We start from the raw sequence: 52,859 nt of genomic DNA, 5'->3' as shown, positions 1-52,859 counted from the left end.
GCTCAGGCCTTCGGGCTTTAGCTTCTGACCGTCCAACTTCTGGGGGTCAGTTCACCTGGCCGCGGCTTTTTTCGTGGAACGAGGGCAGGGCCTCAGGCGTCCAGCTTCTGCTTCAGCAGCTCGTTCACCTGCTGCGGGTTGGCCTTGCCGCGGGCGGCCTTCATGATCTGGCCGACCAGGGAGTTGAACGCCTTCTGCTTGCCGGCCCGGTACTCTTCCACGATGGCCGGATTGGCCGCCAGCACTTCGTCGATCATGGCGCCGATGGCGCCCGTGTCGCTGATCTGCTTCAGGCCGCGCGCCTCGATGATGGCGTCGGGCTGGCCGCCGTTCTCGCCAGCCCACATGGCGCCGAACACTTCGCGGGCGATCTTGTTGGAGATGGTGCCGTCGATGATGCGGCCGATCAGGGCGGCCAGTGCGGGCGCCTGCACGGGAGAGTCGGCGATGTCCTTCTCTTCCTTGTTCAGCGTCGCGGCCACTTCGCCCATGATCCAGTTGGCCGCCAGCTTGGCCTGGCCGGCCGGCAGGGCCTGGGCCACGGACTCGAAGTAGACGGCCAGGCCGCGGCTGGCGCTGAGCTGGGCCGCGTCGTAGGCGGTCAGGCCGTAGGCGGATTCGAAGCGGGCGCGCAGCGCGGCCGGCAGTTCGGGCATGGCGGCGCGCACTTCGTCCACCCAGGCGCGGGAGATGACCAGGGGAGGCAGGTCGGGGTCCGGGAAGTAGCGGTAGTCGTGCGCGTCTTCCTTGCTGCGCATGCTGCGCGTTTCGTCGCGGTCGGCGTCGTACAGGCGGGTTTCCTGGACCACCGTGCCGCCGTCCTCGATCAGCTCGATCTGGCGGCGGGCTTCATAGACAATGGCGCGTTCGAGGAAGCGGAACGAGTTGACGTTCTTGATCTCGGTGCGGGTGCCGAATTCCTTCTGGCCGACCGGTCGCACGGACACGTTGGCGTCGCAGCGGAAGGAGCCTTCCTGCATGTTGCCGTCGCAGATGCCCAGCCAGACGACCAGGCTGTGCAGGGCGCGGGCGTAGGCCACGGCCTCGGCCGCCGAGCGCATTTCGGGTTCCGTCACGATTTCCAGCAGCGGCGTGCCGGCGCGGTTCAGGTCGATGCCGCTGCCGGGGGCGCCGTTGGCGAGATGGAAGTCGTCATGCAGGGATTTACCCGCGTCCTCTTCCAGGTGGGCGCGCGTCAGGTTGACGGTTTTTTCCTCTTCGCCAACGAAGAAGGACACCGAGCCGCCCACCACCACCGGTAGTTCGTACTGGCTGATCTGGTAGCCCTTGGGCAGGTCGGGATAGAAGTAGTTCTTGCGCGCGAACACCGAGCGGGGCGCGATTTCGGCGCCTACGGCCAAGCCGAAGCGGATGGCGCGCTCGGCGGCGCCGCGGTTCATGACCGGCAGGCTGCCCGGCAAAGCCAGGTCGACCACGTTGGCGTGGGTGTTGGGCGCCGCGCCGAATTGGGTGCTGCTGCCCGAAAAGATCTTGGAGTCGGTGGAAAGCTGGGTGTGCGTTTCCAGGCCGATGACGATTTCCCAGTTCATTATCTCTAGTTCCAATCAGTAGTGCGCAGCGGAGCGGCGCCGGCGCCGCCGGGCCGCCCCAAGGCGCCGGCAGCCCCCTCGGGGGGCAGCGAGCGGAGCGAGCGTGGGGGCACGCAGACGCCGCCGGGCCGCCCCAAGGCGCCGGCAGCCCCCTCGGGGGGCAGCGAGCGGAGCGAGCGTGGGGGCCTCATTAAAGCGGGCACCGCTTATGCCACGTCGTGACTTGTTGGTAGCGGTCGGCGATGGCCAGGAGGCGGCCTTCGTCGAAGTAGTTGCCGATGATCTGCAGGCCCACGGGCCGGCGCTGGTCCTGGCCTCCGAAGCCGCAGGGAATGGACATGGCCGGCAGGCCGGCCAGGCTCACGCCCAGCGTGTAGACGTCGGCCAGCCAGTCGGCGGTGGGGTCGTCGCGGTTGTCGCCGATGTTCTTCGCCACGGTGGGGGTCACCGGGCCCATGATCACGTCGCACTGGCCGGCGTAGGCGCGCTGGAAGTCCTGGGCGATCATGCGGCGCAGCCGCTGCGCCTGCAGGTAATAGGCGTCGTAGTAGCCATGCGACAGCACGTAGGTGCCGATCAGGATGCGGCGCTTGACCTCGTCGCCGAAGCCCTCGGCCCGCGAGCGGCTGATCATTTCGTTCAGGTCGCCGTACTGGGCGGCGCGATGGCCGTAGCGCACGCCGTCGTAGCGGGCCAGGTTGCTGGACGCTTCGGCGGGGGCGATGACGTAATAGGCGGGGATGGCGAGTTCCGTGCGCGGCAGCGACACCGGCACGCGCACGGCGCCCAGGGCCTCGAACTGCGCCAGGGCGGCCTCGACCGCGGCGGCCACATCCGGCGCCAGGCCGGCGCCGAAGTATTCCTGGGGCACGCCGATGCGCAGGCCCTTGAGCGGCTGGCTGCCGGCGGCGTCGAAACGGCCCTGGGCGGCGTCGAAATCGCGCCGGACGCGGCCGGGCTCGTTCACGGCGCCGTCGCATTTTTCAAGGCTGGTGGCGTCGCGCGGGTCGAAGCCGCTGATGACGTCCAGGAGTTCGAGCAGGTCGCGGGCGCTTTCGGCCAGCGGGCCAGCCTGGTCCAGGCTGGAGCCGAAGGCCACCATGCCGTAGCGCGAGACCGTGCCATACGTGGGCTTGATGCCGCTGACGCCGCACAGGGCGGCGGGCTGGCGCACCGAGCCGCCGGTGTCGGTGCCGGTGGCGGCGGCCACCAGACGGGCGGCCACGGCGGCGGCCGAGCCGCCCGAGGAGCCGCCGGGCACGGCAGCATGATCCCAGGGGTTCTTCACGGCGCCGTAAGCGGAGTTCTCGTTGCCGGAACCCATGGCGAATTCATCGCAGTTCAGCTTGCCCAGCGACACGGCGCCGGCTTGTTCCAGGCGCTCTACGACGGCGGCGTCGAAGGGGCTGACATAGCCTTCGAGCATCTTGCTGCCGGCGGTCGTGCGCCAGCCGCGGGTGACGAACGCGTCCTTGTGGGCGATGGGGATGCCGGCCAGCGGGCCGGCCGAGCCCGACGCCAGCGCCGCGTCGGCGCTGCGCGCCTGGGCCAGCGTCAATTCGGCGTCAATATGTAAAAAGCTATTCAGGGCGCTGGCCTTTTCGGCCGCCGCCAAGGCGCTTTGGGCGAGTTCGACGGCGCTGACCTGGCGTTGCGCAAGGGCCGCGCGCAGGCCGGCGATCCCCTCGAATTGGGTGTGCAGTGCGGGTTTAGTCATGACTTAATCCAGGACCTTGGGAACCAGGAACAGGCCGTCCTGGGCGTCGGGAGCGTTGGCCAGGAGTTCCTCGCGGCGGGCTTCCGAGCTGGCTTCGGTCACGGCGTCTTCGCGCAGGCGCAGCACGATGTCCTCGTGGGCGGACAGGGGATGGGCCAGGGGCTCGACGCCCTGGGTGTCGACCGATTGAAGCCGTTCGATCAGGTGAAGGATGCCATTGAGTTCAGCTTGCGCAAGCGCGCGCTGGTCGGGGGTCAGTTCGATTCTGGCCAGCCGGGCAATGCGGGCCACATCTGTGTCATTGAGCGCCATGGGGATTGCAAAATCGATAAGCGAAGGCTGAAGGGCGGGACCGGGCAGTATGCATACGCCGAACCCGTTACAAAGCTTGAATAGCCTGCATTTATGCGCTATTTCCGGGGAAATTATAAGTTATGATTCACGGTTTAATCGTCGTGAAGACAGGCGGACCCGTCCCTTTTCGGGCCCTACGCCCCGCGGCATGAACCCAATTCCCCCCAGAATTTAGCTGAGCTCCCATGTTCGGATTCCTGCGCAGTTATTTTTCCAGCGATATGGCGATCGACCTCGGTACCGCCAATACGCTGATCTACGTCCGCGGCAAGGGCATCGTGCTCGATGAGCCTTCCGTTGTCGCAATCCGTCATGAAGGCGGTCCTCACGGCAAGAAGATCATCCAGGCCGTCGGCCATGAGGCCAAGCAGATGCTCGGCCGCGTTCCCGGCAATATCGAAGCCATCCGGCCCATGAAAGACGGCGTCATCGCCGACTTCACGGTGACCGAGCAGATGCTCAAGCAGTTCATCCGCATGGTGCACCCCCGCAACATGCTGGCGCCCAGCCCCCGCATCATCGTCTGCGTTCCCTGCGGATCCACGCAGGTCGAGCGCCGCGCCATCCGTGAATCGGCCCTGGGCGCGGGCGCGTCCCACGTCTTCCTGATCGAAGAACCGATGGCCGCGGCCATCGGCGCCGGCCTGGCCGTCTCCGACGCCAGCGGCTCCATGGTGGTCGACATCGGCGGCGGCACCACCGAGGTGGCGGTCATCTCGCTGGGCGGCATGGTCTACAAGGGCTCCGTCCGCGTGGGCGGCGACAAGTTCGACGAAGCCATCGTCAACTACATCCGCCGCAACTACGGCATGCTGATCGGCGAACCCACCGCCGAACTCATCAAGAAGGAAATCGGCTCGGCGTTCCCCGGCTCCGAAGTCCGCGAGATCGAGGTCAAGGGCCGCAACCTGGCCGAAGGCGTGCCGCGCAGCTTCACGGTTTCCTCCAATGAAATCCTGGAATCGCTGACCGACCCGCTGAACCAGATCGTCTCGGCCGTAAAGATCGCGCTGGAGCAAACGCCTCCCGAGCTGGGCGCCGACATCACCGACAAGGGCATCGCCCTGACGGGCGGCGGCGCTTTGCTGCGCGACCTCGACCGCCTGCTGCAGGAAGAGACCGGCCTGCCCGTCGTGGTGGCGGACGACCCGCTCACCTGCGTCGTGCGCGGTTGCGGCGAGGCGCTGGAACATCTTGAAAAGCTGGGCGCCATCTTCATCAACGACTAATTTTGCCCGCCAGCCCGGAGCCCTGCTTTTTCACGGCTCCGGCCGCTGCCGGAGCGACGGGCGCGGGCCTCCGGGCTGAGATTCATGCAACGACAAGGGACTCCCCCCCTATTCAGGCGCGGCCCACCTGCGGAGGTGCGGCTGGTCGTTCTGGTCGTCCTTGCCCTTGCCCTGATCGTCATGGATTCGCAATGGCGCATGCTGGAACCCGCTCGCCGGGCGATGTCCGTCGCGCTCTATCCCTTCCAGCGCGCCGTCATGGCCCCGCGCGATCTGGTCCAGCAGGTGAACGAATGGGTCAACGCGGCCAATCTCATCCGTAGCGAAAACGAAGCCCTGCAGCGCCAGCGCATCGAGCTGGCCCAGGTGGCCACGCACGCGGCCCAGCTGGCTGCCGAGAATTCGCAGCTGCGCCGCCTCCTGGGCGTGACCGACACCGTGGCGCAATCGGCCGTGGTGGTCGAGGTCATGTACGAGCCCACCAATGCGTTCACCCAGCGCCTGGTCTTCAACAAGGGCAGCAAGGCCGGCCTGGCGCCGGGCATGCCGGTGATCGACGAAGGCGGCGTGGTGGGGCAGATCGTCCGCGTGACGCCCATGACGGCCGAGGCGGCCCTGGTCACGGACGAGCAGGTTTCCATTCCCGTGCAACTGCTGCGCAACGGATTGCGGCTGATCGCCTTCGGGGGGAATTCCCCGGGCAAGATCGAAGTCCGCTACCTGGCGGCCAATGCCGATATCAAGGAAGGCGATACCATCGTTACCAGCGGCGTCGGCGGGCTGTTCCCGGCCGGCCTGCCGGTGGCCAAGGTCACCTCGGTCGAACGCGATACGGCTTCCGGGTTCGCGCGCGCCGTGGGCGAGCCGCTGGCCCATCCCGAACGTTATCGCCACTTCCTGGTGCTGCAAGTGGACGTGGCCCGCGCCGAATCCAACCGTCAGGAGGTCGATTCCGGTGGATCGGACTAATCAATCCGCTGGGCAGGCCCGGCCCCGCCTGGGCACGCCCAGCAACGTGCAGCCCGACCGCCTGTCCGGTCCGGCGCATGGCGTGTTCGTCTGGGGCACCGTGCTGCTGGCGTGGCTGGTGTCCCTGCTGCCCTGGCGCCTGTGGCAGGGCGCGCCCGACGTGCTGCTGCTGATCATCGCCTTCTGGTGCGTGCACGAGCCGCGCCGCGTGGGCCTGTTCACGGCCTTTTTCTTCGGCCTGCTGATGGACGTGCACGACGCCGGCCTGCTGGGCGAGCACGCGCTTTCCTATACGCTGGTCGCGTACGGCGCCGTGGTGCTGCACCGCCGGCTGCAGCGGTTCGATCTCTGGAGCCAGGCGATGCACATGCTGCCTGTGTTCTTCCTCGCCCGCTTTCTCACGCAGATCATCCACGCCTGGCTGGCCGGCAAATGGCCGGGCTGGGACTGGGGCATCAGCGTGCTCCTGACCACCGCCCTGTGGCCCCTGGCGGGCTGGGTCCTGCACTTGCCGCAGCGCGGTGCCGACGACGCCGAATCCTCCTCCGCCTGACGGCGGCGCCGCGTCATGTTCGAGTTCAAGAAAACCGGCCAGCAGCAGAAGCAGCGTTTCCGCCTGCGCGCCTGGGTGGGGGGCATTTTCGCGTTGGCCTGCTTCGGCGTGCTGGTCGGGCGGTTCTGGTACCTGCAGGTCGATCGCTACGAAGGCCTGTCCGAGCGCGCCGACCGCAACCGCATCGCGGTCGTGCCGATTCCGCCCCGCCGCGGCGAGATCCTGGATCGCAATGGCGAGGTGCTGGCCCGCAACTACCGCACCTATACGCTGGAGGTCGTGCCGGCCAAGGCGGGTAGCATGGACGAGCTGTTCGAGCGGCTGACCGAGGTCGTGTACATCAGCCCGGCCGACCAGCGCCGCTTCAAGCGCCGCGCGGCCGAATCCAGCCGCTACGCCAGCCTGCAGCTGCGCAACAACCTCAACGAGACCGAGGCCGCCTGGTTCGCCGCGCACGCTTTCCAGTTCCCGGGCGTGGAACTGCGCGCCCGCTGGGTGCGCGAGTATCCGCAGGGCGTGTCCGCCGCCCATGTGGTGGGCTATATCGGCCGTATCGCCGAAGGCGATATCGAAGAACTGGACCGATCCGGCCTGCTGGGCAACTATCGCGGCACCGACGTCATCGGCAAGAAAGGCATCGAGAAGACCTGGGAAGAGCAGCTGCACGGCCGCACCGGCCTGGAAGAGGTCGAGGTGACGGCAGGCGGGCGGCCCATGCGCACGCTGCGCCGGATCGATCCGGTGCCCGGTTCCGACATCATGCTGTCCATCGACCTGGGCCTGCAGAAGGTGGCCGAAGAGGCATTCGAAGGGCGGCGCGGGGCGCTGGTCGCCCTCGACCCCGATACCGGCGAAGTGCTGGCCTTCGTCTCGCAGCCGTCCTTCGACCCCAACCTGTTCGTGGACGGCATCGACGTGGACAACTGGCGCATGCTGAACGAATCGCCGGACCATCCCCTCATCAACCGGCCGCTCTACGGCACCTATCCCATCGGCTCCACCTACAAGCCTTTCGTGGGCCTGGCCGCGCTGGAGCTGGGCAAGCGCCGGGCCACGGACCGGGTTTCGGACCCGGGCTACTTCGAGTTCGGCGGCCAGAAGTTCCGCAATGCGGGCGGCGCGGCCTACGGCATGACCGACATGCACAAGGCCATCGTGGTGTCGTCCGATACCTACTTCTATTCCCTGGGCCCCGAGATCGGAGTGAACGCGCTGCACGATTTCACCAAGCAGTTCGGTTTCGGCCAGATTACCGGCATCGACCTGGAAGGCGAGAAGCGCGGCGTGCTGCCGTCCACCGAGTGGAAGCGGTCGGCCTACAAGGACAAGGAGCGCCAGCGCTGGTATGCGGGCGAGACGATTTCCGTGGCGGTGGGGCAGGGCTACAACGCCTTTACGTTGCTGCAGCTGGCGCAAGGCACCTCCACCCTGGCCAACAATGGTCTGTACCGCCGCCCGCACCTGGTGCACGCGGTGCGCGATCCGCGCAGCGGCGAGGCCAAGCCCTCCGAATCCACGCCGGATTACCGCATTCCGCTCAAGCAGGCCAACGTCGACGTGATCAAGAACGCCATGGCGGACGTGGTGCGCGTCGGCACGGCGCGGCGCGCGTTCGCAAACACGCCGTACCAGGCCGCCGGCAAGACGGGCACCGCCCAGGTCTTCAGCCTGCGTGGCGGCCATTACCGCGCCAGCGCCATCGACGAGCGCCTGCGCGACCATGCCTTGTTCATGGGGTTCGCGCCGCTGGAGCATCCGCGCATCGCGGTGGCGCTGATCGTCGAGAACGCCGGCTGGGGCGCGAGCGTGGCCGCGCCGGTCGCGCGCAAGGTGTTCGACTACTGGCTGGCCCAGGACCGGCAGGACAGGATCGTGCGGCCCGACCGCGCGGACCCCGTGGCCTCGGTTGAAACCATAGCTTCCGAGGTGGTGCGTCAACCATGAAACGCCTGGGCCTCATCCTGTTGCGCGTGTTCACGGCCTTCGACTGGCCGCTGCTGGCGATCCTGCTGATGTTCGCGGCGCTGGGGCTTACCGTCATGCATTCGGCGGTGGGCGGCACCGACTGGCGGTTTGCCGAGCAATCGCGCAATTTCGTCATCGCCTTCTTCGCGATGTGGACCATGGCCCTGATTCCGCCCAAGTGGCTGATGAAGCTGGCCTTGCCATTCTATGTGGTGGGGGTGGTGCTGCTGCTGGGCGTGGAGTTCTTCGGCGAGACCAGCAAGGGCGCGACGCGCTGGCTGAACCTGGGCGTTACCCGCATCCAGCCGTCGGAGATGATGAAGATCGCCGTGCCGATGATGCTTGCCTGGTACTTCCAGCGCCACGAAGGCGCCGTCCGGATCCGGGACTTCCTGGCCGCCGCCGCGATGCTGGCCGCGCCATTCGGCCTGATCGTGCTGCAGCCCGACCTGGGCACGGCGCTGCTGGTGTTCGGCGCTGGCTTTTTCGTGATCTATTTCGCGGGCCTGTCGTTCAAGCTGCTGGTGCCGGTGCTGCTGGCCGGCATCATCGCCATCGGCACGCTGGTCTACTACGAGGACCAGCTGTGCGAACCCGACGTGGACTGGGTCGTGCTGCACGATTACCAGAAGCACCGGGTATGCACGCTGCTCAATCCAAGCTCCGATCCCCTGGGCAAGGGCTTCCACACGATCCAGTCGATGATCGCGGTGGGCTCGGGCGGGGTGTACGGCAAGGGCTACATGAAGGGCACGCAGACCCACCTGGACTTCATCCCCGAACGCACCACCGACTTCATCTTCGCCGTGTACGCCGAGGAGTTCGGGCTGTACGGCGGCATCGCCCTGCTGGTGCTGTACGGGCTGATGATGGCGCGCGGGCTGACGATCGCGTCGCGGGCGTCGTCGCAGTTCGGGCGCCTGCTGGCCGGAGCATTGACGATGATGCTGTTCATCTACGTGTTCGTGAACGTGGGGATGGTGACGGGAATCCTGCCCGTGGTGGGGGTGCCTTTGCCGTTCATGAGCTATGGAGGGACGGCTTTGTTCACCATGGGGATTGCTTTCGGCATCATGATGAGCATTAGCCGGCATCGGTCGGTGAAGAGCTGACGCTTGTTGGCGGGCGGCTTGCTGACGGATGTGTTCCAGGTGTCTGACACCAACCGCGGCAACAGCCTCTTCCCTCGGGGTGCCTGACACCCAGAAACGTTGTTTCAAACCGTGATGTCATCTCGTACGGGTGTCAGACACTGGCATGGCCTTCTCCGCGACGGGCGGTCTCAAGAACCAAAAAACCGCCGCCAAAAGGACCTACGGCAACGCCTCCGGCACTCCAAGCTCAACGGCCAACGCCTTCAATCCATCCCAGATCCGGCTATCGAACTCCACCGAATCCGCGTTCACCGCGCGGTTCCGGGCTTCGTATTCCCCGGGATACTGCACCGACTCTACGCCGGGCTGAGGCTTGCAGGCGTGGAGGTAGTCGATGAACGCGCCCACCTCCATCGACCGCCAGTCCGTATTGAAGTCCACCTGCGGATCCAGCAGCAGCGCGAACATATTGTTCGTCGCCACGCCGATGCGGGGGTGTTCGGGCTGGATCGTGCCGCCGCCCGACAGCACGCCGGCAAGCAGTTCGGCCACCAGGCCCAGCGCGTAGCCCTTATGGCCGCCGAACGGCAGCAGGGCGCCGGGCGGGTCGGTGAAAAGGGCGCTCGGGTCGGTGGTCGGGTTGCCCTGGGCATCGATCAGCGAGCCGGCGGGCGCAGCCTCGCCCTTGGCGGCCAGCACCCGGGCCTTGTTCACGGCGATGGAGCTGGTGGCCATGTCCACGATGAAGGGCGGGCGGCCGCCGGGCAGGGGGCCGGCGAAGCACAGCGGGTTCGTCGTGAGGCAAGCCTGCGCGCCGCCGAAGGGCGCGACGGTGGGCGAACGGTTGATCACGTTGGTGAAGGCCAGCAGGATCAGGCCCTTGGCCGCCACCATCTCCCCGAAATGGCCCATGCGGCCCAGGTGGTGGCTGTGGCGCAGCGTGAGGATGCACTGGCCGTGCTCCTGGGTGCGCTCGATGGCCTTCTCGATGACCACCTTGCCGACGTATTGGCCCAGCCCGTGGTGGCCGTCGTAGGCCAGCATCGCGCCGCGGTCGTTGACCAGTTCAGGCCGGCCGTCCGGCCGGGCCAGGCCCTCGGACAGCACGCGCCTGTAGTTCGTCAGGATGGACAGGCCGTGGCTGGTATAGCCGACTCGGTCGGATTCCACCAGGTGCTCGGCCACGTCGCGGGCGATGTCCTCGGGCACGCCTTGGGCCATCAGCACGAGGCGGCCGTATTCGTTGGCTTGGGCTAGCGATAGTTTCATCGTCCGTCCTCCTTACAGCCAACCCAGCCAGCGCCAGTAGGTCATACCCATCAGGATCATCAGCGCGTAGCCGATGATGGTGACCAGGATGCCGACCTTGGCGAACTGCTTGGCGTTGAAGGTTTCCGTGCCCAGGCACACCATGTTCTGCGGCGCGTTGATCGGCAGGATGAAGCCGTAGCTGACCACGAAGCCCAGCAGCATGGTCATGCCCAGGCGGCTGAAGTCGCCTGGCAGCGTGGCCAGCACCGAGATCAGGATCGGCAACATGGCGGAGGTAAGCGCGGTCGCGCTGGCGAAACCCAGGTGGATGATGATGAGGAAGGCGGCGAGGATCGCGAAGATGGCCAGCGGCCCAAGGTGGTCCAGGCCGGTGTGCGCCACGACCTGGTTGCCCAGCCATTGGCCGGCCTGCGTCGTCAGCAGGGCGGTGCCCAGGCTGATGCCGACGCCGAACACGATCACGGTGCCCCATGGAATGCGCGACTGCACGTCTTTCCAGGTCATTACGCCAAAGCGCGGCAGCAGCAGGAGGACCAGGCCGAAGTAGGTGGTCGAGGTGGTGTCGAACCGATGGAGCTTGCCCTCGGTCGACCAGAACAGCAGCAGCATGACCGACACGGCCATCAGGCGCTTCTGCGCGCCGGTCATGGGGCCCAGTTCAAGCAGGGACTTCTCGACGGCCTCCTTGCCTCCCGCGATGCTGTCGCTTTCCGGCGGCAGCAGCTTGAGCACGATGACGATCAGCACCGCCGACATGATCAGCGACCAGGGGGCGCCGGCGATCAGCCAGTCCGACCACGCCACCCGTTCGCCCAGCATCTTTTCCATGAAGCCGACCGTCAGCAGGTTCTGCGCGGCGGCGGTCTGGATGCCGACGTTCCAGATGCTGGTGGCCTGCGCCACGATGATCATGATGCCGGCGGCGATGTTCGAGCGCTTGTCCACGCCGAAGGCCGCGATCACGCCCATCATGATGGGCACCACGGCTGCGCTGCGCGCGGTGGCGCTGGGCACGACCAGGCTCAGCACGATGGTCACGGCGATGCATCCGATCAGGATGCGGCGGGTGCTCGTGCCCACCTTGGACAGGGTCACCAGCGCGATGCGCCGGTCCAGCCCGGTGAACGTCATCGCCGCCGCAATGAACAAGGCGCCCGTGACGAGCGCCAGCGCCGAATTCGAGAAGCCGGTCAGCGCCATGCTGATCGCGGCCGAGGTGCCGTAGAGCACCTGCGGGTCTTTGATTGTCGGAGCCGTGCCCAGCAGGAAGGCCATCAGCGTCGTGATCATGATCGCGCTGGCTTCGTAGGACACGGCTTCGGTAATCCAGACCACCACGGCGAACGCGAGAATGGCGAGCATGCGGTGGCCGGCGACGGGCAGGTCGGCCGGCAGGGGCAGCATCAGCACGCCGATCATCACGACGATGCCGGCGACCAGTCCGATGGGAATTTTGGTTTTCTTTGGGGCTTGCGAGGCAGGAACGGCGGCTTGCGCGGTCATATCCATCTCCGGTTGAGGTCAAACTGACGACACACCGCCCCGCGAGCACGGGATTTACCAATTCGGCATGTCGACGCTACAGGATGATCGTGACGGCATTGTGGAAAACCCGTATTGATGCAGATCAAGCAAATCGAAGTTGGCGCTTGTGGAAAACCTGCCGTGGGCATTATGCTCGTCGGCCCCCGCCGGCGGCAAGCCGCTCAGCCCAGCGCCAGGCGCAGCTGTTCGTCCAGGTGCAGCGTGGGCGCCACGCGCCAGCCGCTCTGGGCATAGCGCAGCCAGCGGCCCAGCACCAGGTGCGTCAGCAGGCTGGCGTGGGCGGCCACATTGGCTTCTGGCGGCAGGCCGCCGTCGGTGATCGCGATGCGCAGCGATTGCTTCAGCGACGCCTCGATGCGGTCGTTGATGTGGTTGATGCGTTCCTGCAGGCGGTTGTCTTCCGTTACCAGGGCGTCGCCGGTCAGCACCCGCGTCATGCCCCTATTGCGTTCCGAGAAGGTCAGCAGCATGGACACCGTCTGGTGGGCCTGGGCCAGGCCGTAGGGTTCGGCGGTGGCGATCTGGTTCACCAGCGTGAAGATGCTGGTTTCGATGAATTCGATCAGCCCCTCGAACATCTGCGCCTTGCTGGCGAAATGCCGGTAAAGCGCGGCTTCCGAGACCTCCAGGCGCGCGGCGAGGGCGGCCGTGGTGATCCGGGACGCGTGCGGCTGCTCCAGCATCTCGGCCAGGGTCTGCAGAATTTGGGTCTTGCGCTCGCCGGGTTTGCTCGCCATGGAAGTGTCTGCTCTCGCGCAGGCTTGACGGTGAAGGGGAGGAGGAGCGCGCCGCTATCCCCGCAAGGGGCGTCGGCGTAACAGCAAATCACTGACGGAGTTTACCCGCAAGTCGACGTAGGCCGGACGCTGCGACCGGCCCCGGGCGAAAGGCGTGCCGGGGTGATATACGTGGACGGTGCGCAGGCCCACCCGGCGCGCCCCGCGCAGGTTCGCCAGGGTGTCTTCCACCAGGACCGCGCGGTGCGCCGGGACCCCCTCGCGCGCCAGCACGTAGCGTAGCAGGGCGGGCGAGGGCTTGGGCCGGAACTCGCCGTGCAGGCGCATGTGCTCGATCGCCCACAGGCTGTGGAACTGGTTCAGGATGCCCAGGCGGGACAGCACGGCGCGGGCGTAATGCAGCGGAGCGTTGGTCAGCAGCACCTTGCGGCCGGGCAGCCGCCGCAGCTTGTAGGCAAGCGCCTTTTCCGCGCGCACGAGGGAATCGACGTCGAAGTCATGGCTGCGGTGCAGGAAGTCGTGGGCGTCCACGCCATGGTGCCTGACCATGCCTATCATGGTGGCGCCGTAGCGTTTCCAGTACATCGAGCGCACGCGGTTGGCGGTGTCGATGTCCACGTCCAGGGCCTCGGCCACGGCCATGGTCATGCCATGGTCGATCTTCGGGAAGATGGCGTACGAGGTATCGTGCAGCGTGTTGTCCAGGTCGAACAGCCACAGGCGCTCGGAAGCGCCTTCGGTCGTCCGCCGGGAGCGCCGCAGCCGCACCGCGGGCCGCAGCAATTGGCGATGGGCCTTCATCAGTTGCCCATGGCGCCGCGCGCCATCCCCGATGGACCGATCGAAGAGATCCCAACCGGCAATGCGGCAAGGCAGGCAAAGCGCCCCAATGTGGCAAGGCCGCCCCAATCAGGGCCGCGCGGATCCGGCTCCGCCGGTCCGCAGCGGCGCCCCCTCGGGGGGGAAGTGCGCAGCGCTACGGGGGGGGACATCAATGCGAGCTGATCATCGTGCCGACGCCCTGGTCGGTCAGGATTTCCAGCAGCAGGCAATGCGGCACGCGGCCGTCGACGATGTGGACGGAGTTCACGCCGTTCTTGGCCGCGTCCAGCGCGGAGGAGATCTTGGGCAGCATGCCGCCGGAGATCGTGCCGTCGGCGAACAGCTCGTCGATGGTCTGGGCCGACAGGCTGCGCAAGAGCTTGCCGGCCTTGTCCAGCACCCCGGGGGTGTTGGTCAGCATCAGCAGCTTTTCGGCGCCCAGCACTTCGGCCATCTTGCCGGCCACGACGTCGGCATTGATGTTGTAGGCGGTGCCGTCCTCGCCATAGCCGATGGGCGAGATGACGGGGATGAACTGGTCGTCCTGCAGCGCCTTGACCACGGCCGGCTCGACCGTGGTGATGTCGCCGACGAAGCCGATGTCGATGGGCTCGGACGGGTTGTCCTTGTTGTCCATCAGCTTCTTGCGGGCCTGGATCAGGCCGCCGTCCTTGCCGGTCAGGCCCACGGCCTTGCCGCCGACCTCGTTGATCATCATGACGATGTCCTGCTGGACCTGGCCGCCCAGCACCCATTCCACGACTTCCATGGTTTCCGCGTCGGTGACGCGCATGCCCTGGATGAAGGTGCCCTGCTTGCCGATGCGGCGCAGCGCGTCGTCGATCTGCGGACCGCCGCCGTGGACCACCACCGGATTCAGCCCCACCAGCTTCAGCAGCACGACGTCGTGGGCGAAGCTGCGCTGCAGCCGCTCTTCCGTCATGGCGTTGCCGCCGTACTTGACCACGATGGTCTTGCCGTGAAATCGTCGGATATACGGCAGTGCTTCAGACAGCACGGCAGCTTTGACAGCAGGAGACGAAACGGCAGCAGGGTCGGGGGTGTCGGTCATGGCAGCTAAGTCGGCAAATATACGTATGAGTGGTTAGAAAAAATGCCTGCACAAAAACGCGTTCTGAACGCGGTAGCGCAAGCATACGACGGATTGTAGTACCCACAGGTTTCTTATGCTTTAAACCCATGTTCATATGCCCGACAAGTAACCGGCATTCAGGTAAATTGGGGGCGTTTTCACAACGGCGGGCCCCGCAAAAGGGGGCAAGGCCGCATTGGCTGGACGCTCGTCCCCAATTTTTAACCCATATAAGAGGCAACACATGCGTTTGAATCTTGTCCGCTCCGCCCTGGTGGCGTCGGCCTTCCTGGTGGCTGCCAACGCCGCCCATGCCGAAAAAGTGGTGGTGGGCGCCACCCAGGTCCCGCACGCCGAGATCCTGGAAGTGGTGAAGCCGCAGCTCGCCAAGGAAGGCGTGGAGCTCGATATCAAGGTGTTCAGCGATTACGTGCAGCCGAACCTGCAGCTGGCCGACAAGCAGCTGGACGCCAACTTCTTCCAGCACAAGCCGTACCTGGACTCCTTCAACAAGGACCGCAAGGCGAACCTGGTGCCGGTGGCCCTGGTGCACGTCGAGCCGTTCGGGGGCTACTCCAAGAAGATCAAGAGCCTGTCCGAACTCAAGGAAGGCGCAAGCGTCGCCATTCCGAACGATCCGTCCAATGGCGGCCGCGCGCTCGTGCTGCTGCAGAAACAGGGCTTGATCAAGCTGAAGGATCCGTCCAACATCCTCGCGACCGCCGCGGACGTGGTCGAGAATCCCAAGAAACTGAAGTTCCGCGAACTGGAAGCCGCCATGCTGCCGCGTTCGCTGGACGACGTGGACCTGGCGCTGATCAACACCAACTACGCGCTGGAAGCCGGGCTGGTGCCGACCAAGGACGCGCTGTTCATCGAGGGTTCGGATTCGCCCTACGCCAACATCCTGGTGACCCGCGAGGACAACAAGGACGCGCCGGGCATCAAGAAACTCGTCAATGCCCTGCACACGCCCGAAGTGAAGAAGTTCATCCAGGAAAAGTACAAAGGGGCGGTGGTTCCGGCGTTCTAAACCTTCCGAGTGTCTGACAAGCCCTACCTTCCGTGTGTCTGACACCCTTACGGGACAATCTGACGAATTCGGTACGGTGTTCCCGGGTGTCAGACACCGGCTGAATTCAGACGGTTGTTCGTTTAGATACGGCCGGTGTCAGACACCCGGGAAGGCCTGCTTCAGCTTGGTGGCCATTTCGTAACGGGTGTCAGACACGCGGAAGATCTAGCTTGCCAGCGCCTTCTCCACCGTGGCGTGGAATTCGGCGACGTCGTATTCGCCCAGGTAGCGCTTGATGATGTTGCCCTTCTTGTCGATCAGGAAGGCCGTGGGCGTCAGGCGGATGTCGCCGAAGGCGCGGGCGATGTCGCCCTTGGTGTCCAGCGCCACCGGAAACGGCAGCTTGCGCGTTTCGGCGAAATTCAGCACGAAGTTGGGCGGGTCGTAGTCCATGGCGACCGCGACCGCCTCGTAGCCCTTGCCGGCGTATTCCTTGTAGGCCGCGATGGTTTCCGGCATCTGCTTCACACAGGTCACGCAGCTGGTCGCCCAGAACTTGACCAGCACGACCTTGCCGCGCAGATCCTGCATGGAGAAGGTCTTGCCTTCCAGGGTGGTGAAAGTGACGTCGGGAGCGGTCTGCGCGGGGCGCAGGACGAACCAGGCGCCGATGCCGACCGCCACCAGGACGGCAAGCGCTACGATGGCTTTTTTCATTTGATGGGCATGGCCTCTACGCCGGCGCCCGTGCCGCCAGAGCTATCGCTGGCCGCGCCGGCGCCGCTTTCGATGGGCGCTTTGGTTTCCGTGGTTTTGGATTCGGAGCCGCTGTTCGACAGCCGGATCGCTTCCTCGCGGCTGATGGTTTCGAACAGTTTAACCACCTTGGCCACGCCGCCGACATCGGCTGCGGCATTGGCGGCGTAGTCGCCTTCGGCCTGCGTCACCTTGCCCATGAGGTAGACGACGCTGTGGTCGGTCGTGACGGCGATGGTGCCGGAAGGCACGTACTTGGTATTGAGCAGGGCGGTCTTGACCTTGGAGGTCAGCCAGGTGTCGTTGGAGCGCACGCCGAACGAGGCGATGGGGCCCACCGTCAGCTGGTTGGTGACCTGCTTGACGTTTTCCACGCCCTGGGCGATCGCCGTTGCCTGGCTCTTGGCCTCTTCGGTGGGCACGTCGCCGGTCAGCAGCAGGTGGCCGCTGTAGGCCATGGCATTGACGCGGGCGGTGTCGCCCAGCTTCTGCGAGATCTGGCTCTGCGCCTTGAACGCCATGTTCTGGTCTTCGAGCTGGATGCCTGAAGTCCGGCGGTCCGTCACGACGACGGCCGTGGTGGCGGCGGCGCCGCCCACGATCAACGGCGCGCAGGCCGACAGCGACAGCGCGGCGGTGGACAGCGCCGCGGCGAGCATCAGAGGACGGACTGCGGTGCGGACGTCAGAAATCATTCGGTGTCTCCAAGCAGAAGAGCGTCAATGCCGTCGCACAGAGCGTGCAGCAGCAGAATATGGACTTCCTGGATGCGCATCGTGCGATCGCTGGGAACACATAGATGGACGTCCATGGGCGTAATGAGTTCCCCCATGACGCCGCCGCCCTTGCCGGTCAGGGCAAGCACGTGCATTTCGCGGGCGCTGGCGGCTTCCATGGCGCGCACCACGTTTGGGGAGTTGCCGCTGGTGGAGATGGCCACCAGTACGTCGCCGGCCTGGCCGAAGGCGTTGACCTGGCGCTCGAAGACCTCGTCGAAGCCGTAATCGTTGCCGACGGCGGTGAGGATGGAAGTATCGGTATTGAGCGCGATGCCGGCCAGGGGCAGGCGTTCGCGCTCGAAGCGGCCCACCAGTTCGGCGATGAAATGCTGTGCGTCGGCGGCCGAGCCGCCGTTCCCGCAAGCCAGAATCTTGCCATTGTTCGCCAGGGCGCCGAACAGCACGTCCACCGCTATCGCCAGCGGCTCGGCCAGCACGTTCATGCTTTGTTCATGCGCTGCCATGGCATCGCGAAAGTGCGACGTCATACGAGAGGTCATATCCATGGCCGCGATTATCTCACGGTGCCGTTACCCTGTTCTGTCCAGGCGTAACGAGCTTCGGAGGGGGCGTAACCGGGTTGGGGCGGCGTCAGGGCAGCCAGAACGCCCCGCGCAGCCACTCGGGGCGGCCGGCCTCGAAGACGACCGCGTCGAACCGGGCGGGCGGCGGCTTTCCCCGCCAATGCCGCCGGGCCAGTTCGGGCAGCCAGTGGGCCGCCGCGCGGGCCAGGCGGGCCTGTTTTTCACGGCCGATGCTGGCCGCGGCGCCGCCGTAGCGGGTGCGGCCGCGCGAACGGACCTCGACCAGCACCAGGACGTCGCCATCGCGCATGGCCAGGTCGATCTCGCCGGCGCGGGTCCGCAGGTTGCGCGCCAGCAGCGTCAGGCCCTGCGCCTGCAACAGGCGCAGCGCGGCCTCTTCGTGGAGGTCGCCTTCGCGCTGGGCGGGGGAGCGGCGCGGGGCAGGCGGATCGGCCGGGGGCGGCCGCCGCCCCGCGCGGCGGCGGCGCTTGTCGGCGCGGCGGCGAGCGGCCAGGGCCAGTTCGCAGGCCAGGCGCAAGGTCTCATCCGTCATGGGGACTCCAGGGGCGGCGCGCAATGGCGGCTACACTGACATGGTTTTCCGTGTCAGTAGGCTGCAATGAATCAAAATGTCTCACCCCCGCCAGCCGGAGATGCCTGGTCCCGCGTTGCCGAACGCGTGGCGGAGCAGCATTGGCCCGCTGCGACGCTGTATGTCGTGGCCACGCCGATCGGCAATCTGGGCGACCTGGGGCTGCGCGCCTGGCACGCCCTGCAGCGGGCCGACGTAATCGCTGCCGAAGACACGCGGGCAAGCCGCACGCTGCTGGACGCCTGGGGCGTGGGCACGCCGCTCATGGCGGCTCACCGCCACAACGAGGCCGCGGCAGCCCAGGCCATATGCGAACGGCTGGAGCAGGGCCAGCGCGTGGCCCTGGTATCCGACGCGGGCGCGCCCGCCGTCAGCGACCCGGGCGCCCGGATCGTGCGCACCGTGCGCGAAGCCGGCTTCAAGGTGGTGCCGGTGCCCGGCCCCAGCGCCGTGATCGCCGCGCTGATGGGCAGCGGCGTCACCACGGATGAAAACCCGGCCTATGCCTTCGCGGGCTTCGCGCCGCCCAAGGCCGCGGCGCGCCAGCGCTGGCTGCGCACGTGGTGCGCCTTGCCCGCGCCGGTGGTGATGTTCGAATCGCCGCATCGGCTCGCGGCCACCCTGGCCGACCTGCTGGAGGTCTGCGGGCCGGACCGCCGGCTGACCGTGGCGCGCGAACTCACCAAGCGCTTCGAGGAAATCGCCACCTTCCCGATGGGCGAAGGCGCGGCCTGGCTGGCGGCGGACGGCCATCGCGAACAGGGCGAATTCGTGTTGATCGCGCACGCCCGCGAAAACGAACCGGAGCAGGACGACGCCGATCCCCGCACCGACGCGCTGCTGGACGCCTTGCTGGAGTCGCTGTCGCTGCGCGACGCCGCCCGCGTCGCCGCCAAGGTCTCGGGCCTGCCGCGGGACGTGCTGTACAACCGGGCGCTGGCCCGCAAGAAGGCGGCGGAGTAAAGCCATGACCTACGCAACCGTGGTGTCCAACAAACCCGCCGATCCCACCGAGCGGCTCACCTACCGCGACATGCCCACGCCTTTGGGAGACATGCGCCTGGTCGCCAGCCCCAAGGGCCTGCGGGGCGCCTGGTTCACCGACCAGGCCCTGCTGCCGTCGGCCGAAGGCTGGGTTCTTGCGGAGTCCGATCCCATCCTGGAGCAGGCGCGCCGCGAACTGGACGAATGGTTCGCCAGCCAGCGCCGCACGTTCGACGTGCCGCTGGATCCCGTCGGGACGGCTTTCCAGCACCAGGTGTGGCACGCCTTGTGCGACCTGGCTTTCGGCGTGCTGGCCAGCTACGGGGACCTGGCCCGCACGGTGGGCCGGCCCAAGGGGGCGCAGGCGGTCGGCGGAGCAGTTGGGCGCAACCCGATCAGCATCATCATTCCCTGCCACCGCGTGATCGGCGCCGACACCTCCCTGACAGGCTTCGGCGGCGGGCTGCCGCGCAAGCAGGCGCTGCTGGCGCACGAAGGCAACCTGTACCGCAGCCGCAACGCGCGGGCGCGCCGTGTCTGCGACGGGCAGGCGGAGCTGCCCTGGTAGCCAGGGAATTCCTTATTGCGCGGCGATGCTGGGCAGGATGCCGATGCGGTCCGACACCAGCTGCACGGCGTTCAGCGCGCTTTGGCGGTCGGGGTAGGGCCCGATCTTGACCCGGTAGAGGTTGTTGGACTGTTCCATCGAGGCGGGCGGCGCGCCGTCGGCGCCCAGCTGGTTATTGATCCGGCTGACCAGCGATTGCGCGTTGGCCGGCTGGCTGAACGCGCCCACCTGTAGATAGACGTTGCCGAGGCCGCCCGCGGCCGGCTGGCGCACGGGCGCGGAACCGGGAGCGGGCGCGGGCAGGGGCTCGGCCGTGAGCGCGACGGGCGCGGCGTCCACCGGGGCGAGCACCGGCGTGGAGCCGGTCGCCGAGGCGGGCTCCGGGAGAGCGGCGGCAGGCGCGCCCTGCGAGGCCAGGCGCCGTATTTCGTCGGGAGGGATGGCTTCCACGATTACCTGACCGCTGCCCGGGCCGACGATGCCGAGCTTGTATGCCGCGACATAGGACAGGTCCATGATGCGGTCGCTGTGGAACGGGCCGCGGTCGTTCACCCGCACGATGATCGTCTTGCCGTTGACCAGGCTGGTGACGCGGGCGTAGCTGGGCAGCGGAAGCGTCGTGTGGGCGGCCGTCATGGCGTACATGTCGTAGGACTCGCCGATGGACGTGGAGTTGCCGTGGAACTTCTTGCCGTACCAGGAGGCGATGCCGCGTTTCTTGTAGGGCTGGCCGCTGGTGTCGGGCACGTAGCGCTGGCCGAACACGACGTACGGACGGTTCGCGCCGCTGGCGTACGGTTCCACCTTGGGTACCGCGTCGGGCACCTGGTCCAGGTTCGACGGCGGATTCGAGTCCGGCCCGTCATCCTTGTAGTAGCCGCCTTTCTTGCGCCCGCCGCCGGTGGACGAACAAGCGGCCACGGCAATGGCCAGCGACAACATCAGGATCAGGCGGAGCGGACGGGACAGGGTCATGCGGATTCGTCGGGAAGTTGCGTGCGGTGGCGCACCAGCAGCGGGTCGTGGTCGGCGAACCGCAGCGCGAGCTGTTCCACCACGTACACGGAACGGTGCTGGCCGCCGGTGCAGCCGATGGCGACGGTCAGGTAGTTGCGGGTGTCTTGCGTGTAGCGCGGCAGCCAGCGGTTCAGGAAGCCGGCGATGTCGTCGATCATCAGCCCCACCTGCTCGAACCCGGCCAGCCAGGCGGCCACGGGCTCGTCGCGCCCGGTCAGGGGCCGCAGGTTGCGGTCATAGTAGGGGTTGGGCAGGCAGCGCACATCGAACACCAGGTCGGCGTCCCGGGGCACGCCGCGCTTGTAGGCGAAGGATTCGAACGTCAGGACCAGCGGCGCGCGGTCCGCCTGGATCAGGTCCCGGATCCAGGCGCGCAACTGCCCGGGCGTCAGGTCCGAGGTGTCGATGACGTGTTCCTGTTCGCGCAGCGGCGCCAGCAGTTCGCGCTCCAGCGCGATACAGTCGGTCAGGGAAGGAGCAGTGCCGCCGCGCTGCAGGCGATCGGTAAGGGGATGGCGGCGGCGGGATTCGGAGTAGCGCTGCACCAGCGTCGCGGTGCTGGCGTCCAGGAAAACCACGCGCAGGCTCGTGCCCATGGCGCGCAGCGCGGTCACCACGTCGGGCAGCTCGGCGAGCTCGCCGGGCGAGCGGACGTCGATGGCGACGGCCACCCGCTCCAGGCCTTCGTCCCGGACGTTGGCGATGAATTCGGTCAGGAACCTTACGGGCAGATTGTCGACGCAGGTGTAGCTGGCATCCTCGAGCATGCGCAGGGCGACGGACTTGCCGGAGCCGGAGATGCCGGTGACTAGGACGACTTTCAACATGGACATGATTGTGGCACGCTTTTCCAGGACGATGCCGGCGGGATGGCATCTGATATGGCCGTAAACTCCGAATCTGCGCCTGTACCTTTCTGGCAGCCCTGGCGTAAGCTTGGCGCCGGGTACTCGACAGATTCACATACGCGCCCCGCCGTCATGCGCTTCGGGGGATTGGAATTCGACCTAGATGTTAGCCCTCATTTCCTTTCGTAGTGTTTCACTGCCGCGGTTTTGGGCAATCTCCGCTCTCGTGGCTGCCGCCGCCGTCGTTTTTTCGGCAGCGCCCGCGCAGGCCCAGGACGCTTCCCCGGCGCCCTTGCTTCCCGATACCATGGCGGCCCGGGTGGCCGCCTGTACGGCCTGCCATGGCGCGCAGGGCAGGGCCGGCACCGACGGCTACTATCCGCGCCTGGCCGGCAAGCCGCAGGAATACCTGTACCACCAGCTGCTCAATTTCCGCGATGACCGGCGCCAGTACCGCCCTATGAGCCATCTGCTGGCCGGCCTGCCGGATGATTACCTGCGCGAAATGGCGGCGTACTTCTCCGAACAGCACGTGCCGTATCCGCCGCCGGCGCGCGCCGAGGTGTCCGCCGCCACGCTGGAGGCCGGCCGCAGGCTGGCGCTGGACGGCGACGCGGCGCGCGGCCTGCCCGCCTGCGCGTCCTGTCACGGCGCCGCCCTGGGCGGCCTGCAGCCCGCGATCCCCGGCCTGCTAGGCCTGCCGCGCGACTACATCGGTTCGCAGATCGGCAGCTGGAAGAACGGGCTGCGCCGCGCGGCCGAGCCGGACTGCATGGCCGACATCTCCAACAAGCTCACCCCCGCCGATATCGGCGCGCTGGCCGCATGGCTGTCGTCGCGGCCGGTCGTGGAACCCTATGCGCCCGAACCTGCAGGCGCGCTGCGCCTGCCCGCGGAATGCGGCAGCCAGGCACAACGGTAGGCGGGCGAGCGGATGAAACTCATGAAGAAAGCCCTGTTGGTCCTGCTGCTGGCGGCTGTCGCGGTGGCGGGCGGCCTTTATTGGGCGGGCACGCGCGACGATTCCAGCACCGGTCCGGCCGCGGCCGCCACGGATGCCTCGACCCTGATCGAGCGAGGGCGCTATCTCGCGTCGGCCGGCAATTGCATGGCCTGCCACACGAGCCGGGGCGGCAAGGCGCTGGCGGGGGGCACGGCCATCCCGACGCCGTTCGGCACGGTGTACGGCCCGAACATCACCCCCGACGAAAAGACCGGCATCGGCGCCTGGACTGCCGATGATTTCTGGCAGGCGCTGCACAACGGCAAGTCGCGGGACGGCACGCTGCTCTATCCCGCCTTCCCGTACACGGAATACACGCGCGTCACCCGCGCGGATTCCGACGCGCTGTTCGCCTACCTGCGCAGCGTGCCTCCCGTCAGCCAGCCCAGCCGGCCGCCCGAGCTCGATTTCCCGTACGACCAGCGCGCCCTGCTGGCCGCCTGGCGGGCGCTGTATTTCAAGCCGGGCGTCCTGGAGGCCGACGCGGGCCAGTCGATGCAATGGAACCGCGGGCGTTATCTGGTCGAAGGGCTGGGGCATTGCGCCGCCTGCCACACGCCGCGCAATCGCCTCGGCGCGCTGCGTTCGGACCAGTCCCTGGGCGGTGGCGAGATCCCGGTGCTGGACTGGTACGCGCCGCCGCTCACCAACGATATGCAGACCGGGCTGGGGCGCTGGTCGGCCGAGGACATCGCCGCGCTGCTCAAGACGGGCATGTCCAAGCATTCCAGCGCCAGCGGTCCGATGGCCGAGGTGGTCCTGGGCAGCTCGCAGCATCTGAGCGACGACGACGCGCTGGCCATCGGCGTTTATCTGAAGTCCCTGCCCGCCGTGCCGGCGGCGGATCCGCCATCGACGCCCGTCTCGCCCGCGGCGATGGAGCTGGGCGGCAAGATCTACCGCCAGCAATGCGCGCAATGCCACCAGCCGGCAGGCGAGGGCAGCGGCACGGCCTGGCCCGCGCTGGCCGGCAATCCCACCGTGACGGCGCCGTCGCCGGTCAACGCCATCCGCATGGTGCTCGACGGCGGATATGCGCCCGCCACGGCGGCGAACCCGCGGCCCCATGGCATGCCGCCGTTCGGGCAACTGCTCAACGACGGCGACATCGCCATGCTGGTGTCCTACATCCGCAATAGCTGGGGCAACGAAGCCGGCGGCGTGACGCCGCTGGAGGTCAAGAGGGCGCGCGCGGCATCGACGCGGAACTAGTCCGGGCCTGCGTACAGGCCTGGCGCGCCAGCTCGCCCAGCACGCGGATCGCGTCCTGGGCGCCGGCATCCCAGGGGTGGCCGTAGTTGAGCCGCACGGCGCTGCCGAACTGGCCGCTGGCCGAAAAGATGGGGCCGGGGGCCACGCTGATGCCGCGCTCCAGCGCCTGCCGATGCAAAGTCAGCGCATCCACCCGCGCAGGCAGCTCCAGCCACAGGAAGAAGCCGCCTTGCGGGCGGGTGACGCGCGTGCCCGCGGGAAACTCCTGGGCGATCGCATCGGCCATGCGCGCTTGCTGCGCCTGCAGCGTTTCGCGCAGGCGGCGCAGGTGGCGGTCATAGCCGCCTTGTTCCAGGTATTCGGCGATCGCGCCCTGGGCAGGGCCGGACGCCGATAGCGTCGAGGACAGCTTGAGGCGTTGCACGCGCTGGGCATAGCGGCCGGCGCAGGCCCAGCCGATGCGGTAGCCCGGCGCCAGGCACTTCGAGAACGACGAGCAATGCAGCACCAGCCCCTGGGTATCGTAGGCCTTGGCGGGCACGGGCCGCGAGGGTCCGAAGTACAGCTCGCCGTACACGTCGTCTTCGATCAGGGGGATGCCATGGCGGGCCAGCATCTCCACGAGCTGCCGCTTCCTGTCGGCCGGCATCAGGCTGCCCAGCGGATTCTGGAACTGGGTCATCAGCCAGCAGGCCTTGGGCGCGTGGCGCCGGATGGCGGCCTCCATTGCGTCCAAGTCGACGCCGGTGCGCGGATGGGTGGGTACTTCCAGCGCCTTCAACCCCTGCCGTTCAAGCGCCTGGAGGGCGCCGTAGAAGGTGGGCGCTTCGACCATCACCGTGTCGCCGGGCTGGGTGACCGCCTGCAGGCAAAGATTGAGCGCTTCGAGCGCGCCGTTGGTGACGACGATGTCGCTGGCGGGCACGTTGATGCCGCCGATCAGGTAGCGCAGCGCGATCTGGCGGCGCAGGGCGGGGTTGCCGGGCGCCAGGTCTTCCACCGTGTCGAGCGGATCCTGGCGCTTCAGGTGCGCGGCCATCGCCTGGGCGAGCCGCGGCAGCGGGAACAGCAGCGGCGAGGGGAAGGCCGAGCCCAGCGGTTTGACGTCGCGGTTGCGCACGGAGCCGAGGATGTCGAAGATGCGCTCGCTGATCGCGAGCTCCGTCGATCCGCCGTCCGGGTTCGACGCGCCCGGTTCGGGCGGCAGCGAGGCCGCGGGCGCGTTGACGTAGTAGCCGGAGCGCGGCTGCGCCCGGATCAGGCCGCGGGCTTCCAGCAGGTAATAGGCCTGGAATACCGTGGAGGGGCTGACCCGCCGCGCCGCGCAGGCGTCGCGCACGGAAGGGAGTTTGTCGCCCGCGCGCAGGACGCCGTCGCGTATCGATTTGGCGATCTCGGCCGCCAGGGTCTCGTAGAGGCTCACGGCATCGCCGGGCGGCACGCGTTTACTTGCTGCTTTGGAGGATCGCCATCGCCTGGCGCTCCATGAATTCGCCCAGCGTGTCGATGCCGCGCAGCTTCAGGATCGTGTTGCGCACGGCGGCCTCCACCAGCACGGCCAGATTGCGGCCGGCGGCGACCTGCAGCATCACTTTGCGCACCGGCAGGCCCAGCATGTCCTGCGTGATGTCCTGCAGCGGCAGCCGCTCGAACTTGTCCTGCGCGGTGGCGCGCACCAGGTGCACGATGAGCTTCAGGCGCATCTTCCGGCGCACGGAGGTCTCGCCGAAGATGGTGCGGATATCGAGCAGGCCCAGCCCGCGCACTTCCAGCAGGTTCTGCAGCAGTTGCGGGCAGTGGCCCTCGATCATGTTGGGGGCGGTGCGCGAGAATTCCACGGCGTCGTCGGCCACCAGGCCGTGCCCGCGCGAGATCAGCTCCAGCGCCAGTTCGCTCTTGCCCAGGCCGGATTCGCCGGTGATGAGCACCCCCAGGCCGAGCACATCCAGGAACACGCCGTGCACCGTGGTCGTGGGCGCCAGCTTCTTGCCCAGGTAGATGCGCAGCAGGTCGATGAGCTGTGCGGCCGCCACGGGAGTGGACAGCAGCGGCACCTGGTGCTGCTCGCACTGGTCGACCAGATCCTGGGGCGGCGTCAGTCCGTCGGCCAGCAGGATGGCGGGGACGCCGCCGATCAGCAGCTCGTCCATGTGGTGCATGCGGCGGCGCAGGTCGAAGCGCGTGTAGTACGCCAGCTCTTCCTGGCCGAACACCTGGATGCGCGACGGGTGGATGAGGTTCAGGTGGCCGACGAGGTCCGCGGCCGACATGCCGTCGTCGGGAATTGCGCGGTCGGCTGCGCCCTGGCCTGAAATCCAGTTAAAGGGGATTTTGTCGGCGTTGTCGTCGACGAGTTCCTGCACCGTGAGCATGGCACCGTTTCCGCGGGAAGATCAGAGTTGGCCGGTCGTGAGCATCTTGTGGACGATGGCCGGATCGGTTTCCGTGGCCAGGGCCTCGCGCAATGCCTTGTTGGACATGAGCTGGGCCAGTTCGGCCAGGATGTCCAGGTGTTGCTGCGTTGCAGCTTCGGGCACCAGCAGGCAGAGCAGCATCGAGACCGGCTGTCCGTCGGGCGCATCGAAGGCGATGGGCTGGGCGAGGCGGATGAAGGCCGCCAGCGCCTGCTCCAGGCCCTTCACGCGGCCGTGCGGAACGGCCACTCCCTGCCCCAAGGCCGTGGAGCCCAGGCGTTCCCTGGCAAACAGGCTGTCGAACACGAGCGCCCGAGCCAAGCCGTGGTTGTTTTCGAAGAGAAGGCCGGCCTGCTCGAACGCACGTTTCTTGCTCGTTGCGAGCATATCGAGCACGACGTTGCCGGCGGGTAGGATGCGCGACAAATGATTCATCGGATCATTATATGGTTATATGACGCAGTGCAATAATCGGCCTCTGCGGCGCGTCCTCTGCGTGGGCGGCGCCGTGGGGCGGCAAGAGCGACAGCATAGACCGATAGTGGCGGATTGTGGGCATTCTTGCGCCCCTGCGCAGCTTCGCGGGCCGGGAAACGTCTGGAATCGGGGAAAACAGGATCGCCGGGCGGAGCCGGGAATGGGGGACAGAGGAGAGGGGGGAAGTTTGCCGATGCCCCGGCTGGACTCGTGGTCTAGCGGGACACCGGGACTGAGGCAGGATTCTAGAATCGCTGTTTCGTTAGTCTCGCAGGCGAGCTATCGTGAGGCGCGTTACTGCTGGGGTGACGAAAGATTCGCCGCTTGCCGCTTCACGGACTCCGCTGTGTGACTTCGTACCTTGTCCTTGTGCTTGATGACCTGACGGTCGACCTTGTCAGCAAGAAGATCTATGGCTGCATAGAGATTTTCATCGGTAGCTTCACAATGAATGTCCTTACCGCTTAGACGCATGGTGATTTCAGCTCTATGCCGCAGGGGCTCTACCGAGAGCATGACCTGGGTATCGATGACGTGATCGAAATGCCGCAGCACTCGCGCCAGTTTGTTCATGACATATTCCCGGATGGCCGGGGTGACGTCGAGGTGACGACCGCAGATGCTCAGGTTCATAGTGTGCTCTCCTTCTAAAAGAGGAAAAAAGGTGCGCAAAAGAGCGCGGCTGGTTCGTTAGGCGTTCTCCTTGATCGAGAGGGTTCGTTTAGTACTAGTGTATAGACTCGGGCCGATAAAACAAGCTGACCTAACGCAAGAACATGGCATTTTTATGGCTGAGTCCTTGGGGCTCCTAGGGGTCTTCCCGGAGCCGCCCGTTACATGCGGAAGTGCTCTCCCAGGTAGACGCGGCGCACGGCGGGATCGCCCACGATTTCGTCGGGGTGGCCGTCGGTCAGGACCTTGCCTTCGCTGATGATGTAGGCGCGGTCGCAGATGCCCAGTGTTTCGCGGACGTTGTGGTCCGTTATCAGCACGCCGATGCCGCGGCCCTTCAGGAACCGCACGATGCGCTGGATTTCGATGACGGCGATGGGGTCCACGCCGGCGAAGGGCTCGTCCAGGAGGATGAAGCGCGGGCTAGTGGCCAACGCCCGCGCGATCTCGACGCGGCGGCGTTCGCCGCCCGACAGCGAAATGGCTGCATTGCTGCGGATGTGGCCGATCTGGAGCTCTTCCAGCAAGGCTTCCATCTGCTCATTGATCTTGGCTGTGGAGAGCGGGCGGCCATCCGGCCCTATTTGCAGCTCCAGCACGGCGCGGATGTTCTGTTCCACCGTCAGGCGGCGGAACACGGAGGCGTCCTGGGGCAGGTACGAAAGCCCCATCCGCGCGCGCTTGTGGATGGGCATCGCGGTGATGGCGGCGCCGTCGATCTCGATGCGGCCGGCGTCCGCGGGCACCAGGCCCACGATCATGTAGAAGCTGGTGGTCTTGCCCGCGCCGTTCGGGCCGAGCAGGCCGACGACTTCGCCGCTGACCACGGACAGGGAAACGTCCTGCACCACGGTGCGGCCGTTATAGGTCTTGCGCAAGCCGGTTGCGCGCAGGCTGCCCTGCTTGACGCCCGAAGGGGCGGAGGTCACGGGAGTCTGCACTGAGGGTTGGTTCATCGTGGCTGCGAGTGGTGTTGCATGGGAGGCGCTTCAGCGCCCTTTCTTGGCGGCTTGCTGCTTGCGGCATTCCGCGATGGCTGCGTCCGTCTTGGCGCGCGGCTCCGCGACCGAGCGTACCCGTCCGCCCGCCGCGGACGAGTTCGGGCCGCCCTGGGCTTCGTACGTGCCGGTCTTTTCGTTGTAGCGCACCCGTTCGCCGCGGATGGTATCGAACGGTTTCCCACAGACGTAGCGGATCACGACGGCTTGGCCGATGAGGTCGAAGGTGCTTTTCGAGCCGTCGTATTCGGCGCGCAGGCCCTTGCCTTCGATGAGCTCGAAGGTCTCGGGGCGTTCCTGGCGGATGGTCACGACCTTGCCCTTGTTGGCCGTGGCGGTGCCGAACTGGTTGCCCTGCGGGTCCTCGTTCATCTGCAGGGTATCCGACGTCAGGGTCATGAGGCCGCGCGTCAGGTTGACGTTGCCCGTGAAGACGCTTTGCTTCTTCACGTCGTCGTAGTGCAGCGTATCCGACAGGATCAGCGTGCTGGGCTCTTCGGCGGGGGTTGCCGACTTGGACGCCGGATCCGCGGCGAAGGCGGGCGCGAGCGCCGAGGCCGTCAGCAGGACGGCGCCGATCAGACGGGTCGTCGGGGCAAGGAGAATCCGGAGGTCGGTCATGGTTTCTTCTGGTCAGTGTTGTTGGCGGGAATTTCGGTCCGGCGTTGCTGCTTGCCTTCGGAACCGGCAATTTCCACATCGGTCGATGCCGAAACCTGCAGTTGGCGCGTCTTGTTGTTGTAGCGCATGCCCTTGCCGTTCATACGCGAACGGCCCTTGAGCACCTCGGCGGGCAGGTCGGTATAGACCACGTCCTCGTCGGGAAGGATGATCAACTGCTGGCTGCGCACGTCCAGCATGTCGTTGTTGGCGTCGGGCTGGCGGTGCACGTGCGCGTCGCCGTTCATGACGATGCGCTTGCCGCCTTGTTCCATCACGGCCGTTTTCGAGACGGCCACGGTGATGGGGTTGGTCTCGCGCTGGCCCACCGCGCGCGGTTCAGTGATGTGATATGAGTCGTCATCCGGGAAATGCTCTGCGTACTGGCCTTCCAGCCGGTTGATGGGCCGGCCGCTGGGATCGGTGCGCAGCATGACGAAGTCGCGGGACCATGCGTCCATCTCGTGGGTGATGCGGCGCGGCGGGTCCACCTGGATGGCCCGCTGCGCATAGTCGGCCGCCCACCAGGAGCTGGTGACCAGCACCAGCAGCAGGAACAGCGCGATCAGAGAGGGAAAGCGTTCTTTCATCGGGTTCGCCGCAAGGGCGTGTTGGTTGTCGCGGCGGTCATTGGATCGCGCCCGGGCCCAGCAGGCCCGGGGCCGACAGGAACGCGCCGAGGCGCCCCTGGGCCGCCAGCAGCAGGTCGCAGCATTCGCGCACCGCGCCGCTGCCGCCCGGCTGCGAGGATATCCAGTGGGCGGCCTGGCTGACGTAGCCGGGGGCGTTCGGCACGCTGGCGGCGAAACCCGCTCGCTGCATGGCCGGCAGGTCGATGATGTCATCGCCCATGTAGCCGGTCTGATTCAGTTGGACACCGGAACGCTGCGCAAGTTCGGCCAGGGCGCCGCCCTTGTCGCGCACGCCCTGGACGACCTCGGCGATGCCCAGTTCGGCGGCGCGCCGCGCCACGATCGGACCGGAGCGGCCGGTCATCAGCGCGACCTTCAAGCCGCCTTCCATCAGCAGGCGCAGGCCGTGGCCGTCAAGCGCGTTGAAGCGCTTTTGCAGTTCGCCGCTTTCGCCGTAGTAGAGGCTGCCGTCGGTCAGCACGCCGTCCACGTCGAACACCATCAGGCGCACGGTGGCGGCGCGTTCGCGCACGGTAGCGGGGATGCGGGCGAGGACCAGCGCGTCGGCCGGGTGAGTCACGGAGGCAGGGAGAGTCATAGTCATACCACTTTGGCGGCCATCAGGTCATGCATGTGCAGGGCGCCGAGCAGGGCGCCATCGGTGTCCAGCACCAGCATGTGATTGAGCCGTTGTTCGTCCATTTGCTGGGCGGCCTCGACCGCCAGCGCGTCGGCATTGATGCTGCGAGGCGAGCGCGTCATGCCCGCCTCCACGGTCAGGCTGCGGATGTCGCCGTGCCTGGCGATCAGGCGGCGCAAGTCGCCGTCGGTGAAGATGCCCAGCGGGCGGTGCTGCGCGTCGGTCACGACGGTCATGCCCATGCCCTTGGCGGACATGACCTCCAGCGCCTGCGCCACCGGCGTGCCGGCCATGACGATGGGCAGGGCATTGCCCTGGCGCATCACGTCGCGTACGTGGGTCAGCAGGCGGCGGCCCAACGCGCCGCCCGGATGCGAGCGCGCGAAATCCTGGGGCCCGAAGCCCCGGGCCTCCAGGCAGGCGACCGCCAGCGCGTCCCCCAGGGCCAGCGCCGCGGTGGTGCTGGCCGTGGGCGCCAGATTCAGCGGGCAGGCCTCCTGGGCGACGCTGCCGTCCAGGTGGACGTCGGCCAGCGAGGCCAGCTCGGACTGCGGATTGCCCGTGATGGCGATCACTCGCGCGCCCATCCGGCGGGCGGCCGGCAGGACCGTCAGCAGTTCCTGGCCGGATCCGGAATAGGAAATGGCGATGATCACGTCGTCCCGGGTGATCATGCCCAGGTCGCCGTGGACGGCTTCGGCCGCGTGCAGGAAGAAGGCGGGCGTGCCGGTAGAGGCCAGCGTCGCGGCGATCTTGCGGGCGATGTGGCCGGTCTTGCCGATTCCGCTGACGACCACGCGGCCACGGCACGCCAGCAGCATGGCGACGGCGTGCGTGAAGCTGTCGTCCAGCCTTGCCGACAGGTCCAGCAGCCCCTGGCTTTCGATTTGCAGTGTTCTGCGCGCAGATGCCAGCGCGGTCTCGGACGATGTGGTGGGATGGTCAGTCATGCACGGATTTTAATATCAGTATGCGGGTTTGCCCCGGGGAGGGGGGTATGGCATTCTGGCGGCTCTTTTCAACGGATTTCAAACTCTCTTTCCAGGTTCGTCCCATGTCCAGCATTCCCAGCCCCGTCCTTGGCACGCCCTTGTCTCCCCTGGCCACCCGAGTCATGCTGCTTGGTTCGGGCGAGCTGGGCAAAGAGGTCATCATCGCCCTGCAGCGGCTGGGCGTGGAGGTCATCGCGGTGGATCGGTACGCCGACGCCCCGGGCCACCAGGTGGCTCACCGGGCGCATGTGGTCTCGATGACGGACCCGGAGGCCCTGCGCAAAGTCATCGACCAGGAGCGGCCGCACGTTATTGTCCCCGAAATCGAAGCCATTGCCACCAATTTGCTGGTGGAACTGGAAGAGGCGGGCGTGGCGCGGGTCACCCCGACGGCCCGCGCCGCCCAGCTGACCATGAACCGCGAGGGCATCCGCCGCCTGGCGGCGGAAACCCTGGGGCTGCCCACTTCGCCCTATTGCTTCGTCGATACGGAAGAAGAGCTGCGCCAGGCCATCGACGGCGGCATCGGCTATCCCTGCGTCATCAAGCCGGTCATGTCCTCGTCGGGCAAGGGCCAATCCCTGATCAAGACCGCGGACGACGTCGCCTCCGCCTGGCGCTACGCCCAGGAAGGCGGCCGGGTGGGCGCCGGCCGCGCCATCGTCGAGGGGTTCATCCGCTTCGACTACGAAATCACCTTGCTCACCGTGCGCGCGCGCGGCGCCGATGGCGAGATCCAGACCCGCTACTGCGAGCCCATCGGCCACAAGCAGGTCGACGGCGACTACGTCGAAAGCTGGCAGCCGCACCCCATGTCGCCCGCAGCCCTGGAGCGTTCCCGGGAGATCGCGCTGGCCGTCACGTCCAACCTGGGCGGCCTGGGCATCTTCGGCGTGGAGCTTTTCGTGGCCGGCGACCAAGTCTGGTTCTCGGAGGTCAGCCCGCGTCCGCACGACACGGGCATGGTCACCATGATCACCCAGGTCCAGAACGAGTTCGAGCTCCATGCACGGGCCCTGCTGGGGCTGCCGGTGGACACCAGCCTGCGCCAGCCCGGCGCCAGCAGCGTCATCTACGGCGGCGTCGAGGCTGCCGCGGTCTCGTTCCATAACGTGGCCGAAGCGCTGGCCGAGCCCGGCACGGATATCCGCCTCTTCGGCAAGCCCGAATCCTTCGTCAAGCGCCGCATGGGCGTGGGCCTGGCCGTGGCCGAGGACGTCGCGGCCGCGCGCGCCAAGGCCAAGCGCGTTTCCGCCGCCGTGTCCGTGAAGGCCGGCTGACCCCGCCTTCAGCGCCCCATTCCGTTGCCCCCAGCGGGCCGTCCGCCACCCGGCGGGTGGCCCGCTGGCGTTCGTCCGCAGCCGTCCGCGGGAGGGCGCGCGCCCCGATATGCGCTTTGCTTGCGGCCTTGCCCCTGCCGCCATCGTGGTTTGCGCTTTCTCATTGTTTGTTCGATAATTTCAGAAATTTCTGAAAGCAGCGTAACTGGATTTGTCTGATTGCGCCGCTGTCCGGACCTTGCTGGCGCTGATCGATCATGGCTCTCACCCCTCAAAACGAACGCTTCATCCTGCATTTCGGGGAAATGGGCAGCCGCTGGGGCGTGAACCGCACCGTCGGCCAGATCTACGCCCTGCTGTTCCTTTCCCCCAAGCCCCTGAACGCCGACGATATCGCCGAGACGCTCGGCTTCTCGCGCTCGAACGTCAGTCTCGGGCTGAAGGAGCTGCAGTCCTGGCGCCTGGTCAAGCTGATCCACCAGGTCGGCGACCGCCGCGATTACTTCGAGACGCCCAAGGATGTATGGGAAATCTTCCGCATCCTGATGGAAGAAAAGCGCAAGCGCGAAATCGATCCCACGCTCTCCCTGCTGCGGGACACCCTGCTGGAGCCCCCGTCGGGGCCGGATGAGGCCTACGCGCAACAACGCATGAACGAGATGCTGGAGCTGATCGAACTGTCCACCGGATGGTTCGATGAGGTTCAACGACTGCCGCCCGAGACCTTGCAGAACCTGATGAAACTCGGTTCGAAAGTGCAGAAGGTGCTGGGTTTCGCCGGCAAATTGCGGGGCAAGGCCTGACCTTGATCCGACCCGTTTTTTCAGGAAACCTCTATGAAGTTGTATCCAACGCCCGTAACATGGCGCGAGAGACGGCCTGGGAACCATGCCGGTTGCCGCGGCGCCTCGACCGTTTGGGAGCGCTCCAATGATTGATCTCGACGTCGTCAACCTGTCGCGATTTCAGTTTGCCGCGACCGCGCTATATCACTTCCTGTTCGTCCCCCTCACGCTCGGCCTTTCGTTCATCCTGGCCATCATGGAGAGCGTGTACGTCATGACCGGACGCCCCATCTGGAAAAAGATGACCATGTTCTGGGGCACGCTGTTCGGCATCAACTTCGCGCTGGGCGTGGCCACGGGCGTGGTGATGGAATTCCAGTTCGGCATGAACTGGTCCTATTACAGCCACTACGTCGGCGACATCTTCGGCGCCCCGCTGGCGCTGGAAGGGCTGATGGCTTTCTTCCTGGAAGCCACCTTCGTCGGCCTGTTCTTCTTCGGCTGGAACCGCATGTCCAAGGTCAGCCACCTGGTGGTGACCTGGCTGGTGGCGTTCGGCACCAACTTCTCGGCGCTGTGGATCCTGATCGCCAACGGCTGGATGCAGAATCCGGTCGGCTCGATCTTCAATCCCGACACCATGCGCATGGAGATGACCGACTTCGCCGCGGTGATCTTCAACCCGGTGGCCCAGGCCAAGTTCGTGCACACGGTCAGCGCAGGCTACGTCGCCGGCGCTATGTTCGTCATGTCCATCAGCGCGTGGTACCTGCTGAAAGGCCGCCACGTCGACCTGGCCAAGCGTTCGATGGCGGTCGCGGCCAGCTTCGGCCTGGCCTCGGCGCTGTCGGTCGTGGTGCTGGGAGACGAAAGCGGCTACCTCACCACCGAACACCAGAAGATGAAGATCGCGGCCATCGAGTCCATGTGGCATACCGAGCCGGCTCCCGCGTCCTTCAACCTGATCGCCATTCCCAACCAGGAAGAGCGCAAGAACGATTTCGCGATCGAGATTCCCTACGTCATGGGCATCATCGGAACGCGTTCGCTGACGACGCCGCTGCTGGGCATCGACGATCTGATCCTGCGCGCGGAGAACCGCATCCGCGACGGCATGGTGGCGTATGACGCCCTGCAGAAGATCCGCGCCAATCCCAAGGACGTGGATGCGCGCATGGTATTCGACCGCACCTGGCCCGACCTGGGCTACGCGCTGCTGGTCAAGCGCTACCAGCCCGACATGAGCAAGGTCACCGAAGCCGACATCAAGAAGGCGGCGGTGGATACCGTGCCCAACGTGGCGCCGCTGTTCTGGGCGTTCCGCATCATGGTGGCGGTGGGCATGTACCTGATCCTGTTCTTCGGCGTGGCCTTCTGGCTGGCCTCGCGCGGCCGCCTGGACAGCCGCCGCGGCCTGCTCAAGGTGGCGCTGTGGAGCCTGCCCCTGCCGTGGGTGGCCATCGAAAGCGGCTGGTTCGTGGCCGAGTACGGCCGCCAGCCCTGGGTGATCGAAGGCGTGCTGCCAACCTATTACGCAGCCTCGGGCCTGACCATCATGGACCTGGCAATCAGCCTGTCGATCTTCCTCGTGCTGTACACGGCGCTGCTGATCATCGGCGTGAAGGTCATGCTGCATGCCGTGAAGGCCGGGCCGAAATCCGATGGGCCGGCGCCCGCCAGCGCCGCCGCCGATCCTGTGCGCGCCGCCGTGCGCGCCTGAGGAGGAGACAGCGATGGAAACCCTCATTCCTTTCGACTACGGCACGCTGCGCGTGGTGTGGTGGGTGCTGCTGGGCGCGCTGCTCATCGGCTTCGCCGTCATGGACGGCTTCGACCTGGGCGTGGCGGCGCTGCTGCCGGTGGTCGCCAAGACCGACGTGGAACGCCGGGTGGTGATCAACGTGGTGGGGCCGGTCTGGGAAGGCAACCAGGTCTGGCTCATCACGGCGGGCGGCGCCATCTTCGCCGCCTGGCCCCTGCTGTACGCCGCGTCGTTCTCCGGGTTCTACCTGGCGATGATGCTGGTCCTGATCGCCCTGATCCTGCGGCCCGTGGGCTTCAAGTACCGCAGCAAGATGGAAGGCACGCGCTGGCGCAACCGCTGGGACGGCGTGCTCTGTTTCTCGGGCGTGGTGGCCTCGCTGGTGTTCGGCGTGGCCATGGGCAACATCATCCTGGGCGTTCCGTTCACCTTCGATCCGGTGACGCTGCGCCCCATCTATGAAGGGCATTTCTTCCAGCTCTTCATGCCTTTCGCCCTGCTGGCGGGCGTGCTGAGCGTGGTGATGCTGGCCATGCACGGCGCCGTGCTGCTGGCCTGGCGCACCGAGGATCCCGTATCGTCGCGCGCCCGCAACTGGGGCCGGCTGTGCGCCTTGCTGACCGCGGCGCTGTTCGTCGCGGGCGGGTTCTGGGTGGCCGGCGGGGTTGGCGGCCATGTCATCACCAGCGCGGTGGACATGGCGGGCCCGTCCGATCCGATGCTCAAGACGGTATCGGTGCAGAACGGCGCATGGATGGCCAATTACGCGAAGTGGCCGCTGATGTGGATCGCGCCCGCGCTGGGCGTGGGGGGCGCCGTGCTGGTGGCGCTGCTGCTGACCGCGCGCGCCAACGTGCTGGCTTTCCTGGCGTCCTCCGTGTCGATCGCCGGCGTCATCCTTACGGTGGGCTTCTCGCTCTTCCCGTTCATCATGCCGTCGTCGACGAAGCCGCAGGCCGGCCTGACCATCTGGGATGGTTCGTCCAGCCACATGACGCTGTGGATCATGGTGATCGCCGTCGCGATCTTCCTGCCCCTCGTGACGCTCTACACCGCCTGGGTGTACCGGGTCATGCGCGGCAAGGTGACGGAAGAATCGGTGGGCGGCACGCCCAATTCATACTGACAAGGAGCCTCCACCATGTGGTATTTCTCGTGGATACTCGGCTTGGGCCTGGCGTGCGCGTTCGCTATCCTCAACGCGATGTGGTTCGAGCTGCGCGAAGGGCATACGCATGACCCGCGCGCCAGCCGCGACGACGAGTGAGGGGCGCCGCTAGCGCGCTCGAGCACGATCCTTCGGCGGCGCTGGAAAAACCGCCGCGCGAGCAGTCGCGGTGGCTGATGGCGCTTGCCAAGGCCGCAAGGCTGCCCCTGCTGCTGGCGGGCGCGGCTCCCCTGGCGAGCGGCGTCCTGCTGGTCGTGCAGGCCTGGCTGCTGGCCAGGGTGCTGGATGCCGCCATCGTCGGGCAGGTTCCCCGGAAAGAGCTGATCGGCGGCATCCTGGGCATCGCGGGGCTCATGCTGCTGCGCGCCTGCATCGGCTGGGCGGGCGAACGCGCCGGCGCCAGCGCCTCCGAACGCATCAAGCGCCATGTGCGCCAGTCGCTCTTCAGGCGGCTGGTGCGCAAGGGGCCGCACTGGAGCCGGAGCCGTGCCGCCGGCGAACTGGCCAGCGCCGTGGTGGACCAGGTCGAGGCGCTGGACGGCTTCTTCGCCAAGTACCTGCCCGCGATGGCCGCGGCGGCCCTGTTGCCCGTGGCCTTCTCCGTCGTGCTGTTGCCGGTGGACGTGATCGCCGGGCTGGTGCTGCTGATCACCGCGCCGCTGATCCCGTTGTTCATGGCCCTGGTGGGGTGGGGCGCCCAAGGCGCCAGCCGCCGGCATTTGCGCGCCTTCGCCCGCCTGTCGGGTTTTTTCGCCGACCGCCTGCGCGGGCTGTCCACCCTGAAACTCCATGGCCGGGCCGAGGCGGAAGCCGAGTCCGTCGTGGCGGCCAGCGACGCCCTGCGGCTGCGCACGATGTCGGTCCTGCGCATCGCTTTCCTGTCGTCGGCCGTGCTGGAGTTCTTCGCCGCGCTGGGCGTGGCGGGCGTGGCGGTCTATATCGGCCTGACCTATCTGGGATTCCTCGACCTGCGCTGGACGCCCCTGACCTTGCAGGCCGGTCTCTTCTGCCTGCTGATGGCGCCGGAAATCTACGCCCCGCTGCGGCAGTTCGCGGCGCACTATCACGACCGCGCGGCCGCGCTGGCGGCGGTCACGCAGATCGCGGCCCTGTTCGACGGACTGCCGCAGGATGACGATCTGCGCGGCGAGGCCGGGGGCGAAGCCGTACGCCAGGGCCGCGAGGGCCAGCACAAGGGCGCCGCCCTTATGGCCGGCGGCCTTGTCGTGCTGGCGCCGGGCCGGGGCCGGCCGGTGCTGTCGAACGCCTCGCTCGCGCTGGCGCCGGGCGAGCATGCGGCGCTGATGGGTCCCAGCGGCATCGGAAAATCCACGCTGATCGAAGCGATCGCGCGCCTGAGGCCCTGCCAGGGGGATATCCGGCTGGACGGCCGGCCCCTGGCCGATTGGAGCGAACCGGCCTTGCGGGGGCGGGTCGCCCTGATCGGGCAAAAGCCGCAGTTGCTGGCAGGCTCCATTGCCGACAACATCCGGCTGGGCCGTCCAGGCGCCTCCGACGCCGCGGTGCAGGACGCCGCGCGGCGCGCCTGCGTGCTGGAGTTTTCGGCGGCGTTGCCGCAAGGGCTGGATACGCCGCTGGGCGGGCGCGGCCACGGCCTATCGGGCGGGCAGGCCCAGCGTGTCGCGCTGGCTCGCCTGTTCCTGCGCGATCCGGGCCTGATCCTGCTCGATGAGCCCACGGCGCACCTCGACGAGGCCACTCAGGAGCGGGTGCTGGACGAGATCCTGGCGTTCGCCGCCGGCCGGACCCTGCTGCTGGCGACCCACGCGCCCGCCGTCGCGGCCCGGCTTGGTCGGACCTTGCGCGTGGCTGGCGGAAAGGTGGAAGACGCATGAAGAACCTGTTGCTGCTCCTGCCGCTGTACGCGCGCCGAAAAGGCGGGCTTTTGCTCGCATTGTTCTGTGCCTTGGCCACGGTGGCGGCGGGCGTGGGCCTGCTGGGCGTGTCGGGCTGGTTCCTGACCGGCGCCGCGCTGGCTGGCGCGGGCGGCGCATTCAACCTGTTTGCGCCCTCGGCCCTGGTGCGCGGGCTATCGTTCCTGCGCATCGTGTCGCGCTATGCCGACCGCGTCGTCGGGCACGCCGCCACGCTGCGCCTGCTGGCGGACCTGCGCGCCGCGGTATTCGCGGCGCTGATCCGGCTCACGCCCAGGCAGTTGGCGCGCTATCGCGACGGCGACCTGGTGGCCCGCATGACGGGCGACGTGGATGCGCTGGACACCGTGTTCCTGTTCGTGCTGGCTCCGCTGGCGACCGCGCTCCTGGCGGGCTCGATCCTGACGGCGGTGCTGGGATATTGGGTGCCTGCCGCCGCGCTGGCGGTCGCGCTGGCGCTGCTCGCCGCCTGTGTGCTGGTGCCGCTGTGGCTCTTGCGCGCGGCGCGCAAGCCGGGGGCGGCCGCCCAGGAAAGCGCGGCGGGGCTGCGCGCCGCGATGCTGGACGCCGTGGACGGCCACGCGGATATGGTGGCCCTGCACGCGCAGGCCCAGACGATCGAACATTTCGAACGCTTGTGTGAGGCCAGCGCCGCGGCGCGGCGCAGCCAGGCTTGGGTGGCTGCGCGAGGGCAGTTCTTCCTGCAGGCCGCGGCCGGGGCGTCGGTGCTGGCTTTGCTGTGGTTTGGCCTGGACACGCTGGAGTCGGGCCGGATCACCGGACCCGTGCTCGTCGGCCTGCTCCTGGCGGTCATCGGCATCTTCGAGGTGGCCGGTCCGATCATGCGGGGCGCGTCCCGCATGGGCTCCGCGATGTCGGCGGCGGCGCGCATCCGCGAGGTGACGCACTGCGAACCCGACATGCAGGACCCGGACACGCCGCAGGCCTTGCCCAGCCATGGCGCGCTGGAACTGGACCGCGTGCGCTTTTCCTATCCGGGCAGAACTTCGGGCATCGGTCCGGCGGTGCTGGAGGATGTCAGCCTGAGCGTGGCGCCAGGCGAGCGAGTGGCCATCATGGGGCCCAGCGGCGCCGGCAAGTCGACGCTCCTGCATCTGCTCCTGCGCCTGGAGGATCCCCAGGCGGGGCAGGTGCGTTTCGGCGGTTGCGACGCGCGCGCCTGCGCGCAGGCCGACTGGCATCGGCGCATCGCGCTGCTGCCGCAGGACGCTCCGGTCTTCCTGGGCACCTTGCGCACCAACCTGCTGATCGGCGATCCCGAGGCGGACGACGCCGCGCTCTGGCGCGCCCTCGACGCCGCGCGGCTGGGCGATTTCGTGCGGGGCCTGCCCGACGGCCTCGACACCTGGGCGGGCGAAACCGGCTCCCAGCTGTCGGCGGGGCAGGCGCGCCGGCTGTGCCTGGCGCGCGCGCTGCTGTCGCCGGCCGAGGTCATCGTGCTGGACGAGCCGACCGCCGGCCTGGACGCCGCTGCCGAGGAGGCGTTCTTCCAGGATCTGCAAGCCGCGGCGCGAGGACGGGCCGTGGTGCTGGCCACCCATGCGGCCTTGCCGCCGGGAGCGGTGGACCGCTGCTGCGAGTTGCGGGCCGGAAAGCTTCATGAATTGTCATGGGGGACGGCAATCCTGGCTTAAGCGCGGTTGCGAGGTTATAGTTCGCCTTGCTTCAATTCTCCAGGGCCGTCTTCCATGCAGACCGACTACGCCGAGTACATCCGGCGCACCATCCGCAGCGTTCCAGACTGGCCCCAGCCCGGTGTCGTTTTCCGCGACATCACGCCGGTGCTGCAGGACCCCCGCGCGTTCCGGGTCCTGATCGATCTCTTCGTATACCGCTACATGCGCCAGCGGCTCGACCTCGTTGCGGGAGTGGATGCGCGCGGCTTCATCGTGGGCAGCGTGCTGGCCTACGAACTGAACCTGGGTTTCGTGCCCGTGCGCAAGAAGGGCAAGCTGCCGTTTCGCACGGTGGCCGAGGAATACTCGCTCGAATACGGCAATGCGTCGGTCGAAATGCACACGGACGCGGTGCGCACCGGGCAACGCGTCCTGCTGGTGGACGATCTGATCGCCACGGGCGGCACCATGCTGGCCGCCATCAATCTGCTGCAGCGCCTGGGCGCCAACGTGGTGGAGGCGGCCGCCATCATCGACCTGCCCGATCTCGGCGGATCGGCCAAGGTCGCGGCAACGGGCACGCCGCTCTACACGGTCTGTCAGTACGGCGCCGGCACCCCCTAGGGGCCAAGCCCGCTGCCTAGGCCGCGGCGCGCACCACGTCTTCGGACAACCGGGGCTGGATGAAGTCCAGGAAGGCCTTGGTCTTGGCGGGCAGCATGCGAGAGGGCAGCAGCGCAAAAAGCGGCAGGGGCGTCAGGCTCCAGTCGGGCAGCACGCGCACCAGGCCCGATTGCTTGATGGCGCGCTCCATGGCGTCGAAGACCAGCAGCGGCGTGATGCCCAGGCCCTGGCCCGCCAACCGGCCCAGCATGCCGACGTTGTTGGCGGACAGGCGTCCCGATACTTGCACGCGTTCCACTTTGTCGCCCGAATGCAGCATCCAGAAGGATGACTCCTCGCGCATGGTGGGGCGCAGGCATTCGTGATGGCTGAGGTCCGCCGGCACCCGCGGCTCGCCATGGCGGGCCAGATAGTCGGGCGAGGCGTAGAGCTGATGGGCCATCAACACGATCTTGCGTGAAATCAGGCTGGAATCGGGCTGCTGCCCGAAACGCAGGATGAGGTCGAAGGGATTGCTGATGGGGTCGATCGGCCGCATGCTAAGGTCGAAATCGCATTCGATGTCGGGGTGCTGTTCCCGGAATTCGCGGATGACGGCAGGCAGGAACAGCTGCGCCAGGCTGGTGGGCAGCGAAATGCGCAGCCGTCCCTTAGGCTGCACCGCCATGTCCAGCAGCTGATCGTGGGCGATGCGGGCCTCTTCGACGATGTGGCGGCAGCGCTCGAAATAGATGGCCCCGGCTTCCGTCAGGTCGATCTTGCGCGTGCTGCGGTTGAGCAGGCGCATGCCGATGCTGCGTTCCAGTTCGCTGACCCGGCGCGAAAGCGTGGACGTCGGAATATTCAAGGCTTCGGCGGCGTGGCTGAAGTTCTTGCGCTTGGCGACTTCGACAAATAGCGCGATGTCGTTAAGCTGGATATCCATGGGGTCCTCGTGAGTCAAAATTCCATTTCTGGCAGATTCCTATCATAAATGGAATTATTGTCCCGCCAGCAGAAATGTCTATTTCCCAACGCCGTACATTCCGTCCAGCGCGTGGAACTTCATTTTCCGTTACGTAGCTTGCGCAAGGCTGAATGCCCGCAAGGCTTGTGGCAGAACGATCTCATCGCATACTGTGCAGAAATTGAGCAGATTTCCCGGGATACGACCTGAAATTGTCCCATCCATGCAAATATGTTCCCCAAAATAAGGGTTTTTACTAGGCCGAGATCGCCAGATACTTCGTCCCAGCAATCAAATTGTCACATCGCACCTGCCAGCCTGGCAGAAGACGGTGTGCAAGGTTTAGGATGGAGTCCTCTCAATGAAAGCCCTAGCTACCGCACTCATGGTTACCGCCACGCTGGTGGGTATGTCCGCCGCTCACGCCGATGGCAAGACGCGTGAACAAGTCCAGCAGGAACTGCAGGCCGCCCGCGCCGCCGGCCAAGTCACGTTCGGCGAACTGGACTATCCGCCCGCCACGGCCCAGCAAACCAGCCTGTCGCGCGAACAGGTCCAGCAAGAGCTGCAAGCCGCCAAGGCTGCCGGCCAGGTGACTTCGGCCGAACTCGACTACCCGCCCAAGGCCGCCGCATCGCAGTCGGCCGGCAAGACGCGCGAACAGGTCCGCCAGGAACTGGCCGAGGCCAAGGCGCGCGGCGAATATTCCTTCGGCGAACTCGACTATCCGCCCCAGGGCAAGTAAGCCTTTCTTCCTGGATAGGCCGCCAGCCCCCTTGTGTGTGAATCCGAGGGGGCTTTTTCTTGGGCGGCGCGGGCGAATGTCGCGTTTACGCATCAGAAATTAGGCGGGCTCCGCAACAACTCTTGTTGGGCACGGGGGCGGGGCAGGGAATGTTCGCGAGGGAGGCTGGAATATTGCGAGCAATGATTCATATTTGATATCAATGCGTTAGCGCAGGTTTCCAAAAAGGGACGGCGATCCGCTGCGGGCCATTATCCCAACCATGGAAAGTAGTTCTTCGAAATCCGGGTTACTTCGAATTGGCGCAGGCCGGACACTAGCTTCAGTGCATGCGCCGCTTGCTTGTTCGCTGCGGCACGCAAATTCCGGCCGATTGCGTGGCGGGTTTGCGGTTTGCCTTTCATCTCGCCATTTTGGGGACTCCTATGAAAAAGACGCTATTGGCCGCCGCGCTGCTGGCCGGCTTTGCCGGTGCTGCGCAGGCCGCCGACTCCGTGACGCTGTACGGCCTGATCGACGCCGGCGTCGGTTACGAGAAAGTGAAGTTCGACGGTAATTCGCAAAGCCGCTTCGGCGGCGTGCAGGGCGTGAGCAGCGGCTCGCGCTTTGGCTTGCGCGGCACCGAAGACCTGGGCGACGGCCTGCGCGCCGTGTTCACGCTGGAAGGCGGCTTCGGCCCCATGAACGGCAAGTCGCTGCAGAGCAACCGCCTGTGGGGCCGCCAAGCTACCGTGGGCCTGGACAGCGATTCCTGGGGCCGCCTGGAATTCGGCCGCCAGACCAACCTGGCTTCGAAGTACTTCGGCTCGATCGACCCGTTCTCGATCAGCTACAACACCGCCAACATGGGTACCACGTTCGGCAGCGCGAACACGATGCGCCTGGACAACATGGTCCTGTACCAGACCCCCGTCATGGGCGGCTTCAAGCTGGGCGTGGGCTACTCGTTCAGCGCCGATGATACGGTCAGCGACAGCTCGCAGACCGGCTTCGAAACCGGCAACAACAACCGCGTGCTGACCGCGGGCGTGCAGTACGTCAACGGCCCGCTGAACCTGGCCGCCGCGTACGACCGCTTCAATCCGTCCAACGGCCAAACCGGGGGCAAGTCCGAAGCGCGCATCCAGGAATACATCGTCGGCGGTTCGTATGATTTCGAAGTCGTGAAGGTCGCAGCTGCATTCGGCCAGACCCGCGACGGCTGGTTCATCGGCCAGAACATGGGCACCACGCCCGACGGCATGCAGAACTTCGGCTCGTTCAAGCTGGCCGACGGCTTCCGCGCCAACTCGTACATGATCGGCGCCACCGTGCCGCTGGGCCGCCACGCGGTCTTCGGCTCGTGGCAGCGCGCTACCGCCAGCAACGACAAGCTGACGGGCGACGACGCAACGTTCAACGTCTACAGCCTGGGCTACACCTACGACTTCACGAAGCGCACCAACCTGTACGCGTACGCCTCCTATGGCGACAACTACGCGTTCCAGCGCGATGCGACCGACACGGCTGTCGCCGTCGGCATTCGCCACCGTTTCTAAGCGATAGGGCGTCCGGCAAGACCTTGCTGAATGCGCGGTCCATCTCCGTGGGCCGCCGAGTGACAGCGAACCCCCCTACCGGTTGCCGCCGGACGCGTCTGGAGCAAAGAAGGGAAGGGCCTCCGCAAGGAGGCCCTCTCGTTTTCCGGTCCCGAAAAGCGGCCCGAGGCGGTCTTTTCGCCGAGACGCTACAGGAACAGCTTGTACGCCGGGTTGTCGGTCTCGTTCCAGTGCGGATAACCCAGCTCCGCCACGAAGTTGCGGAACTGCTTCTTGTCGGCGGGAGGCACCTGGATGCCGATCAGGATGCGGCCGTAGTCCGCGCCCTGGTTGCGGTAGTGGAACAGGCTGATGTTCCAGTCGGGATTCATCGCGTTGAGGAAACGCATCAGCGCGCCCGGGCGCTCAGGAAACTCGAACCGGTACAGCAATTCATTGCGCGCCAGCGCCGAATGGCCGCCCACCATGTGGCGCAAGTGGGTCTTGGCCATTTCATCATGGGTGAGGTCCAGCGTATCGAAACCGTGGCGGCGGAAATTCGCCGCGATCTTGTCGGGCTCGGACGCCGACGATACCTGGACGCCGACGAAAACGTGCGCACGGTCGGAATCCGAGATGCGGTAGTTGAACTCGGTGACGCTGCGCTCGCCCACCAGTTCGCAGAAGCGGCGGAAGCTGCCGCGCTGTTCCGGCATGGTGACGGCGAAGATGGCTTCGCGCATTTCACCGACTTCCGCCCGCTCGGACACGAAGCGCAGGCGGTCGAAATTCATGTTGGCGCCGCAGGCGATCGCGACCAGCGTCTTGCCCTTCAGATTGTGCTCGGCCGCGTATTGCTTGGCGCCGGCGACAGCCATCGCGCCCGCGGGTTCCAGCACGCTGCGCGTGTCCTGGAACACGTCCTTGATGGCCGCGCAGATGGCGTCGGTGTTGACCACCACGAAATCGTCGACGTACTGGCGCGTAAGCTTGAACGTTTCCGCGCCCACCATCTTGACCGCCGTGCCGTCCGAAAACAGTCCGACGTCGTTCAGTTGCACGCGGCGGCCGGCGCGCACGCTGCGCAGCATGGCGTCGGAGTCTTCCGTCTGCACGCCGATGATCTTGATTTCAGGGCGCAGCTGCTTGATGTAGGCGGCCACGCCCGCGATCAGGCCGCCGCCGCCGATGGCCACGAAGATGGCGTCGATCGGCCCTGGATGCTGGCGCAGTATTTCCATGCCCACCGTGCCCTGGCCGGCGATGACATCGGGATCGTCGAAGGGATGGACGAAGGTCAGCTTTTCCTTTTTCTCCAGGATCTGCGCATGCGCGTAGGCGTCGGAGAAGCTCTCGCCCGCCAGCACCACCTCGCCGCCCAGGCGGCGCACCGCGTCGATCTTCACTTGCGGGCTGGTGGTGGGCATGACGATGACGGCGCGGCAGCCCAGCCGGCTGGCCGCCAGCGCGACGCCCTGGGCGTGGTTGCCGGCCGAGGCCGCGATGACGCCGCGATTGCGGGCCGCGGGGCTCAGGTTGGCCATCTTGTTGTACGCCCCGCGCAGCTTGAAGCTGAACACGGCCTGGGTATCTTCGCGCTTGAGCAGGATCGTGTTCGATATCCGCTGGGACAGCAGGGGCGCCGTTTCCAGCGGCGATTCGACCGCGACGTCATAAACCTTGGAAGTCAGGATGCGTTTCAGATAATCGGTGGACATGGACTGCGGTGGCGTCGAGAGTAAGAAAGTGGGGGAGATTATTGCAGGGAAATCCGCGCCGCCCGCCAGGTTTTTCCGGCTTTTTCGCGCACTGGACGAGCAGGGCGGGGGGAAGCGGCCCGTGCGCGGCTACACTCGGCCCACTATGGAAGAAAGTCTGTTATCCGCCGTCAACTGGATGCTTGGCGTGCTGGCGCTGCCCTCGGTCGGCTTGTCCGCGATTTTCGCGGTATCGCTCGTGTCCGCGACCTTGCTGCCGATGGGGTCCGAGCCGGCGGTGTTCGGCTACGTCAAGCTGGCGCCGGACATGTTCTGGCCGGCCATCCTGGTGGCTACCCTGGGCAATACGGCGGGCGGCGCCATCAGCTACGCCATGGGCCTGGGCGCCGAGCGGGCCGTGCAGCGGTGGAAGGAAAAGCATCCCCATCCGCATCCCGATGCGACCGAAGGCGGGCGCATGCGCGGACGCTGGAACGAACGGGCCCACGACTGGATCCACCGCATGGGGCCGCCGGCCCTGCTGCTATCGTGGCTGCCCGCGGTGGGCGATCCGCTGTGCGCGGTGGCGGGATGGCTGCGGCTGTCCTTCTGGCCTTGCGTGGTCTACATGGCCATCGGCAAGTTCCTGCGCTATCTGGCCATGACGGCCAGCCTTCTGTGGTTCTTCCCGGGGCAGATCTAGCGTCTGCTCGGATTTAAATTGGGGACGGATAAAGTCGGTTTCCCCGCGGTTTCGGGCGCGTCCCTGGGGGTATTCGGGGGCAGACTCGATCAATGGCATAAAATAGTTTTTTACGGGCCCCCCTTGCAGCCATGAACGCCCCACTCGCTAGCCACATCTTGAACGGGGCGATGCCGCCCGCAACTCCCGCGCGCCTGCGCGAAATTCCCTACAACTACACGTCGTTCTCCGATCGCGAGATCGTCGGCCGGTTGCTGGGCGACGATGCCTGGAGCCTGTTGACCGACCTGCGCGGCGAGCGCCGGACGGGGCGTTCCGCCCGCATGCTCTACGAGGTGCTGGGCGATATCTGGGTGGTGCGCCGCAATCCGTACCTGCAGGACGACCTGCTCGACAATCCCAAGCGCCGCAAGCAGCTCATCGAAGCCCTGCATCACCGCCTGGCCGAGATCGACCGCCGCCGCGAACCGGACGTGCCGGCCGAGGCCGGCCACGATCCGCACCGCGATGAAAAGGTCGTCGGCCTGCTGGCGCGGGCGCGTTCGGCCATCGCGGCCTTCGAAGGCGAATTCGACCAGACCGCCATGATGCGCAAGCAGGCGCAGAAGGCGCTGGGCCGCATTACGGCGCGCGACAACATCAAGTTCGACGGCCTGTCGCGCGTTTCGCACGTCACCGACGCTACCGACTGGCGGGTGGAATATTCCTTCGTGGGGGTGACGCCCGATTCGGAAGACGAGGTCGCGGCGCTGGTCACGGCCTGCATCGAACTGGGCCTGACCATCATCCCGCGCGGCGGCGGCACCGGCTATACCGGCGGCGCCATCCCGCTGACCTGGAAGTCGGCGGTCATCAACACCGAGAAATTCGACCGGCTGGGCCAGGTCGAGTCCTGTATCCTGCCCGGCCTGAGCGAGCCCGTGGCGGTCATCCATGCCGGCGCCGGCGTGGTGACCAAGCGGGTGTCCGAAGCGGCTGAAGCGGCCGGCTTCGTCTTCGCCGTCGACCCGACTTCCGCCGAAGCCTCGTGCGTGGGCGGCAACATCGCCATGAACGCGGGCGGCAAGAAGGCCGTGCTGTGGGGCACCGCGCTGGACAACCTGGCCTGGTGGCGCATGGTCGATCCGAACGGCAACTGGCTGGAAGTGAGCCGCCTGGACCACAACATGGGCAAGATCCATGACGTGGAAGTGGCCCGTTTCGAGCTCAAGTGGTTCGATGGCCGCGGCAAGCCGGGCGAGCGCCTGCTCAAGACCGAAACGCTGGAGATCCAGGGCCGTGTGTTCCGCAAGGAAGGCCTGGGCAAGGACGTCACCGACAAGTTCCTGGCGGGCCTGCCGGGCATCCAGAAGGAAGGCTGCGACGGCCTGATCACCTCGGCGCGCTGGGTGCTGCACCGCATGCCGCGCCACACGCGCACGGTCTGCATGGAGTTCTTCGGCCAGGCGCGCGACGCCATTCCGTCGATCGTCGAGGTCAAGGGCTACCTGGATGGCGAAGGCCGCGAGCGCGGCGCCATCCTGGCGGGCCTGGAGCACCTGGACGAACGCTATCTGCGCGCGGTGGGCTACGCCACCAAGAGCAAGCGCGGCGTGCTGCCCAAGATGGTCCTGATCGGCGACATCGTCGGCGACGACGAAGACGCGGTCGCCGCGGCGGCCAGCGAGGTCGTGCGCCTGGCCAACACCCGCCACGGCGAAGGTTTCGTGGCCGTCAGCCCCGAGGCGCGCAAGAAATTCTGGCTGGACCGCTCGCGCACCGCCGCCATCGCCCGCCACACCAACGCCTTCAAGATCAACGAAGACGTGGTGATCCCGCTGCCCCGCATGGGCGAATACACGGATCACATCGAACGCATCAACATCGAGCTCTCGACCCGCAACAAGCTCAAGCTGCTGGGCGCGCTGGACGCGTACCTGTGCACGCCGCTGCCGGTCGGCAAGATCGACGACGCCGACATCGAAACCACCCGCGCCGAAGTGCTGGCCGAGCGCACGCGCCAGGCGCTGGAACTGCTGGCCGGCGCCAGGAAGCGCTGGCAGTGGCTGCTGGACAACCTGGACATGCCGCTGCTGCAGGCCCTGCCCGAGCTGCACGGCCTGGGCCTGGGCGATCTGCAGGCCGCGTTGTCGGACCGCCTGGCGGCCCAGCCCGATGCCCGCATTTTCGACGTCGTGCAGGACCGCACGATCCGCGTGTCCTGGAAAACCGAAGTGCTGGCCGGCCTGCAACGCGCGTTCTCGGGCGCGGCCTACAAGAAGATCGTCGATGAACTCGTCGCCATCCACGGCCGGGTGCTCAAGAGCCGCGTGTTCGTCGCACTGCACATGCACGCCGGCGACGGCAACGTGCACACCAACATCCCGGTCAACTCGGACGACTACGAGATGCTGCAGGAGGCCCACCAGGCCGTCGAGCGCATCATGCAGATCGCCCGCGACCTGGACGGCGTGATCTCCGGCGAGCACGGCATCGGCCTGACCAAGTACGAATTCCTGACCGAGGCCGAACTGGCGCCGTTCCAGGAATACAAGCGCCGCGTGGACCCTAAGGGCCACTTCAACGCCGGCAAGCTCATGCCGGGCGCCGACCTGCGCCATGCCTGGACGCCCAGCTTCAACCTGATGGGCCACGAGTCGCTGATCATGCAGCAAAGCGACATCGGCGCCATCTCGGAATCCATCAAGGACTGCCTGCGCTGCGGCAAGTGCAAGCCCGTGTGCGCCACCCACGTGCCGCGCGCGAACCTGCTGTATTCGCCGCGCAACAAGATCCTGGCCACCTCGCTGCTGGTGGAGGCCTTCCTGTACGAAGAGCAGACCCGCCGCGGCGTCAGCCTGAAGCACTGGGAAGAGTTCGAGGACGTGGCCGATCACTGCACGGTCTGCCACAAGTGCTACAACCCCTGTCCGGTCGACATCGATTTCGGCGACGTGTCCATGAACATGCGCGCCGTGCTGCGCCGCATGGGCCGCAAGTCGTTCAACCCGGGTACGGCCAGCGCCATGTTCTTCCTGAACGCCAAGGACCCGGCCACCATCAACGCTACCCGCAAGGCGATGGTGGGCGTGGGCTACAAGGTGCAGCGCGCCGCCCATGACCTGCTGTCGGGCCTGGTGAAGAAGCAGACCTCCGCCCCGCCGGCCACGGTGGGCAAGCCGCCGATGCGCGAGCAGATCGTGCACTTCGTGAACAAGAAGATGCCTGGCGGGCTACCCAAGCAGGCGGCGCGCAAGCTGCTGGACATCGAAGACGCGAACTACGTGCCCATCATCCGCGATCCCAAGGCCACCACGGCCGACACGGAAGCGGTGTTCTACTTCCCGGGCTGTGGCTCGGAGCGTCTGTTCTCGCAAGTGGGCCTGGCCACGCAAGCCATGCTGTGGCATGCCGGCGTGCAGACCGTGTTGCCGCCGGGCTACCTGTGCTGCGGCTATCCCCAGCGCGGCAACGGCATGACGGACAAGGCCGAGCAGATCATCACCGACAACCGGGTGCTGTTCCATCGGGTCGCCAATACGCTGAACTACCTGGACATCAAGACGGTGGTGGTCAGCTGCGGCACCTGTTACGACCAGCTCGCGGGCTACGAGTTCGAGAAGATCTTCCCCGGCTGCCGCCTGATCGACATCCACGAGTACCTGCTCGAAAAGGGCATCAAGCTCGAAGGCGCCAAGGGCGTGCGCTACATGTACCACGACCCCTGCCACACGCCCATGAAGCTGCAGGAGCCGATGAAGACCGTCCGCGCCCTGGTGGGCGACGGCGCCGTCAAGAGCGACCGCTGCTGCGGCGAATCGGGCACGCTGGCCGTCAGCCGTCCGGACATCTCCACGCAGGTGCGCTTCCGCAAGCAGGAAGAGCTGCTCAAGGGCGACGCCGCGCTGCGCAGCGACGGCTTCACGGGCGACGTGAAGGTGCTGACCTCGTGCCCGTCGTGCCTGCAGGGCCTGTCGCGCTACGAGGGCGACACCGGCATGGACGCGGACTACATCGTGGTCGAAATGGCGCGCCACATCCTGGGCGAAAGCTGGATGGAGGACTACGTCCGCCGCGCCAATGCGGGCGGCATCGAACGCGTTCTGGTCTGAGCGCCAACGAAAAACGCGGCCATTGTTGGCCGCGTTTTTTGCCTGGGCTGCCGCGCTTAATCCAGTTTGATGCCTGCCTTCTTGATCACGTCGGCCCAGGCGCTGCGCTCCTGGTCGGCGTAGGCCTTGAATTCCTGGGCCGGCATCGGCATGGGGATGACGCCCATATCCAGGATCTTCTGCGACACGGCCGGATTCTTGAGCGTGGCTTCCAGGTCGGCCGACAGCTTCTTCACCACGTTTTCCGGCAGTCCGGCCGGGCCCACCAGGCCTTGCCAGGCATAGGCGGTGAAATTGGCGACGCCTTGTTCGGCCATCGTCGGGGTGTCCGGCAGCACCGGCAGGCGCTCGGGCGTCGCGGCCGCCAGCACGCGCAGCTTGCCGGCCTTTACGTTGGGCAGGCCCGAGGCGAGGTCGATGAACATCAGGTCGACCTGGCCGCCCAGCAGGTCCTGGATGGCGGGCGCGGCGCCCTTGTAGGGCACGTGCAGCACATTGGCGCCCGTGCGCTGCTTGAACAGCTCCAGCGCCAGGTGGTGGGGCGAGCCCGCGCCAGCGGAGGCCGCGGTCAGCTTGCCCGGTTCCTTCTTGGCGGCCGCGAGCACCTCGTCCACGGTCTTGTACGGCGAATTGACGTTAACGGCCAGCAGCAGCGGAAACTTGGCGATGCCGCCGATATAGGTGAACTTGGCCGGATCGTAGGACAGCTTGGCGTACAGCGAAGAGTTGAAAGCCAGGGTGCCGGAGTCGGCGGTGCCGACGACGTAGCCGGACGGCTCTGCCTGCGCTATGGCGGTTGCGCCGATGATGGTGCCGGCGCCGGGGCGGTTCTCGACCACAATGGTCTGGCCCAGCGTCTTTTCCAGGCTGCTTGCCACCGTGCGCGCCACCACGTCGGTGCCGCCGCCGGCGGGATAGGGCACGATCCAGCGGACCGGCTGGGTGGGCCAGGATTGGGCGGAGGCCGCGCTGGCGGCCAGGGACAGGGCGGCTAGCGCCAGCAGGCGCTTCATGGGCTTGTGCATAGGGTGTCTCCTCGTGCGGAATGTCGAAAGCGCGGCGTTGCGTCCTTGATCGTCGTCAAGTTCGCGCCGCTTTTTTCTTGCGCCGCCATTATGCCTTGCGCCCACGCAAAAGGGCCCGGAAAAACGGGCCCTTTCCGGCTGTCCGCTTGGGGGACTACTGTGGATCGGGATAGGCGCGAGCGCCGAATACGGCCGTGCCGATGCGCACTTCCGTCGAGCCCTCCTCGATCGCCAGTTCGAAATCCCCGCTCATGCCCATGGACAGGCGGTCCAGGGATATGCCGGGGATATTTTCCTGGCGCAGCCGGTCCCGCAGCTCGCGCAGGGCGCGGAAGCAGGCGCGCACGTCGCCGGGATCCGGCGAGTTCACGGCCAGCGTCATCAGCCCCTGCACGCGCAAGGTCGGGAAATCGGCCGCGATGCGGCGCAGGAAGGCGGGCACGTCCGCCGGAGCCATGCCGTACTTGCTGGGTTCGGACGAGGTTTTCACCTGGACCAGCACGTCCAGGCTGCGGCCTTCGTTGGCCAGGCGGCGGTGCAGGGCCTCGGCGAGCTCCAGGCGGTCCAGAGATTGCACCTCGGCCGCGTCGCGGGCGGCATCCTTGGCCTTGTTGGTCTGCAAGTGGCCGATCAGCACCCATTGCAGGCCCTGGCCGGCCAGGGCGGCGGCCTTCTGGCGGATCTCCTGCGTCTTGTTTTCGCCGAACCGGGTCAGCCCCAGCGCCATGGCCTCGCGGATGGCCTCGATGCCGAACGTCTTGCTGACGGGCAGCAGCGTCACGCTTTCCGGGGGGCGGCCTGCGCGCGCGCAGGCGTTGGCGATGCGTTGCTGGATCTGGGCAAGGCGCCCGGCCATGGTGTCTACGGCGGTCATGCAGCTCTCTTGCAGGAACAGGATGTCCCATAGTGTAGGACTGTGCAGGATCGTTTCGCCACACCGCCCGGCCCGGCCGTTGACCCTGTGCAAAGGCCAGGCTTAGAATTTGAAGGGATTTGTTTATATTTCAATGTTCTAAGCGGTCCGGCGCCGCCCTCGCGGGCGACACGGTTCTCCACCTTCCCAGTCCCCCCGCCATGTCCAGCGCAGCGCCCGATTACGCTTTTGCCACGCCTTTCGCCCATCCCCCCGCCTCGCCCATCCGATCGCTGATGCCCTATGCCATGCGGCCGGGCACGATTTCGCTGGCGGGCGGGTATCCCGCCCAGGAACTGTTCGACATCGAGGGCCTGACGGTCGCGTCGACCCAGGTCATGGCGCGGCTGGGCGCCTGCCTGCAGTATTCCAACATCGACGGGCAGGC

General features: G+C 66.7%; 50 protein-coding genes (1 of these 50 cut by a window edge). 23 read left to right on the top strand and 27 right to left on the bottom strand.

The features are described from left to right. Positions 1 to 92 precede the first annotated feature (92 nt). The 3 genes from gatB to gatC form a co-directional block, all read right to left on the bottom strand. Positions 93 to 1,550 (bottom strand): Asp-tRNA(Asn)/Glu-tRNA(Gln) amidotransferase subunit GatB, encoded by a 1,458-nt coding sequence (gatB, locus tag JL37_RS22955; RefSeq protein ID WP_043546964.1) that lies wholly within the window; start codon positions 1,548 to 1,550, stop codon positions 93 to 95. A 190-nt stretch (positions 1,551 to 1,740) separates the two neighbouring features. Continuing rightward, on the bottom strand, positions 1,741 to 3,267 hold the full coding sequence (gene gatA / locus JL37_RS22950; RefSeq protein ID WP_043546963.1) for an Asp-tRNA(Asn)/Glu-tRNA(Gln) amidotransferase subunit GatA: 1,527 nt from the start codon (positions 3,265 to 3,267) through the stop codon (positions 1,741 to 1,743). Between the two features lie 3 nt (positions 3,268 to 3,270). After that, entirely contained in the window at positions 3,271 to 3,579 is a 309-nt protein-coding gene (gene gatC / locus JL37_RS22945) for an Asp-tRNA(Asn)/Glu-tRNA(Gln) amidotransferase subunit GatC (RefSeq protein WP_043546962.1), read from the bottom strand. 227 nt (positions 3,580 to 3,806) lie between these two features. Here gatC and JL37_RS22940 point away from each other — a divergent pair, with 227 nt between their 5' ends. The 5 genes from JL37_RS22940 (at position 3,807) to rodA (ending at position 9,449) form a co-directional block, all read left to right on the top strand. Continuing rightward, positions 3,807 to 4,850 (top strand): rod shape-determining protein, encoded by a 1,044-nt coding sequence (locus tag JL37_RS22940; protein ID WP_006216320.1) that lies wholly within the window; start codon positions 3,807 to 3,809, stop codon positions 4,848 to 4,850. Between the two features lie 84 nt (positions 4,851 to 4,934). Further along, on the top strand, positions 4,935 to 5,819 hold the full coding sequence (gene mreC, locus JL37_RS22935) for a rod shape-determining protein MreC (RefSeq protein ID WP_043546960.1): 885 nt from the start codon (positions 4,935 to 4,937) through the stop codon (positions 5,817 to 5,819). Next, positions 5,806 to 6,372: a rod shape-determining protein MreD gene (gene mreD / locus JL37_RS22930; RefSeq protein ID WP_043546959.1), complete on the top strand. Its 567-nt coding sequence runs from the start codon at positions 5,806 to 5,808 to the stop codon at positions 6,370 to 6,372. The genes mreC and mreD overlap by 14 nt, the downstream gene beginning before the upstream one ends. Before the next feature lie 15 nt (positions 6,373 to 6,387). After that, positions 6,388 to 8,316, top strand: a complete 1,929-nt coding sequence (gene mrdA / locus JL37_RS22925) for a penicillin-binding protein 2 (protein ID WP_043546957.1) — start codon at positions 6,388 to 6,390, stop codon at positions 8,314 to 8,316. After that, positions 8,313 to 9,449, top strand: coding sequence for a rod shape-determining protein RodA (gene rodA / locus JL37_RS22920; protein ID WP_043546955.1), 1,137 nt, complete (start codon positions 8,313 to 8,315; stop codon positions 9,447 to 9,449). The genes mrdA and rodA overlap by 4 nt, the downstream gene beginning before the upstream one ends. A gap of 201 nt (positions 9,450 to 9,650) precedes the next feature. On the opposite strand, the gene JL37_RS22915 is transcribed toward rodA, so the two are convergent. The 5 genes from JL37_RS22915 to argB form a co-directional block, all read right to left on the bottom strand. Beyond that, positions 9,651 to 10,700 (bottom strand): Ldh family oxidoreductase, encoded by a 1,050-nt coding sequence (locus JL37_RS22915; RefSeq protein ID WP_043546953.1) that lies wholly within the window; start codon positions 10,698 to 10,700, stop codon positions 9,651 to 9,653. Positions 10,701 to 10,712: 12 nt separating this feature from the next. After that, positions 10,713 to 12,206, bottom strand: coding sequence for a DASS family sodium-coupled anion symporter (locus JL37_RS22910; RefSeq protein ID WP_043546952.1), 1,494 nt, complete (start codon positions 12,204 to 12,206; stop codon positions 10,713 to 10,715). Positions 12,207 to 12,409: 203 nt separating this feature from the next. Further along, on the bottom strand, positions 12,410 to 12,985 hold the full coding sequence (gene slmA / locus JL37_RS22905; protein ID WP_043546951.1) for a nucleoid occlusion factor SlmA: 576 nt from the start codon (positions 12,983 to 12,985) through the stop codon (positions 12,410 to 12,412). A 54-nt stretch (positions 12,986 to 13,039) separates the two neighbouring features. Further along, entirely contained in the window at positions 13,040 to 13,786 is a 747-nt protein-coding gene (locus JL37_RS22900) for a pyrimidine 5'-nucleotidase (RefSeq protein ID WP_043546949.1), read from the bottom strand. 190 nt (positions 13,787 to 13,976) lie between these two features. Beyond that, on the bottom strand, positions 13,977 to 14,879 hold the full coding sequence (argB, locus tag JL37_RS22895; protein WP_043546948.1) for an acetylglutamate kinase: 903 nt from the start codon (positions 14,877 to 14,879) through the stop codon (positions 13,977 to 13,979). 265 nt (positions 14,880 to 15,144) lie between these two features. On the opposite strand from argB, the gene JL37_RS22890 reads away from it, so the two are divergent. Further along, positions 15,145 to 15,933 carry a MetQ/NlpA family ABC transporter substrate-binding protein gene (locus JL37_RS22890; RefSeq protein ID WP_043546947.1) on the top strand — a complete coding sequence of 263 codons (789 nt, stop codon included), beginning with the start codon at positions 15,145 to 15,147 and terminating at the stop codon, positions 15,931 to 15,933. 207 nt (positions 15,934 to 16,140) lie between these two features. Here JL37_RS22890 and JL37_RS22885 read toward each other — a convergent pair whose 3' ends face one another. The 4 genes from JL37_RS22885 to JL37_RS30210 form a co-directional block, all read right to left on the bottom strand. Then, the gene (locus JL37_RS22885; protein ID WP_043546946.1) at positions 16,141 to 16,632 is read right to left on the bottom strand and encodes a TlpA disulfide reductase family protein; all 492 of its coding nucleotides are present in this window, start codon (positions 16,630 to 16,632) and stop codon (positions 16,141 to 16,143) included. Beyond that, positions 16,629 to 17,366, bottom strand: a complete 738-nt coding sequence (locus JL37_RS22880) for a BON domain-containing protein (protein WP_043546944.1) — start codon at positions 17,364 to 17,366, stop codon at positions 16,629 to 16,631. Before JL37_RS22880 ends, JL37_RS22885 begins: the two co-directional genes overlap by 4 nt. Continuing rightward, complete coding sequence (locus tag JL37_RS22875) at positions 17,363 to 17,956, bottom strand: phosphoheptose isomerase (protein WP_043546942.1); 594 nt, start codon at positions 17,954 to 17,956, stop codon at positions 17,363 to 17,365. The genes JL37_RS22880 and JL37_RS22875 overlap by 4 nt, the downstream gene beginning before the upstream one ends. Before the next feature lie 85 nt (positions 17,957 to 18,041). Beyond that, positions 18,042 to 18,527 carry a YraN family protein gene (locus tag JL37_RS30210; RefSeq protein WP_043546941.1) on the bottom strand — a complete coding sequence of 162 codons (486 nt, stop codon included), beginning with the start codon at positions 18,525 to 18,527 and terminating at the stop codon, positions 18,042 to 18,044. Between the two features lie 66 nt (positions 18,528 to 18,593). Between JL37_RS30210 and rsmI the strand changes: the two genes are divergently transcribed. Further along, on the top strand, positions 18,594 to 19,529 hold the full coding sequence (rsmI, locus tag JL37_RS22865) for a 16S rRNA (cytidine(1402)-2'-O)-methyltransferase (protein WP_043546940.1): 936 nt from the start codon (positions 18,594 to 18,596) through the stop codon (positions 19,527 to 19,529). Between the two features lie 4 nt (positions 19,530 to 19,533). After that, positions 19,534 to 20,118, top strand: coding sequence for a methylated-DNA--[protein]-cysteine S-methyltransferase (locus JL37_RS22860; protein WP_043546939.1), 585 nt, complete (start codon positions 19,534 to 19,536; stop codon positions 20,116 to 20,118). A gap of 12 nt (positions 20,119 to 20,130) precedes the next feature. On the opposite strand, the gene JL37_RS22855 is transcribed toward JL37_RS22860, so the two are convergent. Then, entirely contained in the window at positions 20,131 to 21,093 is a 963-nt protein-coding gene (locus JL37_RS22855) for a septal ring lytic transglycosylase RlpA family protein (RefSeq protein WP_043546938.1), read from the bottom strand. After that, on the bottom strand, positions 21,090 to 21,962 hold the full coding sequence (gene rapZ, locus JL37_RS22850) for an RNase adapter RapZ (RefSeq protein ID WP_043547211.1): 873 nt from the start codon (positions 21,960 to 21,962) through the stop codon (positions 21,090 to 21,092). Before rapZ ends, JL37_RS22855 begins: the two co-directional genes overlap by 4 nt. A gap of 184 nt (positions 21,963 to 22,146) precedes the next feature. Between rapZ and JL37_RS22845 the strand changes: the two genes are divergently transcribed. Together JL37_RS22845 and JL37_RS22840 are read left to right on the top strand one after the other, a co-directional pair. Next, positions 22,147 to 22,905 (top strand): c-type cytochrome, encoded by a 759-nt coding sequence (locus tag JL37_RS22845; RefSeq protein WP_081955157.1) that lies wholly within the window; start codon positions 22,147 to 22,149, stop codon positions 22,903 to 22,905. A gap of 12 nt (positions 22,906 to 22,917) precedes the next feature. Further along, a complete protein-coding gene (locus tag JL37_RS22840; protein ID WP_043546937.1) occupies positions 22,918 to 24,198 on the top strand; it encodes a cytochrome c in 1,281 nt (426 codons plus the stop codon). On the opposite strand, the gene JL37_RS22835 is transcribed toward JL37_RS22840, so the two are convergent. The 9 genes from JL37_RS22835 to JL37_RS22795 form a co-directional block, all read right to left on the bottom strand. Next, entirely contained in the window at positions 24,164 to 25,621 is a 1,458-nt protein-coding gene (locus JL37_RS22835; protein ID WP_043547208.1) for a PLP-dependent aminotransferase family protein, read from the bottom strand. The two genes, JL37_RS22840 and JL37_RS22835, sit on opposite strands and share 35 nt — an antisense overlap. 22 nt (positions 25,622 to 25,643) lie before the next feature. Further along, a complete protein-coding gene (gene hprK / locus JL37_RS22830) occupies positions 25,644 to 26,570 on the bottom strand; it encodes an HPr(Ser) kinase/phosphatase (RefSeq protein ID WP_043546936.1) in 927 nt (308 codons plus the stop codon). 21 nt (positions 26,571 to 26,591) lie between these two features. After that, positions 26,592 to 27,047: a PTS sugar transporter subunit IIA gene (locus JL37_RS22825; RefSeq protein ID WP_043546934.1), complete on the bottom strand. Its 456-nt coding sequence runs from the start codon at positions 27,045 to 27,047 to the stop codon at positions 26,592 to 26,594. A gap of 336 nt (positions 27,048 to 27,383) precedes the next feature. Continuing rightward, on the bottom strand, positions 27,384 to 27,722 hold the full coding sequence (gene hpf, locus JL37_RS22820; protein WP_043546933.1) for a ribosome hibernation-promoting factor, HPF/YfiA family: 339 nt from the start codon (positions 27,720 to 27,722) through the stop codon (positions 27,384 to 27,386). A 200-nt stretch (positions 27,723 to 27,922) separates the two neighbouring features. Further along, positions 27,923 to 28,717 (bottom strand): LPS export ABC transporter ATP-binding protein, encoded by a 795-nt coding sequence (gene lptB, locus JL37_RS22815; protein WP_043546932.1) that lies wholly within the window; start codon positions 28,715 to 28,717, stop codon positions 27,923 to 27,925. Between the two features lie 33 nt (positions 28,718 to 28,750). Next, positions 28,751 to 29,380, bottom strand: coding sequence for a lipopolysaccharide transport periplasmic protein LptA (lptA, locus tag JL37_RS22810; RefSeq protein ID WP_043546931.1), 630 nt, complete (start codon positions 29,378 to 29,380; stop codon positions 28,751 to 28,753). Beyond that, complete coding sequence (gene lptC, locus JL37_RS22805) at positions 29,377 to 30,009, bottom strand: LPS export ABC transporter periplasmic protein LptC (protein ID WP_043546930.1); 633 nt, start codon at positions 30,007 to 30,009, stop codon at positions 29,377 to 29,379. Before lptC ends, lptA begins: the two co-directional genes overlap by 4 nt. Positions 30,010 to 30,046: 37 nt before the next feature. Continuing rightward, on the bottom strand, positions 30,047 to 30,655 hold the full coding sequence (locus JL37_RS22800) for an HAD hydrolase family protein (protein WP_081955156.1): 609 nt from the start codon (positions 30,653 to 30,655) through the stop codon (positions 30,047 to 30,049). Next, the gene (locus JL37_RS22795; RefSeq protein ID WP_043546927.1) at positions 30,652 to 31,641 is read right to left on the bottom strand and encodes an SIS domain-containing protein; all 990 of its coding nucleotides are present in this window, start codon (positions 31,639 to 31,641) and stop codon (positions 30,652 to 30,654) included. Before JL37_RS22795 ends, JL37_RS22800 begins: the two co-directional genes overlap by 4 nt. A 104-nt stretch (positions 31,642 to 31,745) precedes the next feature. Between JL37_RS22795 and purT the strand changes: the two genes are divergently transcribed. The 8 genes from purT (at position 31,746) to JL37_RS22755 (ending at position 40,834) form a co-directional block, all read left to right on the top strand. After that, the gene (gene purT / locus JL37_RS22790; protein WP_043546926.1) at positions 31,746 to 32,963 is read left to right on the top strand and encodes a formate-dependent phosphoribosylglycinamide formyltransferase; all 1,218 of its coding nucleotides are present in this window, start codon (positions 31,746 to 31,748) and stop codon (positions 32,961 to 32,963) included. Positions 32,964 to 33,220: 257 nt separating this feature from the next. Further along, positions 33,221 to 33,766 (top strand): GbsR/MarR family transcriptional regulator, encoded by a 546-nt coding sequence (locus JL37_RS22785; RefSeq protein ID WP_043546925.1) that lies wholly within the window; start codon positions 33,221 to 33,223, stop codon positions 33,764 to 33,766. Positions 33,767 to 33,893: 127 nt separating this feature from the next. After that, a complete protein-coding gene (locus JL37_RS22780) occupies positions 33,894 to 35,468 on the top strand; it encodes a cytochrome ubiquinol oxidase subunit I (protein WP_043546923.1) in 1,575 nt (524 codons plus the stop codon). 13 nt (positions 35,469 to 35,481) lie between these two features. Further along, positions 35,482 to 36,636: a cytochrome d ubiquinol oxidase subunit II gene (gene cydB, locus JL37_RS22775; RefSeq protein ID WP_043546921.1), complete on the top strand. Its 1,155-nt coding sequence runs from the start codon at positions 35,482 to 35,484 to the stop codon at positions 36,634 to 36,636. Between the two features lie 15 nt (positions 36,637 to 36,651). Further along, on the top strand, positions 36,652 to 36,777 hold the full coding sequence (cydX, locus tag JL37_RS22770) for a cytochrome bd-I oxidase subunit CydX (protein ID WP_043546919.1): 126 nt from the start codon (positions 36,652 to 36,654) through the stop codon (positions 36,775 to 36,777). Between the two features lie 77 nt (positions 36,778 to 36,854). Further along, positions 36,855 to 38,534, top strand: a complete 1,680-nt coding sequence (gene cydD / locus JL37_RS22765) for a thiol reductant ABC exporter subunit CydD (protein ID WP_231570415.1) — start codon at positions 36,855 to 36,857, stop codon at positions 38,532 to 38,534. Then, positions 38,531 to 40,228, top strand: a complete 1,698-nt coding sequence (cydC, locus tag JL37_RS22760) for a thiol reductant ABC exporter subunit CydC (protein WP_043546916.1) — start codon at positions 38,531 to 38,533, stop codon at positions 40,226 to 40,228. The genes cydD and cydC overlap by 4 nt, the downstream gene beginning before the upstream one ends. 54 nt (positions 40,229 to 40,282) lie before the next feature. Continuing rightward, positions 40,283 to 40,834 (top strand): adenine phosphoribosyltransferase, encoded by a 552-nt coding sequence (locus JL37_RS22755; protein ID WP_043546915.1) that lies wholly within the window; start codon positions 40,283 to 40,285, stop codon positions 40,832 to 40,834. Between the two features lie 16 nt (positions 40,835 to 40,850). On the opposite strand, the gene JL37_RS22750 is transcribed toward JL37_RS22755, so the two are convergent. Next, entirely contained in the window at positions 40,851 to 41,759 is a 909-nt protein-coding gene (locus JL37_RS22750; RefSeq protein WP_043546914.1) for a LysR family transcriptional regulator, read from the bottom strand. Positions 41,760 to 42,141: 382 nt separating this feature from the next. On the opposite strand from JL37_RS22750, the gene JL37_RS22745 reads away from it, so the two are divergent. Both JL37_RS22745 and JL37_RS22740 read left to right on the top strand, forming a co-directional pair. Next, positions 42,142 to 42,525, top strand: coding sequence for a DUF4148 domain-containing protein (locus tag JL37_RS22745; protein ID WP_043546912.1), 384 nt, complete (start codon positions 42,142 to 42,144; stop codon positions 42,523 to 42,525). Between the two features lie 425 nt (positions 42,526 to 42,950). Then, the gene (locus JL37_RS22740) at positions 42,951 to 44,063 is read left to right on the top strand and encodes a porin (RefSeq protein WP_043546910.1); all 1,113 of its coding nucleotides are present in this window, start codon (positions 42,951 to 42,953) and stop codon (positions 44,061 to 44,063) included. A gap of 188 nt (positions 44,064 to 44,251) precedes the next feature. Here the strand turns inward: JL37_RS22740 and ilvA are convergent, their stop codons facing one another. Beyond that, a complete protein-coding gene (gene ilvA, locus JL37_RS22735; protein ID WP_043546909.1) occupies positions 44,252 to 45,760 on the bottom strand; it encodes a threonine ammonia-lyase, biosynthetic in 1,509 nt (502 codons plus the stop codon). 145 nt (positions 45,761 to 45,905) lie between these two features. On the opposite strand from ilvA, the gene JL37_RS22730 reads away from it, so the two are divergent. Further along, positions 45,906 to 46,442, top strand: a complete 537-nt coding sequence (locus tag JL37_RS22730; RefSeq protein ID WP_043546908.1) for a YqaA family protein — start codon at positions 45,906 to 45,908, stop codon at positions 46,440 to 46,442. A 131-nt stretch (positions 46,443 to 46,573) separates the two neighbouring features. Beyond that, complete coding sequence (locus JL37_RS22725) at positions 46,574 to 50,533, top strand: FAD/FMN-binding oxidoreductase (protein WP_043546907.1); 3,960 nt, start codon at positions 46,574 to 46,576, stop codon at positions 50,531 to 50,533. 56 nt (positions 50,534 to 50,589) lie between these two features. Here JL37_RS22725 and JL37_RS22720 read toward each other — a convergent pair whose 3' ends face one another. Then, positions 50,590 to 51,558 carry a tripartite tricarboxylate transporter substrate binding protein gene (locus JL37_RS22720; RefSeq protein ID WP_043546906.1) on the bottom strand — a complete coding sequence of 323 codons (969 nt, stop codon included), beginning with the start codon at positions 51,556 to 51,558 and terminating at the stop codon, positions 50,590 to 50,592. A gap of 154 nt (positions 51,559 to 51,712) precedes the next feature. Then, positions 51,713 to 52,432 (bottom strand): YggS family pyridoxal phosphate-dependent enzyme, encoded by a 720-nt coding sequence (locus tag JL37_RS22715; protein ID WP_043546905.1) that lies wholly within the window; start codon positions 52,430 to 52,432, stop codon positions 51,713 to 51,715. A gap of 200 nt (positions 52,433 to 52,632) precedes the next feature. On the opposite strand from JL37_RS22715, the gene JL37_RS22710 reads away from it, so the two are divergent. After that, positions 52,633 to 52,859: the start of a PLP-dependent aminotransferase family protein gene (locus JL37_RS22710; protein ID WP_043546902.1), read on the top strand. Its footprint extends 1,015 nt past the window's final position; only the first 227 of its 1,242 coding nucleotides appear in the window; its start codon is at positions 52,633 to 52,635; its stop codon lies beyond the right edge, outside the window.

Source organism: Achromobacter sp. RTa (genome assembly GCF_000757485.1).
Classification (GTDB): Bacteria; Pseudomonadota; Gammaproteobacteria; order Burkholderiales; family Burkholderiaceae_B; genus Achromobacter.
This window is presented reverse-complemented; position numbering and strand designations above follow the sequence as displayed.

Coding starts and splice junctions, on each gene's coding strand:
- gatB (WP_043546964.1), bottom strand. CDS start 1,550: ATGAACTGGGAAATCGTCATCGGCCTGGAAACGCACACCCAGCTTTCC.
- gatA (WP_043546963.1), bottom strand. CDS start 3,267: ATGACTAAACCCGCACTGCACACCCAATTCGAGGGGATCGCCGGCCTG.
- gatC (WP_043546962.1), bottom strand. CDS start 3,579: ATGGCGCTCAATGACACAGATGTGGCCCGCATTGCCCGGCTGGCCAGA.
- JL37_RS22940 (WP_006216320.1), top strand. CDS start 3,807: ATGTTCGGATTCCTGCGCAGTTATTTTTCCAGCGATATGGCGATCGAC.
- mreC (WP_043546960.1), top strand. CDS start 4,935: ATGCAACGACAAGGGACTCCCCCCCTATTCAGGCGCGGCCCACCTGCG.
- mrdA (WP_043546957.1), top strand. CDS start 6,388: ATGTTCGAGTTCAAGAAAACCGGCCAGCAGCAGAAGCAGCGTTTCCGC.
- rodA (WP_043546955.1), top strand. CDS start 8,313: ATGAAACGCCTGGGCCTCATCCTGTTGCGCGTGTTCACGGCCTTCGAC.
- JL37_RS22915 (WP_043546953.1), bottom strand. CDS start 10,700: ATGAAACTATCGCTAGCCCAAGCCAACGAATACGGCCGCCTCGTGCTG.
- JL37_RS22910 (WP_043546952.1), bottom strand. CDS start 12,206: ATGACCGCGCAAGCCGCCGTTCCTGCCTCGCAAGCCCCAAAGAAAACC.
- slmA (WP_043546951.1), bottom strand. CDS start 12,985: ATGGCGAGCAAACCCGGCGAGCGCAAGACCCAAATTCTGCAGACCCTG.
- JL37_RS22900 (WP_043546949.1), bottom strand. CDS start 13,786: ATGAAGGCCCATCGCCAATTGCTGCGGCCCGCGGTGCGGCTGCGGCGC.
- argB (WP_043546948.1), bottom strand. CDS start 14,879: ATGACCGACACCCCCGACCCTGCTGCCGTTTCGTCTCCTGCTGTCAAA.
- JL37_RS22890 (WP_043546947.1), top strand. CDS start 15,145: ATGCGTTTGAATCTTGTCCGCTCCGCCCTGGTGGCGTCGGCCTTCCTG.
- JL37_RS22885 (WP_043546946.1), bottom strand. CDS start 16,632: ATGAAAAAAGCCATCGTAGCGCTTGCCGTCCTGGTGGCGGTCGGCATC.
- JL37_RS22880 (WP_043546944.1), bottom strand. CDS start 17,366: ATGATTTCTGACGTCCGCACCGCAGTCCGTCCTCTGATGCTCGCCGCG.
- JL37_RS22875 (WP_043546942.1), bottom strand. CDS start 17,956: ATGGATATGACCTCTCGTATGACGTCGCACTTTCGCGATGCCATGGCA.
- JL37_RS30210 (WP_043546941.1), bottom strand. CDS start 18,527: ATGACGGATGAGACCTTGCGCCTGGCCTGCGAACTGGCCCTGGCCGCT.
- rsmI (WP_043546940.1), top strand. CDS start 18,594: ATGAATCAAAATGTCTCACCCCCGCCAGCCGGAGATGCCTGGTCCCGC.
- JL37_RS22860 (WP_043546939.1), top strand. CDS start 19,534: ATGACCTACGCAACCGTGGTGTCCAACAAACCCGCCGATCCCACCGAG.
- JL37_RS22855 (WP_043546938.1), bottom strand. CDS start 21,093: ATGACCCTGTCCCGTCCGCTCCGCCTGATCCTGATGTTGTCGCTGGCC.
- rapZ (WP_043547211.1), bottom strand. CDS start 21,962: ATGTTGAAAGTCGTCCTAGTCACCGGCATCTCCGGCTCCGGCAAGTCC.
- JL37_RS22845 (WP_081955157.1), top strand. CDS start 22,147: ATGTTAGCCCTCATTTCCTTTCGTAGTGTTTCACTGCCGCGGTTTTGG.
- JL37_RS22840 (WP_043546937.1), top strand. CDS start 22,918: ATGAAACTCATGAAGAAAGCCCTGTTGGTCCTGCTGCTGGCGGCTGTC.
- hprK (WP_043546936.1), bottom strand. CDS start 26,570: ATGCTCACGGTGCAGGAACTCGTCGACGACAACGCCGACAAAATCCCC.
- JL37_RS22825 (WP_043546934.1), bottom strand. CDS start 27,047: ATGAATCATTTGTCGCGCATCCTACCCGCCGGCAACGTCGTGCTCGAT.
- hpf (WP_043546933.1), bottom strand. CDS start 27,722: ATGAACCTGAGCATCTGCGGTCGTCACCTCGACGTCACCCCGGCCATC.
- lptB (WP_043546932.1), bottom strand. CDS start 28,717: ATGAACCAACCCTCAGTGCAGACTCCCGTGACCTCCGCCCCTTCGGGC.
- lptA (WP_043546931.1), bottom strand. CDS start 29,380: ATGACCGACCTCCGGATTCTCCTTGCCCCGACGACCCGTCTGATCGGC.
- lptC (WP_043546930.1), bottom strand. CDS start 30,009: ATGAAAGAACGCTTTCCCTCTCTGATCGCGCTGTTCCTGCTGCTGGTG.
- JL37_RS22800 (WP_081955156.1), bottom strand. CDS start 30,655: ATGACTATGACTCTCCCTGCCTCCGTGACTCACCCGGCCGACGCGCTG.
- JL37_RS22795 (WP_043546927.1), bottom strand. CDS start 31,641: ATGACTGACCATCCCACCACATCGTCCGAGACCGCGCTGGCATCTGCG.
- purT (WP_043546926.1), top strand. CDS start 31,746: ATGTCCAGCATTCCCAGCCCCGTCCTTGGCACGCCCTTGTCTCCCCTG.
- JL37_RS22785 (WP_043546925.1), top strand. CDS start 33,221: ATGGCTCTCACCCCTCAAAACGAACGCTTCATCCTGCATTTCGGGGAA.
- JL37_RS22780 (WP_043546923.1), top strand. CDS start 33,894: ATGATTGATCTCGACGTCGTCAACCTGTCGCGATTTCAGTTTGCCGCG.
- cydB (WP_043546921.1), top strand. CDS start 35,482: ATGGAAACCCTCATTCCTTTCGACTACGGCACGCTGCGCGTGGTGTGG.
- cydX (WP_043546919.1), top strand. CDS start 36,652: ATGTGGTATTTCTCGTGGATACTCGGCTTGGGCCTGGCGTGCGCGTTC.
- cydD (WP_231570415.1), top strand. CDS start 36,855: ATGGCGCTTGCCAAGGCCGCAAGGCTGCCCCTGCTGCTGGCGGGCGCG.
- cydC (WP_043546916.1), top strand. CDS start 38,531: ATGAAGAACCTGTTGCTGCTCCTGCCGCTGTACGCGCGCCGAAAAGGC.
- JL37_RS22755 (WP_043546915.1), top strand. CDS start 40,283: ATGCAGACCGACTACGCCGAGTACATCCGGCGCACCATCCGCAGCGTT.
- JL37_RS22750 (WP_043546914.1), bottom strand. CDS start 41,759: ATGGATATCCAGCTTAACGACATCGCGCTATTTGTCGAAGTCGCCAAG.
- JL37_RS22745 (WP_043546912.1), top strand. CDS start 42,142: ATGAAAGCCCTAGCTACCGCACTCATGGTTACCGCCACGCTGGTGGGT.
- JL37_RS22740 (WP_043546910.1), top strand. CDS start 42,951: ATGAAAAAGACGCTATTGGCCGCCGCGCTGCTGGCCGGCTTTGCCGGT.
- ilvA (WP_043546909.1), bottom strand. CDS start 45,760: ATGTCCACCGATTATCTGAAACGCATCCTGACTTCCAAGGTTTATGAC.
- JL37_RS22730 (WP_043546908.1), top strand. CDS start 45,906: ATGGAAGAAAGTCTGTTATCCGCCGTCAACTGGATGCTTGGCGTGCTG.
- JL37_RS22725 (WP_043546907.1), top strand. CDS start 46,574: ATGAACGCCCCACTCGCTAGCCACATCTTGAACGGGGCGATGCCGCCC.
- JL37_RS22720 (WP_043546906.1), bottom strand. CDS start 51,558: ATGCACAAGCCCATGAAGCGCCTGCTGGCGCTAGCCGCCCTGTCCCTG.
- JL37_RS22715 (WP_043546905.1), bottom strand. CDS start 52,432: ATGACCGCCGTAGACACCATGGCCGGGCGCCTTGCCCAGATCCAGCAA.